Annotated in this window: 48 protein-coding genes and 2 pseudogenes (1 of these 50 running past the window's edge); 18 read left to right on the forward strand and 32 right to left on the reverse strand. The window is 66.0% G+C overall.

The window, feature by feature from the left end:
• Positions 1 to 1,145: pseudogene (locus V5A20_RS00920) on the reverse strand (5-methyltetrahydropteroyltriglutamate--homocysteine S-methyltransferase); the annotation flags it as partial.
• A gap of 229 nt (positions 1,146 to 1,374) precedes the next feature.
• Between V5A20_RS00920 and V5A20_RS00925 the strand changes: the two are divergent.
• The 8 genes from V5A20_RS00925 (at position 1,375) to V5A20_RS00960 (ending at position 16,000) form a co-directional block, all read left to right on the forward strand.
• Positions 1,375 to 2,556, forward strand: coding sequence for an aminotransferase class V-fold PLP-dependent enzyme (locus V5A20_RS00925; protein WP_332326547.1), 1,182 nt, complete (start codon positions 1,375 to 1,377; stop codon positions 2,554 to 2,556).
• Positions 2,557 to 2,664: 108 nt separating this feature from the next.
• A complete protein-coding gene (locus tag V5A20_RS00930) occupies positions 2,665 to 3,618 on the forward strand; it encodes an aldo/keto reductase (protein ID WP_332326548.1) in 954 nt (317 codons plus the stop codon).
• An 89-nt stretch (positions 3,619 to 3,707) separates the two neighbouring features.
• Entirely contained in the window at positions 3,708 to 4,205 is a 498-nt protein-coding gene (locus V5A20_RS00935) for a CIA30 family protein (RefSeq protein ID WP_332315654.1), read from the forward strand.
• A 189-nt stretch (positions 4,206 to 4,394) separates the two neighbouring features.
• On the forward strand, positions 4,395 to 5,054 hold the full coding sequence (locus V5A20_RS00940) for a deoxynucleoside kinase (protein WP_332315653.1): 660 nt from the start codon (positions 4,395 to 4,397) through the stop codon (positions 5,052 to 5,054).
• Between the two features lie 39 nt (positions 5,055 to 5,093).
• Positions 5,094 to 7,217, forward strand: coding sequence for a putative porin (locus V5A20_RS00945; protein ID WP_332315652.1), 2,124 nt, complete (start codon positions 5,094 to 5,096; stop codon positions 7,215 to 7,217).
• A 120-nt stretch (positions 7,218 to 7,337) separates the two neighbouring features.
• On the forward strand, positions 7,338 to 8,414 hold the full coding sequence (locus V5A20_RS00950; RefSeq protein WP_332315651.1) for a YihY/virulence factor BrkB family protein: 1,077 nt from the start codon (positions 7,338 to 7,340) through the stop codon (positions 8,412 to 8,414).
• Positions 8,415 to 8,479: 65 nt separating this feature from the next.
• Positions 8,480 to 10,765: a BamA/OMP85 family outer membrane protein gene (locus V5A20_RS00955; protein ID WP_332326549.1), complete on the forward strand. Its 2,286-nt coding sequence runs from the start codon at positions 8,480 to 8,482 to the stop codon at positions 10,763 to 10,765.
• Positions 10,766 to 10,819: 54 nt separating this feature from the next.
• Positions 10,820 to 16,000, forward strand: a complete 5,181-nt coding sequence (locus V5A20_RS00960; protein ID WP_332315649.1) for a translocation/assembly module TamB domain-containing protein — start codon at positions 10,820 to 10,822, stop codon at positions 15,998 to 16,000.
• 178 nt (positions 16,001 to 16,178) lie between these two features.
• Here the strand turns inward: V5A20_RS00960 and V5A20_RS00965 are convergent, their stop codons facing one another.
• Complete coding sequence (locus V5A20_RS00965) at positions 16,179 to 16,868, reverse strand: haloacid dehalogenase type II (protein WP_332315648.1); 690 nt, start codon at positions 16,866 to 16,868, stop codon at positions 16,179 to 16,181.
• Positions 16,869 to 17,275: 407 nt separating this feature from the next.
• Positions 17,276 to 18,052 carry a slipin family protein gene (locus V5A20_RS00970; RefSeq protein WP_332315647.1) on the reverse strand — a complete coding sequence of 259 codons (777 nt, stop codon included), beginning with the start codon at positions 18,050 to 18,052 and terminating at the stop codon, positions 17,276 to 17,278.
• A gap of 322 nt (positions 18,053 to 18,374) precedes the next feature.
• Between V5A20_RS00970 and V5A20_RS00975 the strand changes: the two genes are divergently transcribed.
• Entirely contained in the window at positions 18,375 to 19,802 is a 1,428-nt protein-coding gene (locus V5A20_RS00975; protein ID WP_332326550.1) for an MATE family efflux transporter, read from the forward strand.
• 111 nt (positions 19,803 to 19,913) lie between these two features.
• Here V5A20_RS00975 and V5A20_RS00980 read toward each other — a convergent pair.
• Positions 19,914 to 20,141: pseudogene (locus V5A20_RS00980) on the reverse strand (ATP-binding protein); the annotation flags it as partial.
• An 83-nt stretch (positions 20,142 to 20,224) separates the two neighbouring features.
• On the opposite strand from V5A20_RS00980, the gene V5A20_RS00985 reads away from it, so the two are divergent.
• Together V5A20_RS00985 and V5A20_RS00990 are read left to right on the forward strand one after the other, a co-directional pair.
• Complete coding sequence (locus V5A20_RS00985) at positions 20,225 to 20,401, forward strand: hypothetical protein (RefSeq protein WP_332326552.1); 177 nt, start codon at positions 20,225 to 20,227, stop codon at positions 20,399 to 20,401.
• A 327-nt stretch (positions 20,402 to 20,728) separates the two neighbouring features.
• A complete protein-coding gene (locus tag V5A20_RS00990; protein WP_332315044.1) occupies positions 20,729 to 21,253 on the forward strand; it encodes a type 1 glutamine amidotransferase domain-containing protein in 525 nt (174 codons plus the stop codon).
• 113 nt (positions 21,254 to 21,366) lie between these two features.
• Here V5A20_RS00990 and V5A20_RS00995 read toward each other — a convergent pair whose 3' ends face one another.
• From V5A20_RS00995 to V5A20_RS01010, 4 genes are all read right to left on the reverse strand, one after another.
• Positions 21,367 to 21,984: a superoxide dismutase gene (locus V5A20_RS00995; protein WP_332315043.1), complete on the reverse strand. Its 618-nt coding sequence runs from the start codon at positions 21,982 to 21,984 to the stop codon at positions 21,367 to 21,369.
• 161 nt (positions 21,985 to 22,145) lie between these two features.
• Complete coding sequence (locus V5A20_RS01000; RefSeq protein ID WP_332315042.1) at positions 22,146 to 22,445, reverse strand: hypothetical protein; 300 nt, start codon at positions 22,443 to 22,445, stop codon at positions 22,146 to 22,148.
• Between the two features lie 57 nt (positions 22,446 to 22,502).
• Entirely contained in the window at positions 22,503 to 23,567 is a 1,065-nt protein-coding gene (locus tag V5A20_RS01005) for a saccharopine dehydrogenase family protein (protein ID WP_332315041.1), read from the reverse strand.
• A 30-nt stretch (positions 23,568 to 23,597) separates the two neighbouring features.
• A complete protein-coding gene (locus V5A20_RS01010) occupies positions 23,598 to 24,656 on the reverse strand; it encodes a M14 family zinc carboxypeptidase (RefSeq protein WP_332326553.1) in 1,059 nt (352 codons plus the stop codon).
• Between the two features lie 240 nt (positions 24,657 to 24,896).
• Between V5A20_RS01010 and V5A20_RS01015 the strand changes: the two genes are divergently transcribed.
• Positions 24,897 to 25,112: a cold-shock protein gene (locus V5A20_RS01015; RefSeq protein WP_332315039.1), complete on the forward strand. Its 216-nt coding sequence runs from the start codon at positions 24,897 to 24,899 to the stop codon at positions 25,110 to 25,112.
• A 165-nt stretch (positions 25,113 to 25,277) separates the two neighbouring features.
• On the opposite strand, the gene V5A20_RS01020 is transcribed toward V5A20_RS01015, so the two are convergent.
• The 6 genes from V5A20_RS01020 to V5A20_RS01045 all read right to left on the reverse strand — a co-directional run bounded on the left by V5A20_RS01020 (position 25,278) and on the right by V5A20_RS01045 (position 33,627).
• On the reverse strand, positions 25,278 to 26,588 hold the full coding sequence (locus V5A20_RS01020; protein ID WP_332315038.1) for a type IX secretion system plug protein: 1,311 nt from the start codon (positions 26,586 to 26,588) through the stop codon (positions 25,278 to 25,280).
• Position 26,589: 1 nt separating this feature from the next.
• The gene (locus V5A20_RS01025) at positions 26,590 to 28,926 is read right to left on the reverse strand and encodes a hypothetical protein (protein WP_332326554.1); all 2,337 of its coding nucleotides are present in this window, start codon (positions 28,924 to 28,926) and stop codon (positions 26,590 to 26,592) included.
• Positions 28,927 to 28,962: 36 nt separating this feature from the next.
• Complete coding sequence (locus V5A20_RS01030) at positions 28,963 to 29,859, reverse strand: DUF3078 domain-containing protein (RefSeq protein WP_332315036.1); 897 nt, start codon at positions 29,857 to 29,859, stop codon at positions 28,963 to 28,965.
• Positions 29,860 to 30,133: 274 nt separating this feature from the next.
• Positions 30,134 to 30,325, reverse strand: coding sequence for a histone H1 (locus tag V5A20_RS01035; protein ID WP_332315035.1), 192 nt, complete (start codon positions 30,323 to 30,325; stop codon positions 30,134 to 30,136).
• 166 nt (positions 30,326 to 30,491) lie between these two features.
• Positions 30,492 to 31,244 (reverse strand): amino acid kinase family protein, encoded by a 753-nt coding sequence (locus V5A20_RS01040; RefSeq protein WP_332315034.1) that lies wholly within the window; start codon positions 31,242 to 31,244, stop codon positions 30,492 to 30,494.
• 271 nt (positions 31,245 to 31,515) lie between these two features.
• Positions 31,516 to 33,627, reverse strand: a complete 2,112-nt coding sequence (locus V5A20_RS01045) for an acyl-CoA dehydrogenase family protein (RefSeq protein WP_332315033.1) — start codon at positions 33,625 to 33,627, stop codon at positions 31,516 to 31,518.
• Positions 33,628 to 33,963: 336 nt separating this feature from the next.
• Between V5A20_RS01045 and pyrF the strand changes: the two genes are divergently transcribed.
• A complete protein-coding gene (gene pyrF, locus V5A20_RS01050; protein ID WP_332326555.1) occupies positions 33,964 to 34,785 on the forward strand; it encodes an orotidine-5'-phosphate decarboxylase in 822 nt (273 codons plus the stop codon).
• Between the two features lie 7 nt (positions 34,786 to 34,792).
• Here the strand turns inward: pyrF and V5A20_RS01055 are convergent, their stop codons facing one another.
• The 3 genes from V5A20_RS01055 to V5A20_RS01065 are packed head-to-tail and all read right to left on the reverse strand — an operon-like array spanning position 34,793 to position 37,075.
• Positions 34,793 to 35,179: a hypothetical protein gene (locus V5A20_RS01055; RefSeq protein WP_332326556.1), complete on the reverse strand. Its 387-nt coding sequence runs from the start codon at positions 35,177 to 35,179 to the stop codon at positions 34,793 to 34,795.
• 29 nt (positions 35,180 to 35,208) lie between these two features.
• Positions 35,209 to 36,150, reverse strand: coding sequence for a universal stress protein (locus V5A20_RS01060; RefSeq protein ID WP_332315030.1), 942 nt, complete (start codon positions 36,148 to 36,150; stop codon positions 35,209 to 35,211).
• A 13-nt stretch (positions 36,151 to 36,163) separates the two neighbouring features.
• Positions 36,164 to 37,075 (reverse strand): universal stress protein, encoded by a 912-nt coding sequence (locus tag V5A20_RS01065; protein ID WP_332326557.1) that lies wholly within the window; start codon positions 37,073 to 37,075, stop codon positions 36,164 to 36,166.
• Positions 37,076 to 37,588: 513 nt separating this feature from the next.
• On the opposite strand from V5A20_RS01065, the gene V5A20_RS01070 reads away from it, so the two are divergent.
• Positions 37,589 to 37,861: a DUF6522 family protein gene (locus tag V5A20_RS01070; RefSeq protein WP_332315028.1), complete on the forward strand. Its 273-nt coding sequence runs from the start codon at positions 37,589 to 37,591 to the stop codon at positions 37,859 to 37,861.
• A 95-nt stretch (positions 37,862 to 37,956) separates the two neighbouring features.
• Here the strand turns inward: V5A20_RS01070 and V5A20_RS01075 are convergent, their stop codons facing one another.
• From V5A20_RS01075 to V5A20_RS01105, 7 genes are all read right to left on the reverse strand, one after another.
• Complete coding sequence (locus V5A20_RS01075; RefSeq protein WP_332315027.1) at positions 37,957 to 39,228, reverse strand: MFS transporter; 1,272 nt, start codon at positions 39,226 to 39,228, stop codon at positions 37,957 to 37,959.
• A 41-nt stretch (positions 39,229 to 39,269) separates the two neighbouring features.
• Positions 39,270 to 40,586: a glutamate-1-semialdehyde 2,1-aminomutase gene (gene hemL, locus V5A20_RS01080; protein WP_332315026.1), complete on the reverse strand. Its 1,317-nt coding sequence runs from the start codon at positions 40,584 to 40,586 to the stop codon at positions 39,270 to 39,272.
• 81 nt (positions 40,587 to 40,667) lie between these two features.
• On the reverse strand, positions 40,668 to 41,246 hold the full coding sequence (locus V5A20_RS01085; protein WP_332315025.1) for a class I SAM-dependent methyltransferase: 579 nt from the start codon (positions 41,244 to 41,246) through the stop codon (positions 40,668 to 40,670).
• A 48-nt stretch (positions 41,247 to 41,294) separates the two neighbouring features.
• Entirely contained in the window at positions 41,295 to 42,641 is a 1,347-nt protein-coding gene (hemH, locus tag V5A20_RS01090; RefSeq protein ID WP_332315024.1) for a ferrochelatase, read from the reverse strand.
• Between the two features lie 129 nt (positions 42,642 to 42,770).
• Complete coding sequence (hemF, locus tag V5A20_RS01095) at positions 42,771 to 43,754, reverse strand: oxygen-dependent coproporphyrinogen oxidase (protein ID WP_332315023.1); 984 nt, start codon at positions 43,752 to 43,754, stop codon at positions 42,771 to 42,773.
• Positions 43,755 to 43,818: 64 nt separating this feature from the next.
• Positions 43,819 to 44,517, reverse strand: coding sequence for an RluA family pseudouridine synthase (locus V5A20_RS01100; protein ID WP_332326558.1), 699 nt, complete (start codon positions 44,515 to 44,517; stop codon positions 43,819 to 43,821).
• A 103-nt stretch (positions 44,518 to 44,620) separates the two neighbouring features.
• Complete coding sequence (locus tag V5A20_RS01105; RefSeq protein ID WP_332326559.1) at positions 44,621 to 45,601, reverse strand: aspartate kinase; 981 nt, start codon at positions 45,599 to 45,601, stop codon at positions 44,621 to 44,623.
• 148 nt (positions 45,602 to 45,749) lie between these two features.
• On the opposite strand from V5A20_RS01105, the gene V5A20_RS01110 reads away from it, so the two are divergent.
• Positions 45,750 to 46,775 carry a nucleoside recognition domain-containing protein gene (locus tag V5A20_RS01110; RefSeq protein WP_332326560.1) on the forward strand — a complete coding sequence of 342 codons (1,026 nt, stop codon included), beginning with the start codon at positions 45,750 to 45,752 and terminating at the stop codon, positions 46,773 to 46,775.
• A gap of 46 nt (positions 46,776 to 46,821) precedes the next feature.
• On the forward strand, positions 46,822 to 47,367 hold the full coding sequence (locus V5A20_RS01115; protein WP_332315019.1) for a spore maturation protein: 546 nt from the start codon (positions 46,822 to 46,824) through the stop codon (positions 47,365 to 47,367).
• Between the two features lie 44 nt (positions 47,368 to 47,411).
• Here the strand turns inward: V5A20_RS01115 and dacB are convergent, their stop codons facing one another.
• The 3 genes from dacB to V5A20_RS01130 all read right to left on the reverse strand — a co-directional run bounded on the left by dacB (position 47,412) and on the right by V5A20_RS01130 (position 51,347).
• Complete coding sequence (dacB, locus tag V5A20_RS01120; RefSeq protein WP_332315018.1) at positions 47,412 to 48,968, reverse strand: D-alanyl-D-alanine carboxypeptidase/D-alanyl-D-alanine endopeptidase; 1,557 nt, start codon at positions 48,966 to 48,968, stop codon at positions 47,412 to 47,414.
• A 46-nt stretch (positions 48,969 to 49,014) separates the two neighbouring features.
• On the reverse strand, positions 49,015 to 50,523 hold the full coding sequence (locus V5A20_RS01125; RefSeq protein WP_332326561.1) for a M20 family peptidase: 1,509 nt from the start codon (positions 50,521 to 50,523) through the stop codon (positions 49,015 to 49,017).
• Positions 50,524 to 50,840: 317 nt separating this feature from the next.
• Positions 50,841 to 51,347, reverse strand: coding sequence for a hypothetical protein (locus tag V5A20_RS01130; protein ID WP_332315016.1), 507 nt, complete (start codon positions 51,345 to 51,347; stop codon positions 50,841 to 50,843).
• 237 nt (positions 51,348 to 51,584) lie between these two features.
• On the opposite strand from V5A20_RS01130, the gene V5A20_RS01135 reads away from it, so the two are divergent.
• Together V5A20_RS01135 and V5A20_RS01140 are read left to right on the forward strand one after the other, a co-directional pair.
• The gene (locus V5A20_RS01135; protein ID WP_332315015.1) at positions 51,585 to 51,818 is read left to right on the forward strand and encodes a hypothetical protein; all 234 of its coding nucleotides are present in this window, start codon (positions 51,585 to 51,587) and stop codon (positions 51,816 to 51,818) included.
• A 339-nt stretch (positions 51,819 to 52,157) separates the two neighbouring features.
• Entirely contained in the window at positions 52,158 to 52,646 is a 489-nt protein-coding gene (locus V5A20_RS01140) for a hypothetical protein (RefSeq protein ID WP_332315849.1), read from the forward strand.
• A gap of 25 nt (positions 52,647 to 52,671) precedes the next feature.
• Here V5A20_RS01140 and V5A20_RS01145 read toward each other — a convergent pair whose 3' ends face one another.
• From V5A20_RS01145 to rpoC, 5 genes are all read right to left on the reverse strand, one after another.
• The gene (locus V5A20_RS01145; protein WP_332315848.1) at positions 52,672 to 52,893 is read right to left on the reverse strand and encodes a hypothetical protein; all 222 of its coding nucleotides are present in this window, start codon (positions 52,891 to 52,893) and stop codon (positions 52,672 to 52,674) included.
• Between the two features lie 17 nt (positions 52,894 to 52,910).
• Positions 52,911 to 54,299: a deoxyribodipyrimidine photo-lyase gene (locus tag V5A20_RS01150; protein ID WP_332315847.1), complete on the reverse strand. Its 1,389-nt coding sequence runs from the start codon at positions 54,297 to 54,299 to the stop codon at positions 52,911 to 52,913.
• 116 nt (positions 54,300 to 54,415) lie between these two features.
• A complete protein-coding gene (locus V5A20_RS01155) occupies positions 54,416 to 55,762 on the reverse strand; it encodes a dicarboxylate/amino acid:cation symporter (protein ID WP_332315846.1) in 1,347 nt (448 codons plus the stop codon).
• A gap of 160 nt (positions 55,763 to 55,922) precedes the next feature.
• Complete coding sequence (locus tag V5A20_RS01160) at positions 55,923 to 57,413, reverse strand: DUF92 domain-containing protein (protein WP_332315845.1); 1,491 nt, start codon at positions 57,411 to 57,413, stop codon at positions 55,923 to 55,925.
• A gap of 118 nt (positions 57,414 to 57,531) precedes the next feature.
• On the reverse strand, positions 57,532 to 57,671 hold the end of the coding sequence (gene rpoC / locus V5A20_RS01165) for a DNA-directed RNA polymerase subunit beta' (protein ID WP_332315844.1). The gene runs 4,207 nt beyond the window's last position; the window shows 140 of its 4,347 coding nt (coding positions 4,208-4,347); its start codon lies off the right edge, out of view; the stop codon is at positions 57,532 to 57,534.

Below are 57,671 nucleotides of genomic sequence, written 5' to 3' on the forward strand. Positions count from 1 at the left end.
GCCTCCGTCGCCTCCTCGTGTCCGTCCGCCCGCTCGGCCAGCGCCACGATCTCCTCGATCTTCTGCGTGGCGAAGGCGAACCAGGTCTTCATCTCGTCGCTCAGGGCCGGCTCCGTGTCGAGGTCGACCGGCACGTGAAGCAGCGAACAGGACGGCCCCACGAGCACGCGATCGGGGCCGAGGGCACGGGTGGCCGTCTCGACGGTGTCGAGCAGGGCATCGAGGTCGGCCCGCCACACGTTGCGCCCGTCGATGACGCCGAGCGACAGCGCCAGGTCGTCGGGGACGCCGTGGTCGAGGGCGTCGGCCAGCTGCCCCTCGCCGCGCGTGAGGTCGAGGTGCAGCACGTCGATCGGCAGGTCCAGGGCCGTCGGCAGGTTTTCTTCCAGGCCGCCGAAGTAGGTCGCGACGTGCAGGTCGAGGTCGGCGGCGTCGGCCAGCGCCTCGTACGCCGTCTCGAGGGCCGCCTGCTCCGCGTCGCTCAGGTCGAGCACGAGATTCGGCTCGTCGAGCTGCACGGCCTCGCAGCCCGCGTCGGCCAGCTCCTGCAGCACCTCGGCGTAGACCGGAAGCAGGTCGTCGAGCAGGTCGAGCGCGTCGAGGTCCTCCTCCTGCGTCTTGCCGAGCAGCAGGAACGAGACCGGCCCGATGAGGACTGGGCGCGTCTCCACGCCCTGGGCTTTTGCCTCCTCGTACTCGTCGATCACCTTCGTCGACGACAGCGAGAAGCTCATGTCCCGCGAAAACTCGGGGACGATGTAGTGGTAGTTCGTGTCGAACCACTTCGTCATCTCCATCGCCTGCACGCCCGACTCCTCGCCCTCCAGGTCCTTCTCCTGCAGGCCGCGCGCCATGGCAAAGTACGTGTCAAGGCCCACCGTGTCGCCGTCCCACGGAAACCGCTCGGGCACGGCGCCGACCATGGCGCAGGCATCGAGCACCTGGTCGTAATAGGAGAAGTCGTTGGAGGGCACGAGGTCGAGCCCCAGCTCCTGTTGGGTGGCCCAGTGCGATTCGCGGAGGGCCCGGGCCGAGTCGCGGAGCTCGTCCTTCGTAAAGTCGCCGTTCCAGTACCCTTCGACCGCGCGTTTCAGTTCGCGGTGGGCACCGATGCGGGGGAAGCCGAGGTTGGTTGCCGTCGCCATGGACGTACAGGGGGTCGGTTCTGAGATTAGACAGACTACAAGGTGTACGGGGAGCAGAGCAATTGTTACCGCCGTCTCACTCATTTTCCAGAACCTCCACATTCATCTCTGGCGTGAGCGCGCGTGGACAGAGCACGGGCCTCATGCACGGGATGCTCGGCCGTGAACGGGCCCACTGAGCACCCGTATGGGATTCTCTCCCCTTTGCCTCACTGCCGCCTTCTTCCAGATGGGCTTTGACCTCCCCGCCCTCCGCGCCGACACCCCCGGCACCGACACTGTGCTCCATTTCAACAACGCCGGGGCCGCGCTGCCGCCCCAGCCGGTGGTGGACGCGCAGGTGACCCACCTGAAACGGGAGGCGACAATCGGCGGCTACGAGGCCGCGGCCGAGGCGGAGGCGCAGCTTCATCACACGTACGACGCCATCGCCCGGATGCTGGGGTGCGAGACGGAGGAGATTGCTCTCGTGGAAAACGCGACACGGGCCTGGGACATGGCCTTCTACGGCCTGTCGTTCGGGCCCAACGACCGCATTCTGACCTCCCCGTCCGCCTACGCGAGCAACCACATCGCCTGCCTCCAGGTGGCCGAGCAGACGGGCGCGTCCGTCGAGGTGCTTCCCCACGACCCGCACGGGCAGGTGGACGTGGCGGCGCTCCGGGCGAAGATGGACGACGACGTGGCGCTCATCGCGCTCACCCACGTCCCCACGAACGGCGGCCTCGTCAATCCGGCCGCGGAGGTCGGCGCCGTGGCCCAGAATGCCGGGGTGCCCTTCCTGCTCGACGCGTGCCAGTCCGCCGGGCAGATGCCGCTGCCGGTGGACGAGATCGGGTGCACCATGCTCTCGGCCACGGGACGAAAGTACCTGCGGGGCCCGCGCGGCACCGGCTTTCTCTACGTCCGGGACGACTGGATCGAACGCATCGAGCCGCCCCTCCTCGACCTGCACGCCGCCACCTGGACCGCCCCCGACGAGTATGAGATCCACCCGGATGCCCGTCGGTTTGAGACCTGGGAGAGCCACGTGGCCGGACAGGTGGCCCTCGGGGCGGCCGTCGACTACGCCCTCGACCGGGGGCTGGACGCCATTTTTGAGCGCAACCAGCACCTCGCCCACGCCCTGCGCACGGAACTGGAAAAGGTCCCCGGCGTCACGGTCCACGATCAGGGGCGCGTTCGCTGCGGGATCACGACGTTCAGCGCCGAGCAGAACGACGCGGCGGCCCTTCAGGCTGCGCTGCGGGAGCAACACGTGAACGTCTCCGTCTCTCCCCCCAGCTCCACCCGACTCGATGCCGAGGCGCGCGCCCTGCCGGACCTCGTGCGGGCCTCGGTGCACTACTACAACACCACCGGCGAGATTGATCGGTTCATCACGGCGCTTCGCACGGCCCTCGCTGCTTGACAAAGCTCTGTCTCGGGCCCGCATCCCCCCACGAAGCACGGATCATTCAGGGGGCCAGGAGCTTCAAGACGGATCGCATATCCCTTCAACTCAACGCCCCAGACACTCATGGAGACCATATCCTTCGAGAACGGCGACGAGATGCCCCTGCTCGGCCTCGGCACGTGGAAGTCGGCCCCGAACGCGGCCTACGAGGCCGTGAAGACGGCCCTAGAGGTCGGCTACCGCCACATCGACTGTGCGGCAATCTACAAGAACGAAGCCGAGGTGGGGGACGCCCTGACCGACGCGTTCGAGACCGGCGTGGCGGACCGGGAGGACGTGTGGGTGACCTCCAAGCTGTGGAACGACGCCCACGCCCCGGAGCACGTCCGGCCCGCCCTGGAGCAAACGCTCCACGACCTTCAGCTCGACACGCTCGACCTCTACCTCATTCACTGGCCCGTGGCCTTCACACACGGCACCGACTATCCCGCGTCGACCGACGAGTTCGTGTCGCTCGATGAGGTTCCCCTCGCCGACACCTGGGCGGCACTGGAAGAGCTCAAGGCCGATGGCCTCGTGCGCCACATCGGCGTCTCCAACTTCAACATTCCGAAATTGCAGCACCTGATCGATGTCGGGGACGTGACGCCGGAGATGAACCAGATTGAGCTGCACCCCTACCTGCAGCAGCCCGACATGCTGTCCTTTGCCGACGAGCAGGGCATCCCGCTCACCGCGTATTCTCCCCTCGGCTCCGGCGACCGGCCCGACGAGATGAAGGCCGACGACGAGCCGGTGCTGATGGAGGACCCCACGATCCACGAGATCGCGGACCGCCACGACGCCTCGCCCGCGCAGGTGCTTATTAGCTGGGCCCTGCACCGTGATACCGTCGTCATCCCAAAGTCTACAACCCCCAGTCACATTCGGGACAACCTGGCCGCCGCCGACCTGACGCTGACGGACGCGGACATGGACGCCATCGCCGCCCTCGACAAAGACCGCCGCTACCTGCAGGTGGCAGACTGGACGATTGAGGGCAGCCCGTACACCCAGGCCGGCCTCTGGGGCGAGTAAAACCCGAGGACGGCGTCCGGTCCCGGCGGCGGTGCGTGTGCGTGCATGCCAGGGACGTTGCGCGAGGACCTGCATTTTTGTCTGCTAACATGTCTACGCTCCTCTTTGACTTCTCGACCGACGCCCCGGGTGCGTGGCGCAGCATCGACGACCCGGTGATGGGCGGCGTCTCTCAGAGCGCGTTCGTCGCAGGCGACGAGGGGGCGGCCTTCACCGGCACGGTGTCGCTCGATCGCGGCGGGGGGTTCGCTTCGGTGCGGGCCCCGGAAGGCCCGTATGATCTGAGCGGGCACGAGGGGCTCCAGCTGCGCCTGCGTGGCGATGGCAAGCGGTACTGGCTCACGACCTACACCGAGGCGGGCGGCTCCATCAGCTACCGCGCCCCGCTCGAGCCTCCCGAGCACTGGAGCACTCTGTCTGTCGCCTTCCGCAGCCTCACGCCCTACCGGCGGGGCACGACCGTGCCCGACGCCCCGCCCTTCCGCCCCGGCCAGCTCCGCACCCTGGGCTTCTTAATCGCCGACGAGCAGGCGGGCCCGTTTCGTCTGGAGGTGGCCCGGATCCGTGCCGGCCTCTCCTCTCCGTAGGTGCCTCCCGGGGCGGCGCCGTGGGGCCCGCGCCCATTCGCGTTGGTCGAGATCGGCAAGGCCTCCCCACAAGCCCGACTCGTCCCTTCGTGTCTTCGCACAAAAAAGATCGGGGCGCCATGTCGATTTTGCCGCGGTCCTTCTAGATTGCTACGCGGCATGATCAACTGAGGCACGACCTATCTTTCTATGGAAAACACCCCCGCGGACACCTCCGAGTCTCCAAAACACGTGGCCATCTCCGGCAACATCGGCGCCGGAAAAACGGCCCTCACGAAGGTGCTGGGCGAGTATTACGGCTGGGAAACGGTCTTTGAACAGGTCGACGACAACCCGTACCTCAGCGACTTTTATAACGACATGCGTCGGTGGTCCTTTAACCTGCAGGTCTTCTTCTTGTCGAAGCGGTTCGAGCAGTTGCAACGGATCGAAGAGGGGGAGGCCTCCGTCGTGCAGGATCGCTCCATCTACGAGGACGCCCACATTTTTGCCCGGAACCTCTACGAGATGAGCCACATGAGCGCCCGGGACTACGACAACTACACGGACCTGTTCACCATCATGACGACGTACCTTCAGCCGCCGTCGCTGCTCATTTACCTCCGGGCGTCGGTGCCCACCCTCGTCGATCACATTCAACAACGGGGGCGCGAGTTCGAATCCACCATCCGCATCGACTACCTGGAGCGCCTGCAAGGACACTACGAAGAGTGGATTGACCAGTACGATCGCGGGCCGAAGCTGATCATTGACGTGGACGAGCTCGACTTTGTGGGGGAGGAAGACGACCGACGCGTGGTGCTGAACCAGATTGAGAGCCGGCTCTTTGGCCTCTTCCCGGACGAATGACCGATCCTCGGTCGTCTTCGCTCCCGACGCCTCGCGGCCATGCCTTCCGCCTTCCGATCATCTTTGCGCTTGCTGTTCGGGCTTCTTCTCGTCGGGGGCGTGGCGCTGGGGAGCGCGTTGGTGCTGGCCCGGGGCGCACATGCACAGGCGGACACGACCGACGCCGCCGCGCAGGATACGCTCCAGCGCCCTCCTGCCGAGCCCCCCGGCCGCCGCCCGTCCGACACGACCGCGGCACGCCCGGAATCCCTTCGTCCCCTGCCGGACGCACCCCCGGTGTACGGCCGGGTTCGCTCCGATTCGCTGCCGGGCCGGCGGCCGCACGTGAGCGTGGAGACCATGCTGGCCGAGCAGCCGGGGAGTTTTCTCTACGATCTCGGAGAGTACGGGTGGCCCCACGGGTGGAGCCCGCGCGGTCTTGCCCCCCATCGGGTACACCTCTGGCACGACGGCTTTTCGTTTGACGATCCGCTTACGGGCCGCCCCCGGTTCGAGCTGCTGCCGCCGTCGTTCTTGGATCGTCCGCGAACCGGCCCCGACCCAGGCGGAGGCGCCGTGGGCGTGCACACGTCGTGGCGCGCCTACGCCCCCCAGCGCCCGGTGACCGAGCTGCGGTACCGGTTCGACCGGGACGGGCTGCACGCAATCGAGGTGGGACACTCACAGAAACGACGCCTTGACCTCTTCGGACGGCCGGGCGGGCTCCACCTAACGTTCGGGTACGGCGGCCGGAAGGCCGACGGCATCTACGACGGGAGCGCCCTCCGGACCGAGCGGCGCATCTGGGGCCGCCTCCGGTACTTGACGAACGACTGGACCGTCGCGCTGTCGGACCGGTCGACGCTCTATCGCGTCGGGGCCCACGGCGGGGCCACCCCTGCGTCCGGGGCCCCGTTCGCGTCGGTCTACGCGCTTCCCCTCGCGGCCTCCAACGTTCGCCGGCCGGACGACCGCCGCAAGACGGTGCGCAACGACCTGACGGCCCGCCTGCAGGGGCCGCTGGTGCCGGGCCTGTCCCGCCCCACCGACGTGTCGGCCCGCTGGACGACCCACACCTTCGACTTTCGCTCCACCGGGGGCGACACCGACACGACCTGGACCGCGCCAATGAGCGGCGGGCACGTCCGGGCCCAACAGTCGTTCCGGATCGGCCGCCATTCCCTCACGGGACGCCTGCAGGGGTCTTTGTGGCGCATGGAGAACACCAACCTGCCGACGGTCGATGGGCGCCGGGGCGCCGTCCACGCCCGTCTCCGCGACTCCCTCCGCGTGGGCCGCACCGACCTGGTGCTCAACGCGGGCGGCCACGTTACGTCTCAGCAGCGCTACCCCTCCCTCGCGGCCCGGGTTCGGCATCCGGCCGGGCCCGTTCGGTGGACCGCCTCCATTAGGGCGACTGGACAACGCAGCGCGTGGATCGAAGACGAGGGGTTTGCGGGGCACGTCCAGCCCCTGCCTGGGGACCGCGGCGGGGCCGCCGACCGCCTCTTGGAGGGGACGATTGGGGGACGCACGCAGCTCGGCCCCTTCGACCTCGGGGTGACGGGGTTTGCGCACCGGATTCAGAATGCGGTCGACCTGTACGCCGTGTCTCCGGAGGGCACGGGGCTCGATGCGATCACAGACACGGTCGCCGCCCGCCAGACGTCCACGCCCGTCCAGCGGGTAGGGGCCACTGTGTCTCTGGGGTGGCGCAACGATGCCCGTCGAGGCCTGTACGCCACCGGCCAGGGCACCCTCCTGGAGACGCTAAACGCCGACGCCTCGCCCCTTCACGCCCGCCTCGCCCGCACCTTGCCCAGCGCGTTCGGCCGGGCGCGGCTGGGGGCGCGGTTCGTTCTGTTCAACGATTTGACGACGGACCTGTACGTGCAGGCGCGAGGGTGGAGCGCCATGAACAGCCGGTGGTTTCACCCCCCGACGGGGCGCCTGGTCGTGCCGCCTCGCGATCGTCCGGTCCCGGAAACGCCGGGGGGGCGCGTGGGCCCGAACGGAACGGTCGACGTGCGAGCGGAGGTGCAATTTCGCAGCGCGACCCTCTTCTTCACGTTCCAGAACATACAGGCCGGCACCCAGCTTCAGCCCGGCACCTTCGTGGTCCCCGTCTACCCCCTTCCGCCCCAACAATTTCGATTTGGGGTGTTCTGGCCGATTTTTGATTGAGCACTGATTGCCCCGGTGCCCCACGCCGCTCGGAGGCAGAGAAGGAATCACCACCGCAGGCCAGCGGGTACAATGGTGTCTCTTGCGCTTGCCTCATGCCCCCGCATCCGCTCCGGCCACATGTCCCTCTGGTCTCACCTGCCAGCGTCTGTGCAGAAGACATGGTCGTCCCTGTGGACGGGCGCGATGTATTACGCCGTCGGTCTGTACCTGGAGCTTTCGGAGAAAAACGTCTTTCTGTGGGCCCAGGCCATAGCCTTCAAGGTGCTGGTCACGATCGTGCCCATCGTGATCCTCGCCACTGGAATTGCCGGCCGCGTGCTGCAGGGAGAGAACGCTTTTGCGGCCGTCACGCGGTTCATTCGGGAGCTCCTTCCAGGGAGTCAGAGCCAGCAGCTCATCGACTTCTTGACCCAGCTTCAGGATGCCAGCGCGACGATCGTCGGGATTGGAGGGATCGGGCTGTTCCTGTCGGCCATGTCCTTATTCATTACCCTACGGATCGCGGTCAGCAATGCCTTCGAGCAGGACTGGCACCAGGAGCGGTCCCTTCTTCGGGGCTATTTGTTTGACGTCCGGATGGTGATTCAGGTAGGCGTTCTGTTCCTCTTGACCGTGGGCCTCTCCGTATCGCTTCCCTCGTTCGTGAACGAAGTGATCATCGGGCAGTTGCTGGGCTCCGAGCAGTGGATCCAGTGGTTGTGGGGACGGGCCATCTGGATTACCGGCCTCTTGTTGCCCCTTCTCCTCACGACCGCCATGTTCTTCCAGCTCTACTACCTGGTGCCCCAGCCCTCCCCCCGGAAGAAAAGCGCCCTGGCGGGGGCCCTCATCGCCGCACTGCTCTGGGAGACGGCCAAGCAGGCCTTCACGTACTACGCGACCTACGTCGGATACGGAACCGGCACCGAGGCCCTGGGCAGCACGTTCGGGCTCATCGTTGCGTTCGTCTTCTGGGTATACTTCTCCGGGGTGGTGCTGATGATCGGGGCCGTGGTGGCGTCGCTGCAGGAGCACCGGCACGTGACCGCCGGAGAGTTGCCGGGTACAGAGCTGCCGTCTGCGGTGAGCCTGCCGTTCCAGAACGATGGAGGCACTGGCAACGCCAAAGGCGAGCCCGACGGAAGGGGCGACCCGGCCCCCTCGTCTCCTGCCTCTGAGACAGGCCCCCGGTTTCCGTCTCCCCCGTCGCCTTGAGGTTCTGCTGCCTCTCTTGCCCCACCGTCACTAGACTTCGGCCCTCAATCATCCACTGCATCACGGTGCCCCCCTCCTCCCAGACCATTCTGGGCAGCCGGCGGCCTCTTTTGCTTCTGCTCGTCTCACTGCTGGCCGGCCTCGTTGCGGTTGCCCGCCCCGCCGGTGCCCAGGCGCCGCTCCGGTATGCCGACGTGAACACGTCGGTCCACGACATCTCTTTCCGCTTCGTGGACCAGCAGACGTTCGCCCCCGACCGGCTCCGCGAGCAGATCGGAACCACGGGGCCTGGGACGCTCACACGCCTGCGGAACCGATTCGCGTTTCTGCCCGGCCTGCAGGCCCGACGCCTCTCATTTGATCCGGTGGTGCTTCAAAAGGACGTCGTTCGCCTGCGACAGTTTTACCAGCAAAACGGGTTCCCCTCGCCGGAGATTGACTACCCCGCCTCCCAGCTCGACTCTTCACGCAACCGGATCCACGTCATCTTTACCATCCGGGAGGGGCCGTCCCTCCAGATTCGTGACGCCGAGTTCTTAGCGGCGTCGAGCAGAACCCCACTTGAGGCGACCCTGCCCGGCGACCTACAGGCGGACTGGGCCCGTTATCGGCGCACCGAAATGGGCATATCGGGACGCTACACCGACTTCAAGCGAACCCAGATCGAAGACCAGGTGCAGGGGTGGCTCCGCAATCGGGGGTTTGCGTTCGCCCAGGTCCAATCGTCCGCGTCGGTCGATACGACCCAGTACGCAGCGGACCTTCGGTTTCTTATCGACAAGGGCCCTCCCACCACTGTCTCCGAGATTCAGGTGGAGGGCAACGAGTCGGTCGACCGGTCCATTATTCTCCGGGAGCTGCCCTTCTCCCTGGGCGATCGGTTTTCCGCCGACGAGGTGACCGAGGGACAGCAGAAGCTCTTTGACCTCAACCTCTTTCGTGTTGCCCTGGCCGACGTGCCGAGCCAGCCTCGCGATAGCACGACGACGGTCCGGTACCGCGTCCGTGAGCGCAAGCTCCGGAGCTACTCCGGCGAGGTCGGATACGACACCCGCTCGGGGGTAACATTAGACGGCAGCTGGCGCCACCGTAACTTTTACGGAAACGGCCGCACCTTCCTGGTAAACCTCATCGCAGAGACCGGCTACCCCGAAAATGTGCCGGACTTCCTCCCCAGCTTCCTGGCCCGATCGTCGTCACAAGAACTGAGTCGGCGCTTTCGGGCCTCCCTGACCCTGCGTCAGCCCTATATCTTGTCGAAGGACCTTTCCGGCTCCCTGTCTCCGTTTGTGCAGGAGCGCCTCAACCCCACTCTTGCGCCGGACCCCACCCGCCCCCTCGACCTCAACGAGCGCAAGTTTGGCCTCGAATCGACCCTGATTTACGACTTCATTCCGTACCGGACCGTGTCGCTCCAGCACTCCCTCTCTCGCACCCAGCAGTTTTCGGGGGTGGAGACGACGGATCCGGAGCGCCCCGGCACCCTGACGGGGGAAGACGACCTCTTCAACAAAAGCATCTTCACGCTCAACGGGACCTTCGGCGCCGCCGACGATTTTTTGAACCCGACCGAGGGATACATCCTCCGTCCCACCGCCAAGGTCGGTGGCCTCTTCCTCAAGTCCGGGGTTGAGTTCGTCCAGCTGAACGCCGAGCTGAGTGGATATCTCCCGGTGTCTTCGTCCGTAGAACTGGCGAGCCGCGTGTTCGTGGGGTCGACCTGGCCGTTCGGCGAAAGCCTTGACAACTTGAGGCGTCCCTCCAATCCCTCCGCCGCGGACCGACGCGAGAACTTCATTTTTCAGAACCGGTTCTCGGACAATCTCTTTTACGCGGGGGGCGGAAGTGACGTCCGGGGATGGTCGTCCCGTCTGGCAGGCGGGAAGGTCCTCCGGGAGTCGAGCATTCTCCGCGAAGGCTTCGCGTACCGCCCGATCGGGGCCCGGAGCAAGGTGGGACTGAACCTGGAGGCCCGGTTCCCTTTTCCCGGCCTCGGGTCGAGCTGGCGCACGGCGGCCTTTCTGGACGGGGCCTACGTGACCTCGGGCTCGCTCGACCTCACGCCGCCAGCCAGCGCCCCCTCCATTCTTTCGGGGCCCGACGGGGCTGCGGTAAGCACGGATCCGTCGCAGGTCCTGGTGGGCACCGGGGCCGGCGTTCGCTTCGAGACCTCGTTCGGGTTCCTACGGATCGACCTTGCGTACAAACTGACCCCCGACGCCCTGGACCTGCGCGCCGCGGAGGACGTGGGGGCGGCCGTAACGGCCGAGAACCCGCTGCCGCTGTCAGAGGTCGACACTCGCTCCCTTCAACGATTCCGCCTCCACTTCGGCATCGGACGGTCGTTCTAACCGCTCCCCCGAACGCCCTGCTGCACTCCCTCTCTCGTTTCCTCCACTTCCGTCGTGGCCCCCGACCCCGATTCGTCCACCCCGAACGCTGAGCCCTCTGCCAATGCCGCCTCGGGCTCTCGGGCCCGTCGGTGGGGACGCCGCCTGCTGTGGGGCGTGGGGGGCGTGGTCGGCACGGCCGTGGGCCTCGTGGGGCTCGTGCTGCTGGGACTGCAGACGGAGACCGGCGCGACCGCGGCGGCACAGTTCCTCGCGCGCCAGGCCAACCCGCTGCCCCAGACCACCCTCACCGTCGAGCGGGCATCCGGCACCTGGGTGCAGTCGCTCCGCCTCACGAACGTATCGCTGACACGCCCGGACTCCGGGGCCGCCGCCCCCGCATCGATGGCACACATCGACACCCTCGCGGTGCAGTATCGGCTGGGCGCCCTGCTCCGGGGCCGCCTTCACCTAACGACCGTATCGGTCGACGGCCCCTCGGTGACCCTGCGACAGGCCCCCGACTCGACGTGGGACTGGGCACGCCGCCTGCCCGCCTCCGAGCCTGCCCCCGAGGACACAAGCGCCTCGCTTCCGATCCGGGTGGACCGCTTCCGGCTGGCAGGCGGGGCCTTTGCGGCCCAGTTTTACGCGGGAGGACGCGACTCGACGGCCCGGATTCAGGATCTCACCGTGCGGACACAAGACCTCCGCTACGGACCGTCGGTGGGCGGGCGCCTTGACACGCTCGGACTGCGCGCCCGCCTGCCCGCCGACACGACGGACCTGCGACTGGCGGCGCGAGGGGCGCTGTCGGAGCGGCAGGTGCGCCTCGACACGCTTCGGCTTACGTCGCCTCGGAGTGCCGTCCACGGCCACGGATCGGCGCGCCTGCCGATGGCGCCCTCCGACTCGCTCGACGACGTGGCCCTTTCGCTTCGGGCCGACCCGCTCGTCCTTGGCGACCTCACGGCGTTTGCGCCCGTCCTGGAGGTGGACCCGGAGGAGGCCCTGGACCTCCGCGCCCGGCTGACCGGCTCGGGGAAGCAGCTCACCCTCACGACTGACGTCACGGTTCGCAACGGCGGCGGGCGTCTCACGGCCGAGGCCACCGCTACGCCCCGCACCGAAGCGCCCGCCGAGGGCCCCCCGCTGGCGTACCGCATCGACGCGGAGGCGCAGCGCCTCACGACGAGCCTGATCGGGGCGCCCGACCCCGCCGAGAACCGCATCACGGCCGCCCTCACGGGGGCGCTGGAGGGGCCGGCGCTCGACTCGCTGGACGGCAGCCTGTCGGCGTCCGTACCCGACACTCGCGTCTACGACGTGCAGGCCACCGACCTGGCCCTGGAATCGACCGTCCAGGCCGGGGCTGCTGATCTGACCCTGCGGGGGGCCGTAAATGACATTGGGCTTTCGGTGAACGGGTCGGCCCGCCCCTTCGACGCGGCCCCGTCGATGGACCTGGAGGGGCAGGTTCGCGAGTTGCCGCTGGCCGCCGTGGCCCCGGACGCCGGGGTGGAAGGGGCCCTCACGGGGACTGCCCGCGTGCAGGGCCAGGCCATGACCACGGACACGGCCACCTACGACGCCACCGTGCGCCTCCGCGACTCGCGCGTGGGGGCCCAGGCGATCGAGTCCGGCCGCCTCACGGCTGCACTGCGCCCCTACGAGGTCCGGGCGAACGGAGAGGTTCGCTTCCCAACCGGTCGTCTTCGCGGGGCCGGCCACGCTGCCCTCGATGGATCGGAGCGGTTCGCCCTGGAGACGGGACGCCTGGAAGACGTAAATGTGGCCGCCCTGGTGGGCGACACGACCGACAGCCGTGTGACGGCCTCCCTGACGGGCGACGGACAGGGCTTCGACCCCGCGACGATGCGGGCGCAGGCCACGCTCAACATTCAAGACTCGCACTACGGACCGCACCGACTCGACTCGCTGACGACCACCACGCGCCTCCGCGACGGTCGCCTGACGACCGACACCGACGCCCGCCTGAATGGCAGCGACTGGTCGCTTGCCGCCCGCGCCCGCCCCTTTTTGGCACGCCCAACGGTGGAGCTCACGGAGGGACGTTTCCAAAACGTCGACCTCGGGCCCTTCCTCCAAGACACAACCCAGTCGAGCGCCCTGCACGGCACCTTTCGGGGGCGCCTGGAGGGCACACGTCCCGATAGCCTCACCCTCGACGCAGGCCTCACCGTCGACACGTCCCGCGTCAACCGGCAGACCCTTTCAACTGCGTCCCTCGACCTGAGACTCCGGGAGGGGGGCCTCCGCTCTACGTTCACGCTCGACACCCCGGAGGGCGCGGCCCAAATTCCCCTCCGGGCCCGTCCGTTCGACGACACGCCCACGTACCAGATTGCCGACGGGTCGTTCAACAACCTGGACGTGGGCGCCCTCGCCGGACTGCCGTCCCTGACGACGGCCCTCTCGGGCGGACTCACGCTGGACGCTCGGGGCACGCAGTTGCCGGCGCTCAGCGTGCGCTCTGAGCTGACACTCCGCCCCTCGTCCCTCAACGAGGCCTCCACCGACGGCCGCCTGACGGTGACGACGGAGCAGGGCCGTGTGGAGGCGGACGGACAGTTTGCCGTGGCCGGTGGGTCCCTCCGGCTCCGTGGCCGCCTCGACAGCCTTGCGCAAACGCCGACCTACGCGCTGCGGACGTCCGCTCAGTCGATAAACCTGGGCGCCCTCGCGGGGCTCGACTCCACGCGCTCTCGGCTCGGGACTGCACGGTGGAGCATAGAGGGGCGCGGGGCCCGCCTGGATCGCCTCACGGCATCGACCCGCTTCGCGGCCGGTGCGGTTCGCGTGGACGACGTGCGCCTAGACAGTGCGATGGCGACGGGGAGCCTCGATCGCGGCCTCTTTCGAGTGGACACCTTACAGGTACAATCCAACGTCCTCGAGGGACACGGAGCGGGTCCGATCGCCCTCCTGCAGGGGGCCGGGTCGTCGGACTTTGAGCTTCGGGCCCAGGTGGCCTCCCTCGCCCCGCTCCGCCGCCTGGCCGGCACCTCCTCCCTGCAGTTGCGCACGGGCCAGCTGACGGCTCACGTCTACGGCCCCCCAGAAGCCCAGCGGTTCGACGGCACCGTAGACCTGGAAGGCTTGATCTACAATGGAATGCGCCTCAGCGACGCCACCGCGTCGTTCGACGGCCAGCGCGGCGCCTCCCAGCCGCTGGACCGCGCGACGATCACGGGGACCGCCGGGTATCTCTCCGCCTTCGACCTCACTGCCACCCGGACCCACGTCGAGGCCGACTACGACGGAACGACCGTCGACCTCTCGGCGGATGTGCAGCTGGATTCCAAGCGCCGGGTGCAGGCCGACACCCGCATCCGGCCGACAGCCGACTCGACGACGCTCGAACTGCGCCGGCTTACGGCCCGCCTGGGCCCCGACCAATGGTCGCTGCGTCGCCCGGCCTCGATCACCATCGGTACGGCCTACCGGGTGGACGCCCTTCTTTTGGAGGACGGGGCGCAGCGCATTGAGGCGAACGGCGTGGTGGATCCAACCGGCACCCAGGACTTCACTGCGTCCCTCGAACAGGTGCGCCTCCGCGGCATTGCCCCGCTGCTGGGACTGTCGGGCCTCGGCGGGTCGGCGACGGGTCGTGTCCGCCTGACCGGCGCAGCGACCGCCCCAGTGTTCGACGGCACCCTCGATCTTGACCTCCGCTCTGAAGACCGGGCGGTCGGGACCCTCCAGTTGGACGTGGCCTACGAGGAGTTGAGTGCGAGCCTCGACGCGCGTCTGTCCCACCGGAAGGGGCGTGCGCTGACGGTGAGCGGCTCAGTGCCCGCCGACCTTCGTCTCCAAGCCCCTGCTCCCACCTCCCTCTCCGACCGGCCCGTCCGGATCGAGGCCTCGACCGACCAGTTTCCACTCGATTGGGTGGACCCCTTCTTCGACCCGGCCACGGTCCGCTCGATCACCGGCACGCTGACCGCCGATGCGAGGGTCCAGGGCACCCTTGGCGCCCCCGAACTCTCAGGGACTGCCTCCGTGGCCGGCGCAGGCGCGTCGCTCCCCCCCATCAATACGACGTACCAGGACGGCCGGGCCCAGCTTCAACTGGCCGGGAACGAGCTGACCCTCAAGAGCGCTCGCCTCCGCACCTCCAACGACGGCTCGCTGGGCGCCAACGGCACCATTTCCCTCCCAGAGCTTACGGTTGGCGAGTACGACCTCACGCTGGAGGCGTCCGACTTCCTGGCCATCAATACCCCGGCCTACCGGCGGGCCGTGATAGACGGCAACATCGCGCTGCGGGGGACGGTCAGGCGGCCGGTGCTATCGGGCGATATGCAGGTCCAAAGCGGCAGCGTCTACTACACCGAAGCCCTCGCCGAGAGTGCGGCCGCCATGGGGGCCGTGACGCTAACGTCACAGGACCAGCTGACGCTCGAAGAGCGCTTCGGCTTGCAGCTCACGTCGGCCGACACGACAACCTTCGACGCCTACGAGGCCATGGCGCTGGACCTCAACGTGCAAATTCAGAGCAATACGTGGCTCCGCTCGACCAGCAACCCGGAAATGAACGTGCAATTTACGGGGGACTTGGACGTGCAAAAGTCTCCTCTTCAGGACCCTCAGGTCTTTGGCACGATCGAGGTGCTTGAAAGCCGAAGCACACTCCGACAGTTCGGCCAGGAGTTCCAAATTACGGAGGGCTCGCTCACGTTCAATGGCGATCCGCTTACGCCCTACCTCGACCTGACGGCGGTGTACGACCAGCGGGCACGGGGAAGCCAGAGTTCCGAGGTGCGCATCACCCTGTCCCTCTCTGGCCGCCCGGACAACCTATCGCCCTCTCTCTCGTCGGAGCCCACCATGAGCACACGCAACATTTTCTCCTACCTGGCCACCGGGCGCCCGGCCGACGCGCTCTTCAGCGGCAACGCGGAGGGGGGCAGCCTCGCCACGCAGGTCGCCCTTGGCCAGGCGTCCAACTTCGTCGAGAACCTCGCGGCCAGTGAGCTCGGGCTGGACGTGGTTCGTCTCGACGTGCGCACGGGGGGCACGTCGTACCTGACGGTGGGCCGCTACCTCACCCCGCGCTTCTTCGCGTCGATCGAGCAGCCCGTGCTCGCCCCCTCGTCGCAGACGTCCACGCAGTCGACGACCCTCATCCCGGACGTGACGCTCGAATACCAGCTCAACAACTACCTCCAGCTTCGCTCTCGAAGCAACCAGCAGTCCTTGCAGCTCAATCTGCTCTTCGAGTACGCGTACTGACGCCGCGTCTCGATCGAAAGGCCAGCGCGCCTCGGGGGCCGTGCACTGGGCACGAAGAACACGCGTCCCCCTCCCCCGCGAACGGTGAGCGCTGGAGGGGGGACGAGCACTTCCCTTCCGAGAAAGGCACAGACTGGGATCCGCCCCTCAGCGTCCCTTCGCCCCACGTCGCCCACCGTTACTCGAGAAGCAGGTCGGCAAGGCTCGTGAGGTCGGGCACCGTGCGCACCGGCTCGGTCTGCGGGGCCGACGGATCGAAGCGCTCTCCGTACCGCCGCACCCACACGCACGAGAGGCCGAGGCGGCCCGCGGGATTCACGTCGTGGTACACGCTTTGGGCCACGTGGAGGACACGGTTCGGCGGCACCCCGAGGCGGGTGAACACCATTTCAAAATGATCCAGTGCCGGCTTGTAGGCCCCCACCTGCTCCGCCGTAATCACCCCATCGAAGTCTACGTCGAAATGCCGGGCCGTGTCCCGGAAGAGGTCATCGTCCACGTTCGAGACGACGGCAAGCCGGAAGGAGTCGCTCAGCCGTCGCAGCGTCTCGTTCGTATCTGGGAAGAGGGGCCAGTTTCGCACGGAACCAGCGAAGCGCTCCGTCTCCACGTTCGTCGGGGTAAAACCGAACCGATCCCCAAATCGTCGCAGGACACGCCCCAGCACCTCCCGGTAGGAAACGTAGCTGCCGGACTCCACGTCACGCTCGAACCTTCCGTAGTGGCGGAAGAGCTCTTCATCGTCAAGCGTCACATCGTGGGCGCGAAGGATCGGCTTCAGGGCCGTAGCGATCCCGTCGGCCCAATCGATGAGCGTGCCGTAGCAGTCAAACGTGAGAACGTCGTAGTCGTCGAGGCTAAGAGACATGAATCAGAAGGGCAAGGAAGGATTGGACGCGGCGGAGGTCATTTGTTCGGGCAGTCGCATCCATGCGACAGTTGGCCGAGTAGATGGCTGAACGACTCCGTGTCCCCAGCGCAAGGTCGGTTCTTTCCGTCCCGCCGCCGGTACCGACAAAGGTTCTCCAAAAGGTGCCCGGAACCGGGCGCCGAGGAAGCGAAAAGTCTGGGGGAATGGAGTGCGCGTCCGTACACCGCGACAGGGGTGTGAGGTTCTACGGGGTTCGAGGCCCTCCGCGAGTGGCACTCCGGCCCGCCCTGCGTCGGCGACCGAGAAGCGAGGCCCCCGGCCAGCGGACCGTCTTCATTCCTTCGTGGTGGGCGGGGGCGGGAAAGGGAGAAAGGGCCTGCAATCGCCTCTTTTCTTGCACACGGTCAGGGACTCTCCTCCTCCCGCTCGTCCGCGCCAATGCGTTCCAAGGCCCGCAGCGCCTCGGTGGGCACGGCGAAGATGACAGTGTTGGAGTCGTCGCTGCTGAGGCTGTTGAGCGTTTGCAGCGTGCGGAGGTGCAGGGCGCCCTCCTCCGTGTTGAGCGTGCTCGCCGCGTCGGCCATGTTTTGGGCCGCCTCCAGCTCGCCCTCCGCCTGGATCGTGACGGCCCGCCGCTCCCGCTCGGCCTCCGCCTGCCGCGCAATGACGCGCTTCATGTTCTCCGCCAGGATGATGTCCTTGAGCTCCACCGACTGCACCGCAATGCCCCAGGGATCGGTGGCCTCGTCGATGATCTCGCGAATCTGCCGGGAGATCCGCTCCCGCTCCGCGAGTAGCGCATCGAGGTCCACCTCCCCCACGATGTTGCGCATGGTGGTTTGGGCCAGTTGCTGCACCGCGTACATGTACTCCTCCACCTCCAGGATGGCCTTCTTGGCGTCCCGCACCCGGTAGTAGATCACCGCGTCGATCTCGACGGTCACGTTGTCCCGGGTAATGCTCTCCTGTCGCGGCACGTCGACTGCCTTCACGCGCATGTCGACCCGTTCCCAGGACTGAATAAGCGGGATGACCGTGCCCAGCCCCGGCTCCATCACCTGGACGAACTTCCCCAGCATGAATTTGACGCCCCGCTCGTACTCTTTTACCACCTTGAAGGTACGAACGACGACGCCGATGGCGACCAGGACGAGGGCGGCCAGAAGGTAGGAAAGCAACATTGGGGCGGGACACTAGGACAGACAAAGACTACAGGGTACGATGCCCTAACGCGTCCCGCCCCCGATTGATGGACGTCATTGCATTCGTCTCACATTCCCGGCGAGTGGGGGTTCGAGGCCGAGGGCGGGGCGCATCCGCGTCCGCAGGTCAAGAGCACGTGAGGGGAATGGCAGAAATGAGTTATTCTTGGGACTGAGCGTTCATTGTGACCGACGCGCCCGAACAACCACTCGGCCCCAAGAGTGCCCTTTCTGGTTGCAATGCATTGTGTGGGCATCGTGCCCGTCGCCCATCGAAATTCTCACGTTCACCCCCGTCTTTGTGCCAAATCCGATCCGCGCCACCGTTGAGGGCATTGGGCGCCTTCTGGCCCACCTGCAACTCATCGGGGCCGCACGGGCCCGGCGGATCGCGGACCTGGCCTGGCCCCGCATCCTGACGGGCCTGGCGCGCATGTCGAAGGCGACCGCCGACGTGGCGATGGTGGGCATGGCCGTGGGACCGGCGGCCATCGCGGGGGTGGGGTACGGGGTGCCGTACTGGACCATGACGTACATGCTCGGGGGCGGCATCGCCGGCGGAACGATTAGCCTCGTCTCACAGCGGTACGGGGCCGGGCGGTACGACGAGATCGACCGGGCGGTCAAGGTGAGTGTGGTGGCCGCACTCCTGGTCACGCTGCCCCTCGTCGTCGTGTTCTGGACGCTTCCGGAGCCGCTAATTCGGCTCATCGGGACAGGCGAAGAGGCCATCCAGTACGGCACCCGCTACCTGCGCGTCGCGAGCCTGGCAATGCCCTTCGCGGCCCTCAACCTCATCGGAAGCCGCACCCTCATCGGGGCCGACGACGCCTGGACGCCGATGATTGTGCGGGCCGGAGGGGCCGTGATCAACGTCGGGCTGAACGCCGTCTTTATCTTTGTCTTCGACCTGGGTGTGGTCGGGGCGGCCCTGGGCACGGTTCTCGGGAGCATCGGCGGCGTGCTTCTCCTTGGGTGGGGGCTCACCGCGGGGCGCCTCCCGGTCGTGGGAGCGTTGCCGGTCCGCATCGACTGGTCCGCTCCGTACTGGGACGCGGCGGACGCCCGCCATCTCACCCGCATTGCGACGCCCCTGGCCCTGCGAAAGGTCGCCCAGAACGGCGGACAGTTTCCGCTACTCGCCATCGTGGGCCTGTACGGGCCCAACATGGTGGCCGCCTTCGTGGTCGCACTGCGCGTCCGCGCCCTTATGAACACGCCCGGGTGGGGCTTCGGGCTCGCCTCCAGCAGCCTCGTCGGCCAGTCCCTCGGCGCGGGCCACGAGCAGGACGCCGACGGCTACGCCCGCGACACCCTCCGCTTCACGGTCGCCACCTACGCCCTGGTGGGGGCCGCGGTCTTCGTTGTGGCCGACCCGGTCAGTGCCCTCTTCGTGGACGACGGCGCCGTGCGGGCCACCACGACGGCCCTCATCCGGGCGGCCTGCGTAAGCGTGCTGTGTTGGGGCGTCATGAACGGCGCAATGGGGCCGCTCCGCGCCAGCGGCGACACCACATGGCCCTTCTACGGCCAACTGCTGGGCCTCTTCGTCTTTGCCCTCCCCCTGGCCTACCTCGGCGCCGTCACGCCGCTCGGCATTTGGGGACTGTACGGCACCCTGTTTGCCGAGACGGCCGTGCCCGCTGCGGTCATCTACTACCGTTTCCAGACGGAGCAGTGGAAGCTCATCAGCCGCCAACACCGGGAGGCGGCGGTGGGGAGCGCCTGATTGATGCGTGAGGAGTGATCCGTGAGGGAGCAGAGACGTCACGCATCACGTTTCACGAGTCACGTCCATTCCCCCTGCCTCATCGAATCGGCAACACACAAAGATCCACACTCAGAATCGCAGGGTAAACACCGCCCCCTCCCCTTCCTCGGACCGGACGGAGAGGCTGCCGCCGTGCAGGTGCATGATCTGGCGCGAGAGACTGAGGCCGATGCCGGAGCCGTCCTCCTTCGTCGTGAAGAAGGGAACGAAGATTTTTTCCTGCACGTCCGTCGGAATGCCGGGCCCGTTGTCTTCCACCTGCACCACCGGGCGGCTGCGCCGGTCGACGTACGCCCGAAATCGGAGCAGTCCAGGCCCACCGCCCAAACGCAACGTTTTCGGTCGGGAGGCGTCTACACGTCCCGTCCGCTCTCCCCGTCTTGGTTCTCTCCCCCGCCATTCCTGAGCGTCAGATCTGGTTGATTGCCATCGCCATTATCGCGGCGGACCTCGCGTTCTTCATGGTCCCCCTCGTTCCCTTCTTGGCGGCGTACGTGCTCCTGGCGCGCCCCGCCTGGTTCAAGGACTTCATCGACGACGTGTACGACCGTTCGTAGCGGTGGCACCCCCCGGTCGCCGAATCTCGTCGGCAGCAGCCCTCGTGCTCTCATTCGAAGGATCGGGTGTCTTCTCTCCTCCCCTCCGCTGCCAGCAGCCGTACACTGTGAGCCTTGCTGCGCCAGAGCGCTCTTCATCACGGCAGCCTGCTTCTCTCAAGGCTCTCCCAGGTGAAGTAGACACCACGGGGTACGAGGCGGGAAGGCTTGTCCTGTCCTTGAGGCCCGGCTCCCACCTTCCTGCGGCTTGCGTGCCCAACGATTAGGGGTTTACTTTGCAATAACGGAGTACTCCGAATCTAAAATTCGCCCATCAGACCATACGCCATGGATTTGACCAACCACCGCGTCGCCGTTCTCGTCGATCGTTCATTCGAGGACCTCGAATTCTGGGTCCCCACGATGCGGCTCCGCGAAGAGGGGGCCGACGTCGTCGTTGCCGGTCGCGAGGCCGACACGACTTTTACCGGCAAACACGGCCTGTCCGCCACGACGGACGTGGCCGCCGGCACGCTGGACCCCGACCGCCTGGACGGCGTCGTCGTCCCGGGCGGCTGGGCCCCCGACAAGCTTCGCCGCGACGAGGGCGTGACCGCACTCGTACGCACCCTGGATGCGCAGGAGAAGATCGTCGCGCAGATTTGTCACGCCGGCCTCGTCGGCATCTCCGCGGGCATCGTGGACGGCCGCCGGGCCACTGGAAGTACAGGCATCAAGGACGACCTCGTGAATGCGGGCGCAGAGTGGGTGGACGAGGCCGCCTTTCAGGACGATCACCTCGTGTGGGGCCGCGTCGTGAAAGACATTCCCGCCTTCTGCCGGGCCCTCATTCAGGCCCTCCGGAACGCGTAGACGCGCCGCTCGGGCAACAATGCCCCCAACGACGAAAGGGGTGGCCGGATGAACGACCACCCCTTTGGACAATTTGGGTCGGGCGCTTGAGGGCCCGATGGAGACAGACAGCACTACGCCGTCACAACCTCATCGTAGTTGTCCCCGACGGTGCTCCAGTCGACGACGTCCCACCACTCGTCAACGTACGTGCCACGTTCATTCTGGTAGTTGAGGTAATAGGCGTGCTCCCACACGTCAACCCCAAGAATGGGCGTATGTCCGTCCAACAGCGGGTTGTCTTGGTTGGGTGTGCTGGTCACGGAAAGCTCGCCGTTGGGCTGCGCCACGAGCCATCCCCATCCGCTGCCAAACTGCCCGGTCGCAGCGTCGGCGAAGGCGTCCTTGAAGTCCTCGTAAGACCCAAAGGCGTCGTGAATGGCGTCGGCGAGGTCTCCGCTAGGCGTGCCGCCGCCGTCCGGCGACATGATGTCCCAGAAGAGGCGGTGGTTGTAGAAGCCGCCCCCGTTCTGGCGAACCGGCGTCTGCACGTCCGTCGGGAGCGTGTCGAGACCGGCGAGAAGCTCTTCAATCGAGCGCTCCTGAAGGTCGTCGTATCCTTCCAGGGCGTTGTTCAGTTTCCGGGTGTACCCGGCATGGTGCTTGTCGTGGTGGATCCGCATCGTTTGCGCGTCAATGTGCGGCTCCAGCGCGTCGTAATCGTACGGCAGGTCGGGAAGCTCAAAAGCCATAGGCCGTCGTGGTATTTGTTGGAAAGTGCGCCGAGATTGATTGCTGTTTTGCTGGGTTGACAAACGCCCCATTCTGCGAATTTGTTTTGGCTTCCCAAAGAGTTCGCCCACCTCTAAACTCTGGTCATTTCTCCGGGAGCCACGCAGGTCAATACGCTGGTTCAGCCGAGGAGGGTCCGTAGGAAAACCGTCCCCGTCCAGACGAAAAAGGCAGCGTAGAGGACGCCGCTCGCCCACTTCCATCGCTTCGCAATCCGCCCTTGGCCCCGCCGCCTCAACACACGGCCGTACGCCGTACAACCGCCGGCACACCCAAGCAGTGCGAGCCACGCAGCATTGCGGTATTGCCCGGCAAGCAGCATAGCGCCAATCCCAAAGGCGACCCCGACGTAGAGGGCCGCAATGGCCGTCCAGTTCAGGCTCGGCTCACTCGATTCGGGGGCGGATGGCGAAGTGGACACAGCCGTCGATGTGCTGGTGACGAAGAGCGGGTGCTGCCGGGCGGGTGCCCCGGGCTCTTACGCCCCCGGCGGCCCCTCAACGATGTGTCGCGACGTTCCGTCTACGGCGAGCGCAAAGTCGGCCCCGAAGGCGGTGGCCGGCGTCTGGTACCCGGACGGGACCGTTTCATTCAGGACCCGCTGGAGCGCTTCCACCGCGGCCCGTGCCGTAAAGGTGTACGCCTCCGGCCCATGGAGTCGGGCGGTGGTGGAGCGCCCGCCCGGGCCTCGTGCCGACGCCCACACCACGGTGCGGCCCTGACGACGTTCCTCGGCGGTCGGACCGGCGGGGCGCTGCTCCACGAGCCGTTTCAGGAGTCGCTTCAGGGGCGGCCACGCCAAGAGCCCTCGCACGTGTCGGCTGGACCGAAGCAGCGACTGGACGAGGAGCGGCACGGCGATGTAGGCGGTGACGTTGGGCACTTCGGTCGACACCCCGCTCGTCACGACACTGCCCTCGGGAATAGAGATGACGCCCCGGCGGCGGTCCCCAAAGTCGACATTCCGGCTGGTCCATCCGGGGGGCACGTCGTGAAGCCGCCCCTCACGGCGCACCACCCCGCCGCGGCCCATCTGCTCGATGAGCGTTTTGAGGGTGCCGCGAGAAACCGTGCCGTCGGCGTACAGCGCCACCTCAAGGGTGTTGGCGTCGGGGGTCTTCTGCGCCACAAATTGCGCGAGGCAGTCGCTCGGCACCACGTCGAACCCAATTCCGGGAAGCAGCATGCAGCCCGCGGCCTCGGCGTCCGCATCACGATCGGCCAGCCTCCGAAATACATCCACCTCTCCGGTCAGGTCCAGGTAGTGGGTGCCCGTTTCCAGGCAGGCCGCCACCATCGGCGCCGCCGTATGGACGAAGGGACCCGCGCAGTGAAGCACCACGGAGGCATCGTCCAGGGCCGCCCGAAGCTCCTCCGGCTCCGAGAGGGAGGCCCTCCGAGTAGGCAGCTCTAGGGTGCTTCCCAGGTCCGAGAGCCGATCGGCGTCGCGGCCCGCCAACACGGGCTGGAGTCCCTGCTCGGCCGCCGCCCGGGCGATGAGCGTTCCCGTGTAGCCGTAGGCGCCGTAGATGAGTGCAGACATTCGCGTTCCGGATCCGTTCTGAAAAGACAATTATGAAGCAGCCCCCGGCGCGACGGCCCGGAGCCCCAGCTCTAGGGCCCGAAATTGAAGGTGCATCGCCGCATCGAGTGGGACGGGCCGAAGGTCGAACGGCGCAAGCAGTGCCTCCACATCTTCGCCCCGCTCGAGCCGCGCCTTCACGTCTGGCAGGCGCTTCCGGAGGTCGAGGTACTGGGTCGGACGGTGTCCGTCGTCCCCTGCGCCGCGCATCAGAAACAGGGGAAGCTCCGTCACGAGCGAGAGGGGATCGCCCCCCAGCGACGCGACAAACTCCATCGAGCTGTCGTGAAACCGCTCGGCCATCGCAGAATCGCCCTGGGCCCGAAAGTACGTCCGCATGGCGTCGCCGCGAGGCGTCGTTTGGAAGCCCGGCTCGATCCAGAAGAATCCTTTCTCTCCCTTTCGGTTGTGATCGTGCAGGGGCAGGCCTTTCGCCGCGGCCGCCGCCACAAAGTCGTCCCGAAGCAACTGCGTACGGAAGGTCCAGGGCCGGTTGATGAGCAGCATCGCTCCTTCCCCCGCCGACATGCCGTGTAGGCTGGCGTGCAGGTCAAACGGCCCATGCTCCCGCAAAAAGGCCGAGACGTGCGTGTTCTCGGGGCGCATGTCAGGAAACCCATACTCCATGTCGTCCCCGGGCTTTTCCCGCACAACTTCCTGCAAATATGCTTCCAGGTCCGGCCACGCCTCCATCCACGCCCGGTTGCGCGCCTCCCCGTCCGGATTTGTGTGCGGCACGATCACAAACTGAAAACGCTGGAGCAAGGCGTCCATTTCGCCCCGCCGTGCCAGTCCATTGATGAGAAAGGCCCGGAGGGTCTCCGGGCCCACAGGCTCGTCCGCGTGGTTGCCGGCGATGAGGCTCACCGTAGTCGGGCCGGTCCCCATTACTGCCCCGTAGAGCATGGTCCCCTCTTCACTTGGACCCAGCTCGTGGAAGCTCGCAACATCCGGGTGTTGCGCACAGGCTGCCTCAATGGGAGAACGAACCGCGGCGTGAGTGCGGAGGGTCGGGGCGGCATCGACGAGGCTCGTGAGGGAAAACGACATCCTAAGACGTATGGGTCAGTCAGACGGTACGATTTTTTTCAGAACGGATTGGGCCTCCGGACAGATCGGCCCACGCCCACAGGCGCGAAAAAATTGACTTCGAGTTTTGAAGATTATATAATAGATGGCATGTGGCAGCTCATCAACATCTTGCACCGCTCCAGATCATGGTCTGTGCAAGATAGTGCAGATGCCTTGCCGCGCAGCATACGTTCTTTCGACTGACCTTTTAGCAGCACCATGGCAGAGCGCGAAACGGGAACCGTCAAGTGGTTCGACAACGAAAAGGGCTACGGGTTTATCGTCGCTGAGGAGCGGGATGAGGATTTGTTCGTCCACTACAGCGAGATTGACACGGAAGGCTTCAAAAGCCTTGAGGAAGACGATCGGGTCGAATTCTCGGTCGGGCATACGGACAAGGGCCCCAACGCCCAAGACGTGGTCGTCATCGGGTAAGCCCTACCCTCCATTCCATATTGGGACATGCGCCCCATCCCGGTCGGGATGGGGCGTTTTCTTTTGCGGACCAATTCTTTGGGAACCAAGCGCAGGCATGGGACCCGCCGAGAAACGGACCAGTGCACCGCCGGCCGACGTCCACGCGATGCCTCAGGCACTCCTCTAAGGCCGAAAGTCTTCCACTCGGAGTAGCCGGTCGGTATTGTACTGGGAATCCCGGTAATAAATGAACGCCGTGTAGGTGTTACGCCGACGCACCTTCGATCGGCGCTCCCCTTCCTCGAGGCCCGAGGCCGACGTCGAGTAGAAATACTGGTGCCGTCCCTGCTTGAGGAGGACGCTTCCCTCATACCGCCTCCGGTCCACGTTCCAGTCCATGCGGGTGCCCCAGCGCGGATTCATGCCGCTGAAGCTGCCCGCCAACACGGGGGGGCGTTCGTAGGGGGTTTCTCCGGACGGCACGAAGGCAAACGTCGTCTCTACGTACTCGGCGGTGAGGGCCGGGTCGGCCCGGGCCGACAGTGCCCCCCGGACGACCGTCTGCCCGTTCAGGCGGGGTCCCCTGGACGCCTCCGTAAAGCGGGCGTAGTCCGGATCCAGAAAGACCCGGATGGGCGGCGGGGTGCGCTTCACTCGGGCAACCTGCGCGGTGGGCCGGAGGGTACTGAGGTCGAGGCCGTACTCAGCCGTGGCCGGGTCGTAGGCGCGCTCCCGTTCCAGTTCAAACTCCAATTCCGGCTGGCGCATTAACAACGGACGGTCTGCACACCGGGTGTCCGCAAGGCGCCCGTTCCGAACGAAGCACACGGCGTGGCCGAAGGGGTCCCCCTGAATCGGGGACGGCGGCGTGAAGCGGGCACGGGGACGAAGGGAGGGCTGCTGCTGTCCCGGCACCGGGAACCCCTCGGCGCCCAGCTGGAGGCCGCCGTCCTCCTCCGTCACGAAAAATGGCTGCTCAAAAAGGACCGAGTCCCGGCGCCCCCGCTCGGTCACGCGAAGGATGTAGTTGCCGCTGACGCGAAAGCGAATGTCGTCGTTCGGGAAGCGGTACCGGTAGTGCACGTACGACACGTCCGTCCCCCGCGAGGAACGATAGTCCACGAGGCGATCGTCCTGGAACGATTCCAGGGTTTGTCCCGGGGAAAGGTCTCGGCGCCAGGTCCGGTCGGCGTGTTGGAAGTAGACCGAGAGCGGACGCCCTTGCTCCTCCAGCAGGTCAAACTCCAGGGTCAACCCGCTGCCCCCGCTCAGCGAGGTCACAGGCAGGCTCTGCTCGTCGTCGCCCTGGTACAGTTGAATGGTGCGGACCGTGGAAGACGGCGACGCCAACTCCGGCTGCACCGTTTTTGAGGCTGAGGATGAGTCTTCGGCCTGTTCTGTCTCCTCCGTCGACTTGCACCCGAGCGCCAAGCCGAGGGCCACGACACACAGGCACAAGCCCAGCCTGAGCGCCCGGCGAGAAACGACGCGCATGCTACCAGCCACGTGGGCCGTTGGGGATAGATACAGGGTCCGTTTCACATTGAGAGGACCCGTCAAAGCGAGCGTGTGCCTCAACCAACAGCCGGGATACGTGATTCGCGGAGGGAGAACGACGCTGAGCGGCCTGAGGCTCTACTCCCGCGTCGAGCGCCCGTCTCTTCCACCACTCAAAGAGCGAAGCGCGTTCATCGTCGCCGAGCACTCGGGCCCGGCGTTCGGCCCGTGTGGCCCATCGTCGCGCCACGGCCCCCGAGTTCTCACGGAGGGCCGCCTTGGTTCCCCACGCCGCGTGCTGCAGCTCCCATGCCCGGTGCCATCCCCGCGGCCGGTCGATGCGGACCGGCCCTTCAAGCCGTCTCCACAGGGCCAGGGCCCTGTGATACTGGCTCGCGTCCATCCACCGCACGGCTTCCCAGGCCCGCACACGCCTGCCCCGAGGACTCATTCCCGCGAGGCGCCGGGCCTGCGTAGCCGGCGCGGCTCCGCTCGTGAGGACCCGAATGATCGAGGGACGGGCCGCAATCGCGTCGCGAAGGGCAAGGCGGGCCTGTAGGTCGTGTGCATGGCCTGGCGTCTGGGCCCGGGCCCCGGCGTAGAGCGCCCGCGCCGTGTCCGGCTCTCCTCGCAACACGGCCGCGTCGGCCTGCGCCACTTGGAGCGGGACCGTCCGGGCCGTTCTCGACAGCGTATCAACCTGACGCCAGACGGCGTTTGGCCGTCGCTGGGCGAGCCGATGCCGAGCCAGTGCCTCGTGGGCCGCCGCGTAGTGCGGCTGTGCGCGGAGGGCCTTTCTCAAGAAACGCACCATCTCGGTGGTGTCGCGGCGCTGAGCGGCCCGCTGTGCTGTCTGATAGTGCCGCCGCGCCGGAGGGACGTGGTGGGGACACGCGGTCTCAAACAAGGACGGACGCGTAAACCGTCGGGCGACCACGTCGTGAGCCCCCCGCGACACAGCAGGGGCCCGACGGAGGTGGGACGCCCACCCCGCCGCGAGGGTGCTCAGCGACTGTCCGTACACAGCCTCAAAGTCGCCCCAGGCATAGACGCGCTTGAGCTGGGCCGGGCCGTGCCGATCGAGCAGGTACCGGACGAACGACCCCATGGTGGCGTACGAGACGGCGCCCCGCCCCGTCCAGAAGCCCCAGGGCGTCAGCCGCTGCGCCACGGCCTCCGCCTCGGTGGTGAGCGTGGTCGTCGTGTCGGACTGGGCCGCGGTGCGAACGAGATCGTCCGGGGACGGCCCCGGCGAGGGCGGCTCCAGGGCCACCGCCCACCCTTCGACGAGGCCCGGCGCCCAAGACGCCCGCAGCCCCGGCAGTCCGTAGGGGCGGCTCACGACATGCGCCAGTTCATGGCCGAGGCTCTGCGACACCCGATCCCGAAGCAGGTGCACCTGTGGCGCGTCCAGCCAGACAGGGCTCACGCTCGTTGTCCGGGCTCCAGTGAGACGGCCCTTCACGTCTGGAGTCGGGTAGATGTAGCTCTGGATTCGGGGGCCCTTCGCGTCTGGCTCAAGATTCAGCTGCCGTCGCACCCAGTCGTACTTCGCCTCGTGGGCGGCCGCAAGGTCCGCGGCGGCGGCCGCATTGACCTGTGTCGAGTCGTAGTAGAGGTCGAAGTGAGTTGTCCGCGTGTGGCCGCCCAGGTGATCTTGCAGGGAGGCCGCCGTGGTGTTGATGCCGAGCGGCCCGGCAAACACGTACCCCGTTCCGAGAACGAGGGCGCACGCCGGGGGGGCCCAGCGAGGCCCGCGCCCTCGCAGCCGATGCCCAACCAACAGAGCAAGCAGGGCCCAGAGCAGCGTCAGGCCCCGGAAGGCGAAGAGGCCGGGACGCACGGCGAGTTGCTCGTCGTAGATCGGCCCCAGGACGCCTCCGAAGACGTGATTGTAGGTGTAGAACTGAGGATGCAGGCCCAGGTCATACAAGGGACCGCCCACGGCAAGGAGCAGCCCGAGGCCGCACAAGATCCATCCCGGGCGCGCCACCGGCAGTCCCTGCAGCAGATACGCCAGCGCCACCGCAAAGACGACCGTGACGCTCGGAAACAGGGCGTAGAAAAGAAGTCCCTGCCCGAGGGGACAGCTCGGCGCCCAGAGCTGCGCGAGAAGGAGCACTCCGAGCGGGACGAGGAGCGCTGCTTCCTGACGGGCCATCACCCACCATACGGACCTCGACGTCGTCCCGAACGCCCGGACCGCCGCGCCTCCGCTGATGAAGTAGGCCGCCAGGGCCACCACCGCCGCGGACTCGGCCTGGAGCACATTCAGGAGCGGCATCGGAGCCAGAAGCAGCCCCAGGGCAAGATATGCGAAGAGGACGCGACGCATGGGCAAGACGCCGACCGAAGCGGCCGCATACGGACCCTACAAGAGCGTGAAGGACACCCCGACCGATATGGCCTCCCTGATCTGAATTTCGCTTGAGGTGTCCTCGTCAAAGAGCGCCACGAACTCCAAATCCGTGGTAATCCAGTCGTTCACCTGGAGATTGATGACGTTATCCCAGACGGCATCGGGGGGATTGTCGAGTTGATTCACGGCGAAGAATACGTCGAGCTGAGACCGATACCGGATGCTCTCGGAAAGACTCTGATCCAGGTTCGCAGAAAACTGCCCTCCCGCTTCTGCGCGCACTAGATTGTCCGGATCCAGCCCGTACAGGACCCGAAAGTCCGACTCGGTCACGACGGTCTGCTTTGCGGCGACACCCAGGCGGAGCGAGAGCTGATCGAGCGGATCATAAGTGAGGCCGATCGACTCCGTGACGGTCCCCGGTGCAAAAAACGAGGAGGTGCGTACGGGGGGGTCCTCGTCGAGTCGTGGATTGGTGGGCTCCACATCCGCTTGATCCTGATACGGATTTTCGGAGTACGCGAACCCAGGCGCAAACTGCGTCCGAAGGTCTCCGGCCAGGGTGGGACTGAATGTGTTAAAGAAACCGTCCCCCTGGTACTGTAGGTTGGCCTGCAGGCGAATTCGGTCTTCCGCCTTTCGGACTTCTTGGTCTTCCTGGTTGATGTACCCGAGGGCAAACCGTGCGGTGTAGGCCTGGGCCCAGCGGTCCCCCTCCCGCTCGGTGGCCCCGTCCAGTGAGGTGGAAAACGACAGCGAATTGACCCCTCCTTCCTGCCAGTTTCGGTACGCAGCCTGCGACACGGAAATTTTCCCGGTCAGCTCTGAGTCCCACTCCGTGTCGGCGGTGTCGGACGTCGGGCTCTCCTGCGGATTCGGAAGCGTCGGAAGGGACGATTGAGCGAACACGCAAGGCCCAGTTCCAACGAGACAAAGGGCCGCGAGTGTGCCAGCAAGGATTCGAGGGAGCATTGCGTCGAAAGACAGAAGTAAAAAGCGAGAGGGAGATTCCGCCGCGGCCAGCCGGAAGAGGTGCAGTGTCTACGTCTCAACGCAAAGAGCCCTTGCCGGTTGTAGCAAGGGCTCTTCCGCGACGTGGAACGCCGAGACAGCAACCAACGTGCCCCACCGGAGCACTTTCTGCACTCGTGCTAGGGTCGTGCGGCCGTTGGCCGATCGAGCGTTACAGCTCGTTGTTCTTAATGTCTTGGATTTCCTGACGGATTTCGTGGGACAACTTCTTCAGCTTCATAAGGCTCTTCCGGGCACGCGTGCCAGCGGCCTTGTTGCCCTTCTCGTAGAACTTCATCAGATCCTCCTCCACACCCTCAAGCGTATCGGACAACTGACTGTATCGTTCTTCAAAAGTACTCATGCGATAACCTCAACAGATTTGAGTATAAGCGGCGATTGTGCACGGAGAACATAATGGCCCCCTCAGCCGCTGTCAAGCCGGATCCTGGTGGACACGCGGTCCCAATTCCCTCCGGACCTGATTTGTCAAAAGGTTCAAGTGGTGGGCGCTCTCTCGGTGCGGGCTGCTACGAGCGAACCCGCGTCCCCGTCGGCGAGGCCCCACGTAGCAGGCCCTGCAGGTTCGTAATCAGGACCGGAACGTCGGCCGCTGCCAGGCGACGAACAGCCGCCGGCTCCGGGACGGGCTCTTCATCCACCCCTCCAATGTCAACCTCTGCCCGAACCCCTTCCCCCTCGTCGGGCAGTCCGGCCGCGTCGGCCGTCGTAAGGACACAGGCCACCGGCTCGAACGAGTCGCCCAGCGCCTCGGCCAGGGCCCCAAGGGCTTCTTCCGTTCCCACCTCGCGCACGTCCGCATCCGGGGTCTCTACGAGCGCAGACACGACCGGCAGAACGTGCTGCTTGAGGAGAGCCGACAGCCACCCCACATTTTCGGCCCGGAGCGGCGCATCGCCCCCACCCTGGAACAGCCCCCGGTCCACGCCCTGAATGCCCACGGTGGAGACCACCTCGTCGGTCAGCGCCGCCACGATCTCTTGATTCACCTCCCGCACAGCCCGCTCCACGAGCCGCCGCTGGTCCTCCGTCTCCACGTCGAGCACCCCGTCGGTCCGCTCGGGGAAATAGCCCTGTGCCTCCAGGGTGCGCTCCACCTTTTCACCGCTCCCATGGACCAGCACGCAGGGGGGCGCCTCCGGGCCTGCGTTCGAAAAGTGCTGGGCCAACGACTTGAGGAAAAGTTCGTCCCCGAGATGGTGACGATCGAGATAAAGGAGATAGAGCGACTGCATGTGGTCGGGGTCGAGGAAGGGCGTCAAGGAGAATCTGCGTCGGTGCACTGTCAATGCACAAGGCGCCGACACGATTCGTCCCTGTCGCGCTGAGGGGCCGAGAAACCCAAGGCCTCTCGGGCGGCCTCGCTGTGCGGTTCCTTACGCGCGGGCTGCCCTTCCGCAGCTTGGCGGTTCTGAGCAAGACGGGGAGCCATTTGAGCGTTCTGGGCCAACGCAAAAGCGCAGTGCCGGGACTCCCGACACTGCGCCATTGACGACCGTCTGAGGAAGGCCGAGGGCCGAACGTAGGTGGCCATCAGCTGTCTTCCGAACTGGACGCCGGGGTCGGCTCTTCGGGAGCCCCATCGCCCCGGTCCACCGGCTCGGTTGCGTCGTCGACCACTTCGTCCACGTCGAGATCGTACGTGTCTCCCGGCTCACGGTCGACCTTCCGGGGGTCCTCCCCTTCACCGTCAAACTGCGGGATGTGCTCCGCGGGCAATTCCTTGCCGGCGTCTCGCCCCAGCGGGCTGCCCTCGTGGATGTAGAACGCGTCGTTGGGCAGTGTGTCGTTGTGGGCACGGGCCGCCTCCGCGGCGTCTCGCATGCTGTCGTCCGCGTTGTCGCGCATTTCCCCGAAGTTGCGGTGGATCTTGCGATCAAACCACTCGAAGAGGTACTCGAACGCGGCACGATCCCGCTCAAAGTCCGGCCCAAACTCGCCAGAGCGGAGTTGATCGTCCATTTTCGACAGCGAGGACGCGAGCGCAAACAGATAAATGGCATTGTTCGCCACACGGGCCTGCTGGGCCTGGTGCTTCACGACGTCCTCGCGCTCCCACTTGCTCACGAGCTTGAAGTAGTGAGAATGCTTCTGAATCAGGCGCGCAAGTGTATCGGCCTGGTCCTGGAGAGCCGGATGTACGCCCTTCAGCTCCGGGGCCCGTGGCTTCAGCCCAAGGAACAGCTGGGCCCCCATCGGCAGGGCCTTCTTCAAGACCGCCGGGGTGGTGGCCGCCGTAAGAATGCGCGAGAGGTTGTCGCCAACCGACTCGTCCGAGTCCCACAGTAGGGCCTCCTGGATGGACACCATCTTCTCGGCGAGCTGCTTTCCGCCGTACGCGAAGATGAAGGACTGCATGACCTCGTTGGAGCCCTCCACGATGCTGTGGATGCGATTGTCCCGCCACGATCGTTCGAGCTCGTGCTCGGTCATGTAGCCCTCCCCACCCATGATCTGCATTGCCTCGTCGATCACCTTCCAGCCAAACTCGGAACAGAAGACCTTGGTGATGGCCGTTTCGACCATGATGTCGGTCTCGCCCCGGTCGAGGAGCCCTGTCATCATGTAGAGCATGGCGTCCATCGCGTAGGTGACCGCCGACATGCGGGCGATCTTTTGCTGCACGAGCTCAAAATCCGCCAGGGGCCGGTCGAACTGGTAGCGCGTCTGGGCCCACTTGATGCCTTGATCTTTTGCCGCCTTCGCGGCCCCAGTGACGCCCGCGCTGAGCGTGCAGCGACCGTAGTTGAGGCATGAGAGGGCAACCTTCAACCCCTTCCCTTCCTCATGGAGCACATTCTCCTTCGGCACCCGCACGTCGTTGAAGCGGAACCGCGCCTGCCACGTGCCCCGAATGCCGGTCTTCGCCCGGTTCTTCTCAAAGACCTCGACGCCCTCCATGTCCGGCGTCACGATGAGCGCATTGACGCCCTGCTGCTCCAGCTCACCGGTCTCGGGGCTGGGCACCATGTTTTTGCACATAACGGTGCACAGCCCACTCATCGCCCCCGAGGTAGACCATTTCTTCTCGCCATTCAGAATGTAGTCGCCGTCCTCCGTCTTCACGGAGAAGGACTCTTGGGCCGCGGCGTCGGACCCGACGTTCGGCTCCGACAGGCAGAAGGCACTGAGCTCCTCCCGGGCGACGAGCGGCAGGTACTCCTCTTTTTGCTCCTCCGTCCCAAACATCACGATGGCCTTGCACCCGATCGACTGGTGGGCCGACACCATCACGGCCGTGGAGGCGCAGTAGCGCCCGATCATCTCCAGCACCCGATTGTAGCTCGTGACGCCGAGGCCCAGTCCCCCGTACTCCTCCGGAATAATCATCCCCATCACCCCCATGTCGAACAGGCGGTCAATCACCCATTCGGGAATGTACTGCTCCTGGTCGATCTCGACCCGCGGGTGTTCGTTCTCTAGATACTCTTCGAGCTCGTCCAGCAGGGCATCACACCGCTCACGCTCGTCGTCCCCCTCTTGGGGATAAGGAAACAGGAGGTCCTCCCGAAGACGGCCCCAGAAGGCGTTTTTGATGAACCCCATGTCTTCGGGCTCGGGGCCCATCATCGTCTCGATGTCCTGGATCATTTTCTGATCCTCTTCGGACACCCCTTTCATGTCGCTAAGTCCTTGGTCGGCCATGGCTGGTCGGATTGATTCGTAAGAAGGACGGGGAGGAGCGTCGGCCTACAATGCGTGATTTTCAAACAAACCTCCACGGCGATCTTTCCTCGCTCGTCGTGGATGGCATCGCCCGCTAGTGAAAGGGCTTCCATCAAAGGCCAAAAATGGTAATCGTCCCCGTGCGTTCGGTTCCTTTCGTGGGCTTCCTGCAAGCAGAATTCTTGGGGCCTTTTCGGGCGATCGTCATCGCAACGCTGCGGGACTGCTCCCCCAAGCGGGGTGGCGAAAGTTGCGTGCGCCGGGTCAAACCGCTACGTTTGCACGGCGTACTCTTCCGACCAGTCCGACCGTGCCGTGTCGACCCCGTTCTCCCCCCGCCTCCGCCGCGTCCAGGCCCAGAAGAACACGGCGGTCTGTGTGGGCCTCGACCCCGTTCCCGCCCGGCTGCCCGCTCCACTCCGGGACGGCCGCCTCCGCACGGACGCCGTCCGGGCCTTCTGCACGACGATCGTGGAGGCGACCGCCCCGTACGCCTGTGCCTTCAAGCCCAACTTTGCGTTCTTCGAGGCCCTGGGCCCCGCGGGCCTGACCGTTCTCGACCAGGTGCTGGCGACGATTCCCGACGACTGCGTGGTTCTGGGCGACGCCAAGCGGGGCGACATCGGCCACTCGGCCCGCTTCTACGCCGCCTCCCTTTACGAAGAACTTGGGCTTGATGCCTGTACAATTTCGCCCTACCTGGGCCGCGACAGCGCGATGCCGTTCTTGGAGCACGAGGGCACCTGCACGTTCGTCCTCACGCGCACCTCCAACGACGGCGCCGCGGACCTGCAGGAGGCCTGCACGTGCGACGGCGTCCCCCTCTACCGGCATGTGGCCCGGCAGGTGACGGACTGGGCCGCAGACGCATCCGGAGAGGCGGGGCTCGTGGTCGGGGCGACGGCCCCGGAGGCCCTGGACGAGCTCCGCACCCTGTGCCCCTCCCTCCCGTTCTTGATCCCCGGCGTGGGGGCGCAGGGCGGTCGGCCGGCCGCGGTCATGGAAGCCGCCGCCACCGACGAGGGGCCCGTCCTGATCAACTCCAGCCGCAGCATCCTCTACGCCTCTCAGGGCCCGGACTACGCAGAGGCCGCCGCGGAGGCCGCCCAGCATCTCCGCGACGCCCTCAACGGGTGAGCGCCCTCTAGTCCAGGTGCTGGGTCGCCGCCTGCGTAACCAGCATTCCCTGTGACCCGGTCAGGGTGAGGGGAAAGGGCTGGTTGGCCCCTTCCACGTCGGTCCCCGGGATTCCGCAGCGCGCATTCGTGGCATCGACCCCATGGTTCGTCTTGAGAAGGAGCGCCGCGGTGGCCGGATCGGACGCGTCTCCCGCCTCGACCGCGGCCATAAATCGCTCCTGCGCGTCTCGCCAGTCGGCCAACGCCTGCCCCACGGGCGCCAGGGCCGACGGATCGGCCGTCGGGTCGTCGGTCGTTTCGGCATCGTCGAGGGCGTTCAGAAGGGCCGACCGGGCATCGTCACAGGCCTGCACGGCCGCCGTCAATTCGTCGAGGAGGTCGTCGGGAATCATCGGTCGCAGCGTTGGGATGGGAGTGTCGTTCAGTCGTCGGTCTTTTCGTTCGGGGGGGTGGGCACAGTCAGGACCGGGCACGGGGCCGTGCGCACCACGCGTTCCGTGTTGCTGCCCAGCACGAAGCGGTCGATGCCGGTCAGTCCGCGTGTGGCCATCACGATGAGGTCTGCCGCCCGGGCCTCTGCGAAGTCGACGATGGTCTGCGCCACGTCGCCCTCCTCCACGTGGCAGGTGGTGGAGACCGCCGGCCCCTCCACCGAGGCATTTAGTTCCTCGAGGGCCTGCTCGGCGTTGGCCACGATCTCAGAATCCATCTCCACGACGCCAACGCCCGGAATCCCTGTGTCGCTAAAGGTAGGCACCACGCGCTGTTCGGCCACGAACAGAAGATGCTGCGTTCCTCCGTACTGAGAGGTCACCTCTCTGGAGAGACGCAGCGCGGTCTTCGAGTGGTCCGAAAAGTCGATGGGCGCCAGGACGCGGTCGTAGGCCACCGGTTCGCCTTTCGCATCCGCCTCCTCCCCCGGGTTCCGGACGGTGAGGACAGGGGCCACCCCGCGCCGAACGACCCGGTTCGTCACACTGCCCAGCACGTAGCGCTCGAGTCCTCGGCGGCCGTGGGTGCCCATCACCACGAGGTCGATCGCGGAGTGGGCCACGTACTCCTCAATGGCGTCCGCCACGTCGCCTCTGGGGTGGGGGACGACGGCCGTGTGGACCGTCTGTGCCGACACGGCGGGCGCCAATTCCGCGAGCTGGGCCTGGGCCGTAGACTCGGCCTCCTCTCGGAGTCGATCGATGTGTGCTTCTGCGTTGCCGAGGCCGTAGAGGTCGGTGTTCGCGTCATGGACGACGTGAAGCAGGTGCAGGGAGGCCCGGAACTGATTCGCCCAGGACAGGGCGTGGTCCAGCGCGGCTTCGGCACTGGGCGAAAAGTCCGTCGGGACCAGAATGTGGCGTGGCGTCATGGGGACAGGGCGGTTAGGATGCGTCGGCGTCCGGTAGCAGGGACTTGCCAAACGACTTGACGGTGAAGACGGGCGCCGGGGCGCGGCGCACCACGCGCTCCGCCACGCTGCCCAGCAGCATGCGTTCGAGGCCCGTCCGTCCGTGGGTGGCAATCACGACCAGATCGACCTCGTTGGTCTCGGCGTAGTCGAGGATGGTGGAAGGGGCATAGCCGACGTTGGCCTGGACGACCACATGCTCGTATCCGATCTCAGTACGGGCAAGTTCGGCCAAGCTCTCCTCTACCCGGTCGATCACCTGAGGCCCGGGCAGATTGGCGGGTTCCACCCCGTAGGCGGACGGATACACCACCTCCTCCACGGCGTGAAGCAGTGTGATCTGCGCCCCGTACGTCAGGGCCAATTCTTTCGCGTGCCGGAGCGCTTCCAGGGAGGCATCCGAAAAGTCGACGGGCACGAGGATGTTGCGCACGGCCCAGGCCGGGGTGTTGTTGTGTTCGCCTCGCACGGTGAGGACGGGGCACGGGGCCGTGCGGAGCACCTCTTCGGCCACACTGCCAATGAGCATGCGCTGAAGCCCTCGGCGGCCGTGGGTTCCTGCCACAATGAGGTCAATCTCGTGCTCTTCGGTGTACCCCACAATCGCCTCGGACGGCGAATCGTGTTCTCGCTGTTCCTGCACGAGCGGAAGCGCCCCCAGGTCGACGTGCGGCGGCGGATCCCCGTCCGCCGACAGGAGTCCCGACAAGGTCGACTCGGAGATCGGAACGTCGACGTCCGAGGCCTCCGTCCCTTGGTCCTCAGTTACGTGGAGAACGTGCAGTTCGGCGTCGTGCCAGGACGCAAGGGCCGCGGCGTGGGGAAATGCTCGGTCGGCTCCCTGCGAGAAATCGGTCGGCCAGAGAACACGGCGAATAGAGAGCATAGCAGCGACGTGTGGGATATGAAAGATTTGGCTGCCTGTAATGTAAAGCGGCCGCACGAGAATGTGAACCCCACATCCACGGCAATCCCAGCAGCGATTTGTCCGCGAAGCCGCTGCCCGAGCCCGACCTTCCAGGCACGAGCACACGTCCCTGGCCGCTCCACGCTTGATGTACAGTGGCAGCACTGCAGGAGCAGGCCTTCGGCCCTCGCCCTCCAAGGGCACTATGCCCTTCGGTCAGAGCTCTTCGCTCGTGTGAAGCCCCTCCCTCCGACGGATACAGCCTCTTTGCCCGGTTGAATGGACTCTGCGTCAAGCTCAGAGCGACGGTGTAGAACGGGTTCCGTGGTTGACGCGATTGCCCCCCACACCAGGGAAGCGGTTCTGGAGTGCGACAAGCCGACTCTTTCGTAGCGGGCCGTCATCCGAGGGGGGAAACTTTTGGGCCGGTCGCCAATTAACTCGGGAAGAAAAGACGTCTCACCGTGACGACCACCAACCCAGCCAGCCCTCATGCGTGGAGTCAGTTTTAAGCCGCAGGACGCCGAAGATTTTTCGACCGGCGAGATTAAGTCGTACGGTGGCATCTACGCCGCCACGGCCGAGGATTTTGCCGGGGCCTTCGAAATGGAGCCGGACGACTTCATTGAGATCGTCCAGTCGTCGGACATAGAGCCCCTTACCGAAGTGGGCGAGGACAAGGACCCCGGAAAGTACAGCCTTTCCTTTGAGCGAGACGAGTTTGAGAAGCTGAAGGACCTTCTTCTCGAGCAGAAGGACGAATAGTTTTCCCCGGGCCCCGAACGCACCCCGCTCTGAGCACGTGCACGGCTCGGAGCGGGGTTCTTTTTTTGTGGTACACGCGCGCCCACGGCCCAAGGTCACGCCGGGGACGCGGCCGGCGTGGCCTCGTCGACCTGCGTCCCGACCATCAGGGCGGCGCCCGCCGCAAGTAGGCTTCCAATCCCAAAGGGCACGACGAACCCAAACGATACGAAAAACCCGGCCATCAGTTGACCAGAGGCAATGCCGAGCCCAAACGCCACGGTCAGCACCGCCAGTTGCGCACCCGACTGTCCCTGCTCGGCGTGATCGCCCGCCAGGGCCAGCGCCGGGGCAAACACCAACGCGCCGGCGCCCCCCTGCAGCATCCGTACCACGATCATCTGCCAGGGCGCCCCCACCACGCCCTGGAGCAAGGTGGTCGGGACGAGCCCGATGAGTCCAAGCAGGATGAAGCGCTTGCGTCCCACTCGGTCGCTGGCCCGCCCCACCACGGGCTGCAGGGCCGCGAGCGCCGCAATGAGAGCGACAAACTCAACGGCAAACAGGAACGGGCCCTGTCCCAGACGCGCATTCACCTCCGGCTCGATGGCGGACAACAGCGCCATGCAGCTCGCCATCACGAGGGTCGCAAGCCCCAGCGCAAAAATGGTGTCGAGGTGCCATCCCCCCTTCGCCCGGTCCCAGATTCGGAGGGCCAGCCGGCGCTGCGTCGGGGTCGTCTCATCGGGGTCTTGCACAAGCACGCCCACGAGGCCGGTCCCCAGGAATGCCGTCGCGGCAGCCACAACAAACGTGGCCTCAAAGCCTGTAACCTCTGTCCCGCCCGGGAGCACGAACGGCCCCATTTCGAGCAGGACACTCGCCAGTAGGGGCCCGGCCCCGAAGCCGATGAGGCGGAAGGAATTGTACACCCCCATGTTGCCGCCCCGGCTGCCCGGATCGCTCAACTCATTCACGATGGCCAGGCTCGCCGTGATGGTGAAGGCCGCCGCGAGGCCCTGCAGCACCCGGAGGACGAAGAGGTGCCAGTAGGCCGTGGCCGCCGCAAACGCCAGGTTGATGGCCCCCAGGACCACGAGTCCTCCGATCACGAAGACCTTCCGGCGCCCCATTCGATCGGACAGACGACCCGCCAAGGGCTGGGCGACACTGCTCGCGATGCCAAATAACGCGAGGACCACGCCCGCCACCATCGAGGCCGGAACGCCAAAGATGCGTCCGCCCACCGCGTCGCTGGCCACGTAGAGCGGAAGCACGATAATGAGAAAGGAGTTGCCCACGGCATCCGCCATGCGGGCGAGGGCCAGCGCCAGCACGCGCCGGTCGACCCCGAAAAGCTGCCCCCCAGTAGATGTATGGTCGTCCATGTTCGACTCAAAAGCGCAGAAGGGATTGGCAGGGTTGCCTGCTACGAGTGGACGCGTTTCAGGGCCCGGCGCTGCGCCTCAAGGGTTGCCTCAAGCTCGTCTTTGCCGTGGCGGGTGCCATAGAACATCGCCTCAAACTGAGACGGAGGAAGATAGATGCCCTCCTCCAGCATGGCGTGGAAGTAGGCCGCGTAGGCGTCTGTGTCCGCGGCCTGGGCCGTGTCCTGATCCGTCACCTCTTGGTCCGTGAAGAAGAGACTGCCCATCGCCCCCACCTGATGGGTCGTGTAGTCGAGCCCCAGGGCGTCGAGGTTGTGCTCGGTGCCCTCCTGCAACGCCTCCGCGTAGGCCTCCAGGTCGTCGTAGAGGCGGTCCTTTTCCGCGGCAATCTTCGAGAGGATGGCGTGCCCCGCCCGCATGGCGAGCGGGTTGCCACTGAGCGTGCCGGCCTGATACACCGGCCCCGTCGGCGCCACGTAGTCCATGATCTCTTGCGTTCCGCCATACGCCCCCACCGGCAGCCCACCGCCGATGATCTTGCCCAGGCAGGTCATGTCCGGAGTCACGCCGAAACGTTCTTGGGCGCCGCCCGCCGCGACCCGAAAGCCCGTCATCACTTCGTCGAAGATGAGCACGATGTCGTGGGCGTCGCACAGCTCCCGCAGGCCCTCCAGGAAGCCCGGCTGGGGCGGGATGCACCCCATGTTGCCCGCAATCGGCTCCACGATGATGCAGGCCACCTCTCCCTGATTCGCCTCCACAAGCCGCTGAACATGTTCAAGGTCATTGTATCCGGCCAAGAGCGTGTCCTTCGCGTTGCCCTCCGTAACACCCGGCGAGTCGGGCTTGCCCAGGGTCATGGCCCCACTTCCCGCGGAGATCAGAAAGAAGTCGCCGTGGCCGTGGTAGTTGCCCTCAAACTTGATGATCTTGTCGCGGCCCGTGTATCCCCGCGCCAGGCGTGCGGCGCTCATTGTTGCTTCGGTCCCGGAATTGACCATCCGCACCTTTTCGACGGACGGGACGAGATCACACACAAGGTCGGCCACCTCGATTTCGATTTCGGTGGGCGCCCCAAACGAGGTCGACGCGTCGGCCTGGTCCTGCACGGCCTCCACCACGGCGGGGTGGGCGTGCCCAAAAATCATCGGGCCCCAGGAGCCGACGTAGTCGAGGTACTCGTTCCCATCGGCGTCTTCTAAGTATGCCCCCTCGGCCCGCTCGATGAAGAGCGGGGTGCCGCCCACGCTGTCGAAGGCGCGGGCGGGCGAGTTGACCCCGCCGGGAATGGAGTGCTGGGCCCGCTCGTAGAACCGCCGGCTGTTCCGCAAGTCAACGTCGGAAGGAGCAACGTCCATGGCAGTGGTGGCGTGGTCAATCAAGCAGAGACGAGTGGGCGGGCCCCTATTCGGCCTCAGGACACGGCATCTCAGCCGCGCTCATTTCGGCGCCGACCGGGCCACGCGTCGGTAAAGGGCGTGGACCCGAGTCTCTCCGTATTCCTCGACGCGCGAGGGCGACTGAGACTCAGCCATTTTTATATCCAGGGCCTTGGGGTCGAGGTCCGCCGGCGCAAAACGAATTACAGTGTCGTCGCGGTCGGACGGGGCCTCGTCGGCGGAGGCCGTCGTGGCGGGAACGGTGAGGTACACCCACCCGCCGGGCGCCAGCACATCGCGGCTTTTCTCTAGTAGGACTTCGAGGTCGGCCGGCGCGTCGAGCAGCGCCTCCGTCCGGTCGGCAATGACCCAGTCAAAGGTCGCTTCCAGGTCGTCGAGGCCCCGCAGAGACATGTGCTGAACGCATGTTTCCGCAGTTTCTGCGTCGACCAGCTCCCGAACGACGGCCCGCGTTTCTTGGACCGAGTGCGGCCGGGGGTCGCAGGCGTGGACCGGAAAGCCAAGACGCAGGAGGGCTTCGGTGTGCCGTCCCGAGCCACAGCCCAGATTGAGGACGGGGCTGGAGACGGGGACGGACGCCAGGGTTCGGAGCAATTGATCAGACGGCGGGCGACTCATGAACGACGAGGAAAATAATGGAGACGAACATCGGAGCGAAGGGCCCTCCTACGAGTCTTCTCGCGACCGCGATTCTGCGGTCGGGCCCGACCGGTCGCCGGGAGCCGAGGCGGGACGATCGGTGGACGGCTCCGGCGGCGGGGATTGGCCCGGCCGTGTCCACCGCCGCGCCCCCCGCTGGCGGCCACAGGACGGGCAGGCGCCAGTCTCATGCCGGATCGGGTGTCGGGGAAGCTGGCCGAGGGCGCGAAGCGGATAGGCCCCGGTGTGGCCATCCCCTCCATGGCGGAGTTGGGACAGGTCGGTGGGCATGTCCAACTGAGCCAGGGCGGCCTCGCCGAGGGCCTCGATGAACAGCGGATGCGTGTTCAGACCGGCCGTCACCTCGAAGTGATCGACGCCGTGCGCCTCCGCTGTCTCGCGCACGCTCACGTCCAGGTCGTACCGGATGTTGACGTGGTCGGTCACGAAGGTGATGGGAATGACCAGCACCGCTCGGCGGCCCTGGTTGGCGAGCGTGGTGATTGCTGCTGGAGTCGAGGACGACAGCCAGCGGTTGGGACCGATCATCCCCTGAAAGGCCGTCCGGAAGAGCCGATCGCGCCCTCGAAGCCGCATCACCTGCTCCACCGTCGAGTGCACGTGACAACAGTACGGCGTCTTTCGCTGGCCCCGCACGTTGAAAATCGTGTCGTGCGCACTAAAGACAAGCGCAACGTCGTCGCGCACCCCCTTCGGAAAGCGCTGCAGGGCCTCGTCGATCCGCTCCGAGACGGCCTGCACGTACTTCGGATTGGCGGCGTACTCGGGCACGACGGTCGTCGGCCAGGACGGACGCTCCCCCGCTTCCCCCAGGGCCTCCCAGTACGCCAGGGCCGAGCCCGTCGTGGCGGTGGAGTACTGCGGATAGGACGGCAGCAGCACCACCTTGTCGATCCCGTCTGCCGCCATGGCCGCCGCGGCCTCTTCCGGGAACGGAGTCCCGTACCGCATCGCCGGATACGTACGAAACTCCACCCCGGCGGGCTCCCCGTAGCGGGCCTGCAATTGGCCCTGGAGCACCTCGGCCTGCTCGTGTGCGAGGCGGGGCACCGGAGAGCCGCCCCCAATCAGTTCGTAGCGCTCGCAGAGCGACTCGGCCCGGGCGTACGCAATCGATGTGGCCAACCAGTGCCGCATGCGCCCCCCGACCGGGACATCAAGGAAGAGCGGGTCCATCAACAGGCGGTACAAGAACGGCTCGACGTCGTCCAGGGTCGCCGGCCCGCCCATGTTGAAGAGCACGACGCCGACCCGATCGCCCTCATCAATCGGGAGCGGGGTTCGGGACGCACAATCTTCAGGACGTGTCCGCCGACCGGGCTCGTGGGCGCGAAGAATGTCGAGTGGGGTCATGCGGGCCGAGCGTGGACTCAAGAGCGGATTCGAGCACACAAGAGGAGCAATGACTTGAGCGACAGCCTCCACTCAGCCGTTCCTGCGCCGCGTTGAAATTCACCCTAAAACCCCCTCTTTGCAGGGGGATCACGTGGTGCTCTCCGGCGCCTCGGCCTCGGAGACAGACAGCCACTCTCGGGCTGTGAAATACCACTGCGCGTCCGCCTCGGGCGTATTCGGCTCCGGCGTGTAGTCGTAGGGCCACTGGACCTGGGGCGGCATGCTCATGAGGATGCTCTCCGTGCGGCCGTCGGACTCCAGCCCGAACTTGGTGCCTCGGTCGTACACCAGATTGAACTCGACGTACCGCCCCCGACGAATGCGCTGATACGCCTTTTCCTCCGGCCCGTAGGACTTGTCTTTGCGACGCTTCACGATCGGAAGGTACGACTCGAGGAAGGCCCGTCCGGCCTCCCGCGTGAAGAAAAACAGGCCCTCCGGGTCCTCACGAAGGTAGTCGTAGAAGATGCCGCCCACGCCGCGCGCCTCGTCTCGGTGGTCCAGGTAAAAGTAGTCATCGCATTGGGCCTTGAAGGCAGCGTAGTCGGCCACCTCGTGACGATCGCAGACGTTCTTCCAGATCTGGTGAAAGTGCTGGGTGTCGTCGAGGCGAGGGTAGTACGGCGTGAGGTCGGCCCCGCCGCCGAACCACTGGTCCACCGGATCCATGAGGTCGTCGCCCAGGGCAAAATACCGGAAGTTGGCGTGGACGGTGGGGACGTGCGGGGAGCGGGGATGCACCACCAGAGACAGGCCCGTGGCGTAGAACGGGGCCTCGTCGACGTCAAACTCGCGGGCCATGCGCTCCGGCAGCGTGCCGTGAACCGCAGAGGTGTTTACGCCTCCTTTCTCGAACACGTCGCCCCCCTCGATTACCGCCGTGATGCCGCCACCGCCCTCGTCCCGGGACCAGCGGTCCACGTCGAACGACGTCCCCGGATCGAGGTCGTCCAGCGCCCGGGTAATTCGAAGCTGCAGGGCCTCGACGAACCGCTTCATGCGGTGCGCCATCGAAAGATCATCGCGTGGGTTCTCGCGCAGCGTTTCAAGACGGTCGAAATCATCGGCCATGGTTAAAGAGAGGATCGTTCGGAGGATCAGAGGCGAGCGGGCAGGCGTCCATTTCTACTGCGGATCAGCCGGGCTGCTCGCGGTCGAGCATCCGGCGGAGGGTGCTGTCCATCGCGTCGGTGAGGACCTCCGACCAGTGCGCAGGGGGCGCGGCTACAAACGATTCGCGGCGCGGGCGGGCGGGATGGTCAACCCGGAGAAGGACGTGGTGCAACGCAATGACACGCTTCGTGAGGGCGGCCGACGCGCCATACCGATCGTCCCCCACCACAGGGTGCCCCCGGCTGGCAGCTTGAAGGCGAATTTGGTGCGAGCGCCCGGTCTGGAGCGTCACTTGAAGGAGCGTGCGGGCACTGTTCGACTCGAGCACCTGCCAGTTGAGCTCGGCCCGCTTGCCATCGGGGTCGTCGGGGTCGACGAGGCGGGGCTGACGGTCCGTCTTGGCGATGTAGTCCGTCCACGCCCCGATCCCCCGGAGCGTGCCTTCCACGACCACCACGTACCGCTTCTCGACCAGCCGCTCCCGAAACTGCCGGGACAAGTGCCGGGCGGCCTCCGACGACCGCGCCAGGGCCATCACCCCCGATGAGGGCCGGTCGAGCCGGTGGACCGGCCCCAAGAAGGGCGTCCCGGCCGCCGTGTCGGCCAACATCTCTTTGCCCCGCGAGACGACATCCGGGTCGCCGGTGTGATCGGGCTGAGCGAGCAGCCCGGGCGGCTTATTGACGATCAGTAGGTGTTCATCGCGATGCAAGACGGTCACGGGCCCCATCAGATTCTGGCATCAGAAACGCACCGGCGTCCGCCCCACGCCCCCCCACCGAGGGCCTCGTCACAGGTGTGCAGGACGGGCACCTGGCGGCCCCTTACGGTCTGGGCCAAAGCGCATCGACGGTGCTGCCGTCCGGCACAATCGGGGTTCCGGAGCGGTCGGGCGCGGCGATTGAGCGCACCTGCATGGGAATGCCCGCGTCGGCGAGCGGGCGTAGCGTCTTGGGATGCATCCCCAGCCCCCCCGACGCACTGCGCTCAATGGCTTCGTCCATGGACAAGCGGTCGATCCGCTCCGCCGCCTCGTTCGTGTCCGGATCCTCGGTGTAGATCCCGTCGACGTCGGTGTATCGGGTGAGCCCCTGCGCCCGAAGAATGTGTGCGAAGAGGGCGGCCGAGTAGTCGCTGCCCTCAAAGCCGAGCGTCGTCGTGCTGCCGGCCTCAGTGGCCCCGATAAACCCCGCCACGACGGGCACGGCCGCAGGGTCTAGCGCCCGATACCACGAACAGATCCGCTCGGTCGTCAGCGTGTGCTGGACACGTGCTGCCCCGAACGTGTCATCGGTAACCACGAGGTCCGTCGCGTCGCACCGTGGGGCCTGGAGCCCAGCGTCCCGGAGCGCGAGGGTCACCATCGGGACCGAAAGCTGCTCTCCCACGGCCAAGATCGCGTCCCGGGCCGCAGATGCCGCTTTGCCGTGTTCAATCTGCTCAAATGAGCGCCGGAGGAACGTCAGGCGCTCGTCAAGTATCGTCTCGAAGGTGGACTGGTGACTCGTGCTCAGCACCGCCCGGGCCTGCTCGGCGTGTCGGGCCCGGAGGGTGTCCACTAAATTCGCCACGACCGCCGCAGTATCGGCCCGCGTCGAGGCCGCCTCCAGGGCAGTCGCCAGCTGCCGCGACACTCCCGAAAGCGCCGACACGATGGCGACGACGCGCCCCTCGGCGGCCCCCTCCTGGATCAGTCGGACTACAGTCCGGAACCGGTCTGGCGTGCCCACCGACGTCCCTCCAAACTTAAACACCACATGGGGCGGCACCGGAACGTGTGGCGAAGGGGACGACGAGGCAGACACAGACGAACAGGGAGCTCCAGTCAGCGAGACATCGCGCTCTGCAACCACCGATTTTCCGGCAGTGTTCCTCCCCACCGGCGTTCCCCTGCTTCCCCCGGGCCCATTCATTTCTCTTTTGGCCGGCAGTCCATATGATGAGGAGCGATTCGTGCCTGCCCTACGACGCCTAGTGCTCATGCTCAATTACATCTGGAGTGGGCTCATCATCGGGAGCCTGCTGTTCGCCCTGACCGTAGACACCCAGGAACTGGCCGAGAATCGGTTTCGGAACGACACCCCCTTGCCGGTCACCCTCGAGTTCCCCGACGGGTACGCGCCGGACGCACGCCGACAGCCGGTTGAGGTCCGAATCGATTCGTCGACCTATCAGAACCTGTACGACGTCGACCCGGCCCCAGCCCCGACCTATCCCGGCACGCTCGTGCAGACCCAGGAGGGCCAGAAGATCGAGTTCAGCGCGGAGGCCGATTTTCCTGAGCCGCTCGCCACCATTCAGTCGTTTCACGCCACGGACGACAACCCGGCGCTCCGCGCTACCCTCCGGGATGCGTCGCAGACGACCGCCGGCGTGGGTCAGATCGAGACGGCCCTCAAGTTCGAACCGGTGCGCTTCCGGAAGCTGAACGACATCGCCCAGGCGGCCCTCAACTTTGCCGAGACGGCCGCCTCGCTTGCCCTCAGCCTCATCGGCGTCCTCGGGCTCATGCTGGGGCTCGTAAAAATCGGCGAGGAGGCGGGGCTCATCGAGTCGCTTACCGGCGTCGTGCAGCCCATCTTGAGCCCCCTCTTCCCCAATGTGCCGGACGACCATCCCGCCCTCGCCAACATCAGTCTTAACCTCTTGGCGAACGTGTTTGGCCTGGGCAACGCGGCCACCCCGCTCGGCATCAAGGCCATGGAGGACCTGCAGGACCTGAACCCATCGGACGAGAAGGCGAGCGACGACATGGTCATGCTCTTGGCGCTCAACACGTCGAGCGTGCAGCTCGTCCCGCCCTCGCTGCTGGTCGCCATCATGGGCCTGCAGATCAACCAGCTCTTTTTCTCCATCACGCTGGCGACCCTCTGCTCGACAATCGCCGGCATCCTTGGCACCCTGGCTCTGCACCAGCTACCCTACTTCCGGGCCACGGCGCCGCACCGCACCGCCGACCCCGAGGCCCCGAACGAGTAGCGCTCCTTTTCTGCTCTTTCCTGTACACTCCTCACCGCCTTCCGCCATGCTTGAAACCGTTCGCTCCATCGTCGGCGCCCTGTCGGCATTCGTGCTGCCGGCCCTCCTCGTCGGCTTCCCCCTCTACGGCCTCATCAAGGGCGTACGCGTCTACGAAGTCTTCGTCGAGGGCGCGAAGGAGGGCTTCGACGTCGCCGTCACCATCATTCCCTACCTGATCGCCATCCTCTTCGCGATCGGGATGTTTCGGGCCTCCGGCGCCATGGACTCCCTGGTGAACGTGCTCGACCCGGTGCTCGGCCTCATCGGGGTGCCGGCCGAGGTCCTCCCCATGGGCCTTGTGCGCCCCCTTACGGGCTCCGGCTCCGCGGGCCTGGTGGCCGACATGATCAATCAGTACGGCGAGGACTCCCTCGTGGTGAAAATGGCCGCGACCATGTTCGGCTCGACCGAGACTACCTTCTACGTCATCGCGGTTTACTTCGGTGCCGTCAACATCCGCGACACGCGCCACGCTGTGCCGGCCGGCCTCTTTGCCGACTTCGTCGGCTTCCTCGCGTCCGTATACGTGGTGCAGTTGCTCTTCGGATGAGTTCGGATCCGGTAGCGCCCCGGAGCCGAGGGACAGGGGACGGCTCACAGGGGGAGCTCGGCCAGCGCGTTCACGATCGCGTCCTGCGCGGCCCGCACGTCGTCCGCGTCGGCCAGGTGGTGATTGCAGAAGAGGACGAAAGCGAGCGGCGTGTCCCGGGCCGTGTTTACGTAGCCGCTAAGGGCACTGGCCCCGGTGAGCGTGCCGGTCTTGGCCCGCACCTCGCCGCCGGCCGCGGGCCCTCCACGGAACCGGTATTCGAGGGTGCCCTCCCGGCCCCCCACCGGCAGCGAGTCGTAGAACGCCGTGCTGCGGTCGGACGGCGCTTCGCCCCACATGTGCGTCAGCAGGCGGCTCATGGCACGGGGCCGCACGTAGTTCTTGCGCGAGAGGCCCGAGCCGTCCACCACCCGAACCCGACTGGTGTCGATGCCCACCTCCGACAGCTCTGTGCGCACGGCCAGGGCGCCGAGCTCAGCCGATCCCTCCGTGAGATCATCAGCGGTGGTGTCCGGCGGCTCCACGACCGCGAGCGTGCGGAGGAGCTGCTCGGCGTACAGGTTCTGGCTCTCGTGGTTCATCGTCTGCACCACGTTTCGGAGCGGGGGCGACCGGTACGTTCCGATCCGTCGCACCGAGTCGGCCCGGTACCGCGGCTTGATGGGCGTCTCGTCCACATCCACTCCTCGCCCCTCAACCGAAATGCCCTCCCGGAGCAATACGGCCCGCAGCACATGGGTAAAGTACGCCGTCGGCTCGGTAATGGACAGGGTCTCTTCCTGGATCTCGTTTGGGTAAATTTGGGACCGGACTGTAAACGTGTTTTCTGAAAAGGGGCGCTCGTAGTCCTCGTCGGACGCGGAATCGCGCGGCACGGTCTGGCTCTGGTTGCGAACCCGAACGAAGTCAGTCTCGAACGGCGACCAGGTGACCTGGGCGGGCATTCCCGCCCGACGGCCCCGCACCTCCAGGTCAATGGCATTGGTGTTGAAGACGAGTCCGTTGATCTCCGCGGCGTACGAGTAGGGCACGTCGTTCCAGCTCCACCCGTCCCCGAGGGGCACGTCGCTGAACGGGTCGTCGTCCCCCAGAATATCGCCCTCGATGCGCGTGATGCCGGCCGCCTTGAGCGAATCTGCCCAGTCTCGGAAGACCGTCGTGGGGTCATTCCGCTGCTCGTGCCCCCCCAACGTGGGGTCTCCACTCCCCCGCACGATCAGGTTGCCGTGCAGGACGCCGTTCCGCACCGGCCCATCCACGTAGAGCCCCGTTTCGTAGCGGTACGAGGGCCCCAGCCGGCGGAGGGCCGCGGCCGCGGTGAGGAGCTTGGTGTTGGACGCGGGCGCAAACAGGTGCTTGGGGTTGTGGCCAAACAGGCGCTCGCCCGTCTCCAGATTGGTGACCTCAATGCCCCAGAGCGCCCCTGCGTACGGCGCAGCGTTAATCGTGTCGGCAACGGCGGCCTGGATGTATTCTCGGGCCGACTGTGGCTCGGTGGCCGGCTGGGCGTGGGTCGTCGTCGCCTCACCTCCCGCCACGACCATCAGCAGGGCCATGACGAGCCCCGCGCCTCTCCCTACGTGCAAAACAGATCGCGACATGGACGTGGTATGGATGGTTCGGATGATAGGGGCCGCCCTGGCGTCTTCAGCCGTCCGGCACAGCCCCGCCCCCCGGTGCTGTCGGAAGGCGATCGGTGTTGCGGATCAGTTGCGTGTAGAACTGGACGACGGTCCGGTAGTCGTCGACCGCAATGCGTTCATTGGGCCCGTGGATGCGGCTCCGGTCGTCGGGGCCGAGCTGGTACGGGACGAACCGGTAGACGGCGTCGCTGTGATCGGCGTAGTAGCCGCTGTCCGTGCGCCCGGGCAGGAGATACGGCGCCACGACGACCGAGTCGGCCGTGACCTGTCCGATGGTGCGCTGCATCATCCGGAACGCCGGCGTTTCGATCTTGGAGACCGACGGAGGCGGAGTCGACCGGATCGGCTTGACCTGGACGGACAACCCCTCCAGGACTTCTCGGACATGGGCATCGACCTCGTCGACCGACTGGCTTGGCAGGATCCGGAAGTTGACGACAGCACGGGCCTGCGTCGGGACCACGTTGTCCTTCACGCCGGCATCGAGCCGCGTCGGCACGGTCGTGGTCCGGATCGCAGCCCGGGTCGCCGGACGGCGGTTCAGCACGGCCCGGAGGACTGGGGCTGTGAGCCACCGATTCGCCAGGAGCGCACGCATCGGAAGCGCCAATTCCGGTGCGAGGTGGTTGAACATGGCGTCCGCCACGCCCGTGAGGCGAGCCGGAAATGGGTTCGCCCGGAGCCGGGCCAATGCCTCATTGAGGACCTCGATGCTGGTCCGGAACGGCGGCACGGACGAATGCCCTCCGGGCCCATCGGCCGTGAGAGCCACACTCAAAAACCCTTTCCCTGCCACCCCCACGACGGCGAGGGGATCTGTCAGGCCCGGGAGCGCCCCACGCGTGATGGCGCCCCCCTCGTCCACCACCAGCGCCGGCGAGACGCCCCCGGCGGTGACTCGCTCGGCAAGGGCACGACCGCCCCGCCTCCCCCCTACCTCTTCGTCGTGTCCCAGCGCCACGTGCACGGTGCGCCGCGGCGTCACGCCCCGGTCTACCAGGGTTTCGATGGCTTCCAGAATCCCGAGGGCGCTCGCTTTGTCGTCGAGGGCGCCGCGTCCCCACACGTGCCCGTCGGCAATCCGGCCCCCAAACGGGGGACGCGTCCACGCCGACGAGTCTTCGATGGGCACCACGTCGACGTGCGCCATGAGCACAACGGGCGCGAGGGAGGGGTCCCGTCCCTCCCAGGTATAGAGACGGCTCAGCCCGTTGACGTGAGCTGTGTCGAGGGTGCCGTGGACGGCCGGGAAGGCCTGTGCCGCGTATCGATAGAATTGCCGAAACGCCGCCGAGTCGAGGTCAGCAGGATCCCGCTCGGTGATCGTGCGAATCGTCAGGGCGTCGGCAAGCCGCCGCGGCGCCTCTGGCGAGACCGTCGACTCCACTGGCTCCGTCTGCACTTGGCGCGACTCCACCTGTCCGGTCCGAACCGCAACGATGGCAAGTACGCCTCCCAGCACCAGTCCGGTGCCGATCAAGAGACGCCGGCCGGGGAACCAATCGGGAGACATGAGAGACGTGTCTGGAGGACCGCAGCGCGATGCCGGAGTCCGCCACGACCCATCCCGGCGGAGGTTCCGAGCAGGGTGTGCGTGCCGGGATTGCGGACGCCACCACAACACCCGATCTACGGACACGGCAGGAGGACCCAGCCGGGACCACATTGCACGCGCCGTGAGGGATCTCTCATCAAGCCGGCCCGCTGTTCATCACCTGTAGGCTTCGCAGCCGACCTCCGACCTACAGGTTGATCCGGGCGTCCGCGGCCCCGTGGGGGCGTGGTCCCTCAGCCCCTCTGATGACGTGTGCCACTCTCCCCACTCTCTCGCTAGTTCAGACACAACGAACCGCAGCGGGTGACGTGAATCGGCATGAAGGGGGCGGGCGGCGGCGCGGTGCCCTCCGCCTCGGCCTCCGGGGCGGGATCAGGCGGGAGGTCCTCCCCGCTTGGCTCAAAGAACGCCAGCGCCTCCGCAAGCTCTTCCCCATCTTCGCCAAACAGGGTCGCCCGGACGTGGTAGCGGGGCGGCTCCGCAAGAACCACCTCTGCGCTGGCCCGAACCGACCCTCGGTAGTCGGGCTGGTTGACGCTCACATTGAAATGCTCCAGCGAAAGCTGTCCCTCCTTTTCCACGGAGCCCGCCGCCAGGGACGCAACATCGGTCAGGAGTTGTTGGTGGGGAACGCGGGTCACCACAGAGCGGCCCACCTCCTCTTCGATCACGCCCACCACTTCGGCGTACCCGTAGGAGATGTCTACAGGTCCAGTCGCGTGCTCCGACGAGGCGTCCGTGTACAGGTGCTTCAAACGCTGATAGTGCTGCTGGGCAACCATGCCGAATGCGAGATTGTGAGGGCAAACGGGGCGAAAATGTTCAAACATCTGCGCGGGCCAGGCAACGACCCGACACACGCAGTGTTATTCTCTCCCAAACGAAGTGCCAGGCAGAAAACCCTGCCCGATTGGCAGAAGCTCGGTAACGGACCTGTGAACCGACTCACGTTTTGCTCTCCCCCCGCAGGTGATGTCCTGAAAGCCTGTCATCCTTCCCAACCTTCTACCCCCCTTGGTATGCCTTTGACTCTGGAACAGCAGCGTGCGGTGGCCAACCACCTCAAGGCCCGGGCCCAGCCGCCACAGTGCCCCATCTGCGGCGCCGCAAACATGACTGTGCAGGAAGAAGTAACGCTCCTTCCTACCGATGAGAACGATTCCTCGACGGTGCCCCGGATCAATGTGGTCTGCAAATACTGCGGGCATGTGCTTCACTTTTCCCCGTCAGCACTCGGCCTTTCGCTTCAATAATTGAGCCGACGGCGGAGCCCGCAGGGCACGTAACGGAGCGAGGGGCTAAGTAGACACGCAAAAGAACCTTAACAACAAGTCATTCCGAGCGCAGCGAAGCGGAGTCGAGGAATCTCTTCGAAGATCAGTAGAAGCGACCTTCAGACCGGTATATTCCCCAATCAGCGTTCGCGCTGGACCCAGTAAGATTCTTCGACTCGCTCCTCCCTCCGGTCGTCGGTCGCTCAGAATGACTCTCGAATAAACGTATTTCTGCGTGTTTACATAGTCACAAAAGGGTGTCGCCAATTTGTGTTTGGCCCTCCCTTTCGCTCTCGCTCACAGCCCAGTCGCCCTCCCATGAAATGGCTCAAGTCAATTCTTGTCGGCGTGCTCGGAAGCCTCGTCATGTTTCTACTCATGGTGCTTGGCATTCACGGCACGGGCATCGCTCCCTTTAACCTCCCTCCCTCCGCCGCGTTCTTGGAACAACTCGGCCTGAATACGGGGCCGCTTCCTCTTCTCGCCCACTTCGGCTACGGCGCCACTTGGTCCCTCGTTCTGGTGACCCTGTACGGGCCCCGTACCACCATCCGGCGCGGCGTGTACCTCACGACAGGTCTGTGGCTCTTTATGATGATCGTCTATTCTCCACTGATTGGATGGGGCGTCTTCGGGGTTGGCGGCGCAGGCCACGACCTCGCCGCGAGCGACCCGTTGTACCTCGGATCGCCGGTGAAGTACGTCGTCGCCACCCTCCTGCTACACCTCGTCTATGGAGCCATTATCGGCGGCCTCAATCCGGCCTGGATCCAGTTTGAGAGGCCGTCCGCACGAACCGAAGCGTAGACGAACCATCGGGGGAGGAGCCGCCTCAATTCGCCGAGTCCCCATCCTGAAGCTCTAGGTGAAGCGCAAGGGCCATCACCGTACTCGTCACGCCCAAGAAGGCAGGAATGACCCCGAGAACCAGGTACCAGTCGCCGGACAATCCCCGGTCAGGGCCGACCCAGAGGGAGATGATCGCCCAGGCATAGAAAAAGACCGCGCTGGCGTACGTGATCGGAAAGAGGGTTTCCTTCGTGTCGTTGGTCATATCAGTTGCAGCGATGGCTACTCAGATTGCGCGACCGCGGCGAGGCGGTCTACCTTCTCAACGTAGGCGTCCGGATCGGCCTTCCGATCCAGGCCGCCCTGACTCATGTACCGCACCTTCCCGTACACGGGCCGCTCCTTCCAGCCGCGGTCATGGAGGCCAAACACCCATGCCACATTGGCAAAGGAATTGGGGTCGCGTCCGTCGAGGAAGTACGTGTTGTTGAGGCGGAGCGTGCGGTCGTAAGCTGTTTTGGGGTCGGGCGACCATTCCAGGATCTTCTTTCCCCAGTACATGCGCATGTAGTTGTGCATGTAGCCCGTCTCCCGCATTTCCTTCATCGCCGCGTTCCAGTAGGGATCGTGGGTTGCACTTGCCTCCAACTCGTCCAGGCTGTAGACGTACTCGCGCTCGTCGTCGGCGTGCTCCGCCAGGCTTTCGCGGGCCCAGTCCGGCAGACACATGTACGAGTCGTAGGAGTCGGGGCGGAAATGGACGTGGTTCATCGTCAGTTCGCGCCGCACCACGAGCTCCTCGATGTAGGACTCGACGTCCGACTCTGGTCCCTGAGCCCGGCGCACCTGCTGGGCCAGCCACACGGGCGAAATCTGCCCGTAGTGGAGGTACTTGCTCATGTGCGAGACCGCCTGGGACTGAATCTGGTTGCGATTCTCGTCGTACCCGTCGAGATGCTCCGCGAGAAAGTCGTCTAGAATCGCCTCGGCCTCAGAGACGCCCCCTGGGTACAAGTCAGAGACCGGCGCGACGCTCCGGTCGAGATCCAGCGAGTCGGTGACGGCCTCAAGGTCGTCGAGCGAAATCCCCGGGTCGACGTCCAGGTCGAGCGAGGGGCTCTCTACGGACACAGGGTCTGGCAGCTGAAGGCACCGCTCCAAGTGCTCATGTATTTTCGGGCGGATGGTGCGGGCGGCGTACTCGGCCTTGTCGGTGACCGTCTCTACGGGCACCACGACATCCCCCTCCACCTGCTCCACCCGGCAGGGGGCCTCGTCGGCGACACGGGCGCGCCACCGCTTCTGGTGCCGGAGGTACCCCCGGTCGGTGACGAGGACCGCGGCCTCGCCGGCGTACTGCAGCGCCACGTCGTCTGGCGCCCCAGGGCGCACCACCAGCCTTACCCCCCGCTCGGCAAGGCGCTTCTGGGTCTCTCGAAGGCCTTCCAGCATGAAGGTGTGATGTCGAAGAATGGCCTCCGGGTGGTTGTCCAGGAGGCCAAATACGACCAGCAGGGGCCGGTCCGTCTCGCTGGCGTGGTGGAGGGCGCGCTCCAGGGCAGGATTGTGCTGAGCCCGCTGCGACTGCTCCATCCAGTACAAGACGTACTGCCCCTCTTCTTGTACACCCTTCTCATTCAGCGGCTGGACACGGTCGGGCAGAATGCTCATGTACGGGAGAGGGGACGATGGGGATTGTGCACAGGACTGCAACGAGACGGGCCACAGCCGTTTCCCGGACGCTCGCCCCGACGCCCCGGACGTGACCCGATCGTTTCGTCCCTACCTCACCGGCTCTTCGCGGATGCCCCCTGCACGTCGGCCGTCGCAACACTGACACCATCCGTGGGGAAGTTGAGCTGATTCTCCGTGGCTGCCACCACGGACGCCACCATCGTGTCCCCCGTAACGTTGTTGGTGGTCCGAAGCATGTCGAGCGGGCGGTCGACGCCGAGGATGAGCGCGAGGCCGGCACTCGGCACCCCGATCGACTCCAGAATGACGACGAGCATGACAATGCCTGCACTCGGCACCGCCGCAGTCCCGATGGAGGCCAGCACGGCAATCAGGATGATGTTGAGCTGCTGGGTGAAGGCCAGACTGATGCCGAGCACCTGCGCAATAAAGACCGCCGAGACGGCCTGGTAGAGGGCGGTGCCGTCCATGTTGACCGTGGCCCCCAGGGGCAACACGAACGAGGAGATCTCTTCCGAAACCCCGAGGTTCTTCTCCGAGACCTCCATGGTGACCGGCAAGGTGGCCCCGCTCGACGAGGTGGAGAATGCGACCAACTGTGCCGGGGCGATGGCCCGGAAGTAGTCTGGAATCGAGATGGAGGTGAAGAGCGTCATGAACAGGGGATAGACCACGAACACCATGATCGCGAGCCCGATCACCACCGTCAAACAGTAAAACCCGAGTGCGCCGAGGAGGCTGCCAAGGTCCGCGGGACTCCCGGCAGCAATGGAGGTAATCGCATCGGCGAGGAGCCCAAATACCCCCACCGGCGCCGTAAGCATAATGATCTCTACCGCCTTAATTATCGCCTCGAATAAGCTGTCGAAAAACGTCAACAACGGCTCCGACTTCTCGCCCGGAAGCAACAGCAGCACAGCCCCGAGAAAGATGGCCACGAAGACGACCTGGAGCATATTCCCGTTGTCCGAAGCCGACTCGAAGAAGTTCGAGGGGACCATGTCGACCAGCGGCTGAAGGGGACCGCGCCCTTCTGCCTGCTCGGCCACCTCCATGCTCTCCTCAATGTCCCCCTGGTAGGTCTGCTCCAGTTGCGTGCGCATCTCCTGCGGCACCGTCCGGCCGGGCTGGAGGGTATTGACCAAGACCAGGCCAATCACGAGCGCGATGGTCGTGGTCAGGACGTAGATGCCCAGCGTCTTTCCCCCAATCCGCGACAGCTGTTCGAGGTCGCCGAGCGAGGCCACCCCTACGATCAGCGACGCCAGGATGAGTGGGACCGCAATGAGTTGAAGCAGATTCAGAAAAATGGTCCCGAACGGTGCCACCCAGTCGCTGGTGAACTGTCCCCACCCAGCAGACGCGGCGATAACACCGTAGATAAGGCCCAGCACGAGCCCGATGATAATTTGCCAGTGAAGCTTTTTGTACCAGGGCATGAGCGATCGGTATTTGACGCAGAGAACCAGGGGGGCGCTGTATCGCGCTCGACACGCCTAAACTAAAGGCTCATCTCTCTCCTCCACAACCCCCGCCGGCTGCACCAGGACGTTGGGGCGTTTAATTTCAGGATCGGCATGTCTCTCGTCTGCAGTGCGGCTAAGCGACAAGCAAGAAGCCCACGAGCGCGGCCCCACCTCCCACCGTCGTTCCCACAACATTGACGATGTTGTTTCCGACTCGCGCCCATCCCCGCACCGGAGAGGCGCCGGGGGCTGGGGGCGTCTCTCTCCATTCGCCCGTGTCGGTCCGGTATTGGGCCTGCACGAAGGCCCCTGCGATGCTGTCGGCAACGGCCCCTAGAAGCCCTGCGCCCAGGAGCCCTCCAAAATCCCACCACAGGACGCCCGTCAGGGGGCCGTTTGTGAGCACTGCCGCCCCCACCACGCTGGCCGCCCCGAGCACCGCCGCGCCCGTTCCTGCCAGCGACACGGCCCCCGACGTGCCGGCGGGGACCTTCCGCCCGGTGCGGAGAGACCACGGGGCGGAAGAAGAAAGCATTCCCAACTCCGTCGCCCACGTGTCCGCCGCGGCGGCAGCGAGGGCCCCGACAAACACCATGTAGCGCGCCTCTGCGACCCCCGAGGCCCCAAAAGGCACCACGGCCCCCACGACCACCGCGGCCCACGCCACTCCTCCGTTCGCTAATACCTGCGACGAAGTTCGTTGCGGGGCCGCCCCCGCCGCTGGGGCGTGAGGATCCCGGTGCAGGAACGTGAGGGCGCTCGACAACCCGAAGAACACCCCCCCTGGCACAATCCACGCCACGCCCCCAAGGCCCACCAGCGAGGTCGCAAACAGGCCCCCAAGGACTGCGCCCCGTGCATTCAGGGCGTCCGCCCCGTATGCCAGTCCCCCGAACACGAGTCCTGCCGCGAGGGCCGCGCTCAGCAGTTCGCGGTCCACCGTGGGCTGGCCGAATGTACTCCACAGAAGAATCAGCGCCAGCGGAACGAAGAGGTTGTCCCAGCCCTGCCGGCAGATGGCCTCCACAGATGTTGCGACCAGGGTCGCCCCCACCGCTGCCACCAACACGTCCGCCCACGGCCACACGGTGCTTCCCCTGAGCACCAGACCCGACAGCCCAAGAGTGAGACCCGCGAAGGCGAGGCTCCCGGACACGGTGGCCGACGGAGACTCTTTCGTGGCTCCTGTGGCCTTCTCGCCCACCCAGGACGCTGCCGGATCTGCCAAGGCGAGCACGAGGTAGGCCCCCTGAAATGCATACACCCGATCCGGCGAGATCGACCACGTCATCCCCAGGGCCACAAGCACAGACAACGGAAGGGCCACCGTGCCCCAGCTGTGCGGCCGGGCCTCATGAATGCCGGCCCACCAGCGCCGCGAACGAGCAGTTGCATTGAGGACCATGAAGAGGGCGGCGAGCACATAGACCGCCAGCGGCCGCATGAACAGAAGTGGAGTGCTGGCCACGAAGAGACTGACCCCTGCGTGCACGATGCGGCGCGTGGTCGGGGCCGCCACGCCCCGGGCCCGAAGCGCTTCTCCGAGCCCCACCAGCACGCCGAGCCCCGCCAGCGCCCCCAGTGCCATCATACTCTCCGTCGCCAGAAGGGGGAGGCCAAACATCCCAGGAGTGGGCCATCAAGGAACAGAGGGCTCTGAACAGCGGCCCCCAAACACAAAACCGCCCCGGCGCGCCTGAGCGCGGCCGGGGCGGGAAATTGGATGACCGGAAGAGCGGAGCCTAGTTCTCGGAACCGGACGCCTCAATCTGCTCGACGTCCTCTTCGCTCGGTGCACCGTCGCCGGTGGCTCCGTCGCCGCCGGAGGCCTCGCCGTCTCCCCCAATGGCCGCCTGCAGCTCTTCGAGTTCGGACTTCGAGC

This window comes from Salinibacter sp. (assembly GCF_036626415.1).
GTDB lineage: Bacteria > Bacteroidota > Rhodothermia > Rhodothermales > Salinibacteraceae > Salinibacter.

What these genes read in the sequence shown, in the direction of transcription:
- V5A20_RS01045 (WP_332315033.1), bottom strand. Translation starts at nt 33,627, where the DNA reads ATGGCCGACCAAGGACTTAGCGACATGAAAGGGGTGTCCGAAGAGGAT.
- hemH (WP_332315024.1), bottom strand. Translation starts at nt 42,641, where the DNA reads ATGACCCCACTCGACATTCTTCGCGCCCACGAGCCCGGTCGGCGGACA.
- V5A20_RS00965 (WP_332315648.1), bottom strand. Translation starts at nt 16,868, where the DNA reads ATGTCTCTTAGCCTCGACGACTACGACGTTCTCACGTTTGACTGCTAC.
- hemL (WP_332315026.1), bottom strand. Translation starts at nt 40,586, where the DNA reads ATGGACGTTGCTCCTTCCGACGTTGACTTGCGGAACAGCCGGCGGTTC.
- dacB (WP_332315018.1), bottom strand. Translation starts at nt 48,968, where the DNA reads ATGTCGCGATCTGTTTTGCACGTAGGGAGAGGCGCGGGGCTCGTCATG.
- hemF (WP_332315023.1), bottom strand. Translation starts at nt 43,754, where the DNA reads ATGGCCGATGATTTCGACCGTCTTGAAACGCTGCGCGAGAACCCACGC.
- V5A20_RS01025 (WP_332326554.1), bottom strand. Translation starts at nt 28,926, where the DNA reads ATGCGTCGCGTCCTCTTCGCATATCTTGCCCTGGGGCTGCTTCTGGCT.
- V5A20_RS01065 (WP_332326557.1), bottom strand. Translation starts at nt 37,075, where the DNA reads ATGCTCTCTATTCGCCGTGTTCTCTGGCCGACCGATTTCTCGCAGGGA.
- V5A20_RS01015 (WP_332315039.1), top strand. Translation starts at nt 24,897, where the DNA reads ATGGCAGAGCGCGAAACGGGAACCGTCAAGTGGTTCGACAACGAAAAG.
- V5A20_RS01125 (WP_332326561.1), bottom strand. Translation starts at nt 50,523, where the DNA reads ATGTCTCCCGATTGGTTCCCCGGCCGGCGTCTCTTGATCGGCACCGGA.
- V5A20_RS00995 (WP_332315043.1), bottom strand. Translation starts at nt 21,984, where the DNA reads ATGGCTTTTGAGCTTCCCGACCTGCCGTACGATTACGACGCGCTGGAG.
- V5A20_RS01155 (WP_332315846.1), bottom strand. Translation starts at nt 55,762, where the DNA reads ATGCCCTGGTACAAAAAGCTTCACTGGCAAATTATCATCGGGCTCGTG.
- V5A20_RS00970 (WP_332315647.1), bottom strand. Translation starts at nt 18,052, where the DNA reads ATGTTGCTTTCCTACCTTCTGGCCGCCCTCGTCCTGGTCGCCATCGGC.
- V5A20_RS01140 (WP_332315849.1), top strand. Translation starts at nt 52,158, where the DNA reads ATGAAATGGCTCAAGTCAATTCTTGTCGGCGTGCTCGGAAGCCTCGTC.
- V5A20_RS01130 (WP_332315016.1), bottom strand. Translation starts at nt 51,347, where the DNA reads ATGGTTGCCCAGCAGCACTATCAGCGTTTGAAGCACCTGTACACGGAC.
- V5A20_RS01060 (WP_332315030.1), bottom strand. Translation starts at nt 36,150, where the DNA reads ATGACGCCACGCCACATTCTGGTCCCGACGGACTTTTCGCCCAGTGCC.
- V5A20_RS01020 (WP_332315038.1), bottom strand. Translation starts at nt 26,588, where the DNA reads ATGCGCGTCGTTTCTCGCCGGGCGCTCAGGCTGGGCTTGTGCCTGTGT.
- V5A20_RS00930 (WP_332326548.1), top strand. Translation starts at nt 2,665, where the DNA reads ATGGAGACCATATCCTTCGAGAACGGCGACGAGATGCCCCTGCTCGGC.
- V5A20_RS00925 (WP_332326547.1), top strand. Translation starts at nt 1,375, where the DNA reads ATGGGCTTTGACCTCCCCGCCCTCCGCGCCGACACCCCCGGCACCGAC.
- V5A20_RS00990 (WP_332315044.1), top strand. Translation starts at nt 20,729, where the DNA reads ATGGATTTGACCAACCACCGCGTCGCCGTTCTCGTCGATCGTTCATTC.
- V5A20_RS00935 (WP_332315654.1), top strand. Translation starts at nt 3,708, where the DNA reads ATGTCTACGCTCCTCTTTGACTTCTCGACCGACGCCCCGGGTGCGTGG.
- V5A20_RS01010 (WP_332326553.1), bottom strand. Translation starts at nt 24,656, where the DNA reads ATGTCGTTTTCCCTCACGAGCCTCGTCGATGCCGCCCCGACCCTCCGC.
- V5A20_RS01085 (WP_332315025.1), bottom strand. Translation starts at nt 41,246, where the DNA reads ATGAGTCGCCCGCCGTCTGATCAATTGCTCCGAACCCTGGCGTCCGTC.
- V5A20_RS01070 (WP_332315028.1), top strand. Translation starts at nt 37,589, where the DNA reads ATGCGTGGAGTCAGTTTTAAGCCGCAGGACGCCGAAGATTTTTCGACC.
- V5A20_RS01150 (WP_332315847.1), bottom strand. Translation starts at nt 54,299, where the DNA reads ATGAGCATTCTGCCCGACCGTGTCCAGCCGCTGAATGAGAAGGGTGTA.
- V5A20_RS01005 (WP_332315041.1), bottom strand. Translation starts at nt 23,567, where the DNA reads ATGTCTGCACTCATCTACGGCGCCTACGGCTACACGGGAACGCTCATC.
- V5A20_RS00950 (WP_332315651.1), top strand. Translation starts at nt 7,338, where the DNA reads ATGTCCCTCTGGTCTCACCTGCCAGCGTCTGTGCAGAAGACATGGTCG.
- V5A20_RS01145 (WP_332315848.1), bottom strand. Translation starts at nt 52,893, where the DNA reads ATGACCAACGACACGAAGGAAACCCTCTTTCCGATCACGTACGCCAGC.
- V5A20_RS00945 (WP_332315652.1), top strand. Translation starts at nt 5,094, where the DNA reads ATGCCTTCCGCCTTCCGATCATCTTTGCGCTTGCTGTTCGGGCTTCTT.
- V5A20_RS00940 (WP_332315653.1), top strand. Translation starts at nt 4,395, where the DNA reads ATGGAAAACACCCCCGCGGACACCTCCGAGTCTCCAAAACACGTGGCC.
- V5A20_RS01135 (WP_332315015.1), top strand. Translation starts at nt 51,585, where the DNA reads ATGCCTTTGACTCTGGAACAGCAGCGTGCGGTGGCCAACCACCTCAAG.
- V5A20_RS01035 (WP_332315035.1), bottom strand. Translation starts at nt 30,325, where the DNA reads ATGAGTACTTTTGAAGAACGATACAGTCAGTTGTCCGATACGCTTGAG.
- V5A20_RS01075 (WP_332315027.1), bottom strand. Translation starts at nt 39,228, where the DNA reads ATGGACGACCATACATCTACTGGGGGGCAGCTTTTCGGGGTCGACCGG.
- V5A20_RS01115 (WP_332315019.1), top strand. Translation starts at nt 46,822, where the DNA reads ATGCTTGAAACCGTTCGCTCCATCGTCGGCGCCCTGTCGGCATTCGTG.
- V5A20_RS01160 (WP_332315845.1), bottom strand. Translation starts at nt 57,413, where the DNA reads ATGTTTGGCCTCCCCCTTCTGGCGACGGAGAGTATGATGGCACTGGGG.
- V5A20_RS01055 (WP_332326556.1), bottom strand. Translation starts at nt 35,179, where the DNA reads ATGATTCCCGACGACCTCCTCGACGAATTGACGGCGGCCGTGCAGGCC.